The sequence below is a fragment of the Microbulbifer mixtoriginis (SeqCode) genome (genome assembly GCF_052467235.1).
In genome coordinates this window covers 1,631,899-1,689,569 of the sequence record NZ_CP174305.1, presented here as the reverse complement: position 1 = coordinate 1,689,569, position 57,671 = coordinate 1,631,899, and the positions used below count along the sequence as shown (strand labels likewise).

41 protein-coding genes (1 of these 41 running past the window's edge) are annotated in these 57,671 nt (G+C 48.7%); 27 read left to right on the top strand and 14 right to left on the bottom strand.

Translation table 11 applies throughout. The features are described from left to right. Positions 1–62: 62 nt before the first annotated feature. On the top strand, positions 63–1,514 hold the full coding sequence (locus tag ACJJIO_RS07400; RefSeq protein WP_444910621.1) for an aryl-sulfate sulfotransferase: 1,452 nt from the start codon (positions 63–65) through the stop codon (positions 1,512–1,514). Positions 1,515–1,718: 204 nt separating this feature from the next. On the opposite strand, the gene ACJJIO_RS07395 is transcribed toward ACJJIO_RS07400, so the two are convergent. The 3 genes from ACJJIO_RS07395 to ACJJIO_RS07385 form a co-directional block, all read right to left on the bottom strand. Then, positions 1,719–2,015 (bottom strand): putative quinol monooxygenase, encoded by a 297-nt coding sequence (locus ACJJIO_RS07395; RefSeq protein WP_444910620.1) that lies wholly within the window; start codon positions 2,013–2,015, stop codon positions 1,719–1,721. 20 nt (positions 2,016–2,035) lie between these two features. After that, the gene (locus ACJJIO_RS07390) at positions 2,036–2,488 is read right to left on the bottom strand and encodes a DMT family transporter (protein ID WP_252083467.1); all 453 of its coding nucleotides are present in this window, start codon (positions 2,486–2,488) and stop codon (positions 2,036–2,038) included. 144 nt (positions 2,489–2,632) lie between these two features. Beyond that, complete coding sequence (locus ACJJIO_RS07385; RefSeq protein ID WP_444910619.1) at positions 2,633–3,307, bottom strand: type 1 glutamine amidotransferase domain-containing protein; 675 nt, start codon at positions 3,305–3,307, stop codon at positions 2,633–2,635. A 114-nt stretch (positions 3,308–3,421) separates the two neighbouring features. Here ACJJIO_RS07385 and ACJJIO_RS07380 point away from each other — a divergent pair, with 114 nt between their 5' ends. Together ACJJIO_RS07380 and ACJJIO_RS07375 are read left to right on the top strand one after the other, a co-directional pair. Then, on the top strand, positions 3,422–4,303 hold the full coding sequence (locus tag ACJJIO_RS07380) for a LysR family transcriptional regulator (RefSeq protein ID WP_252083465.1): 882 nt from the start codon (positions 3,422–3,424) through the stop codon (positions 4,301–4,303). Between the two features lie 2 nt (positions 4,304–4,305). Further along, entirely contained in the window at positions 4,306–4,623 is a 318-nt protein-coding gene (locus tag ACJJIO_RS07375; RefSeq protein ID WP_252083464.1) for a cupin domain-containing protein, read from the top strand. Positions 4,624–4,677: 54 nt separating this feature from the next. Here the strand turns inward: ACJJIO_RS07375 and ACJJIO_RS07370 are convergent, their stop codons facing one another. Beyond that, positions 4,678–5,538, bottom strand: a complete 861-nt coding sequence (locus ACJJIO_RS07370) for a LysR family transcriptional regulator (RefSeq protein WP_444887317.1) — start codon at positions 5,536–5,538, stop codon at positions 4,678–4,680. Positions 5,539–5,717: 179 nt separating this feature from the next. On the opposite strand from ACJJIO_RS07370, the gene ACJJIO_RS07365 reads away from it, so the two are divergent. From ACJJIO_RS07365 to ACJJIO_RS07350, 4 genes are all read left to right on the top strand, one after another. Further along, on the top strand, positions 5,718–7,139 hold the full coding sequence (locus ACJJIO_RS07365) for an aromatic amino acid ammonia-lyase (RefSeq protein ID WP_444910618.1): 1,422 nt from the start codon (positions 5,718–5,720) through the stop codon (positions 7,137–7,139). After that, positions 7,136–7,996: a TauD/TfdA dioxygenase family protein gene (locus ACJJIO_RS07360; RefSeq protein ID WP_444910617.1), complete on the top strand. Its 861-nt coding sequence runs from the start codon at positions 7,136–7,138 to the stop codon at positions 7,994–7,996. The genes ACJJIO_RS07365 and ACJJIO_RS07360 overlap by 4 nt, the downstream gene beginning before the upstream one ends. Before the next feature lie 16 nt (positions 7,997–8,012). Beyond that, entirely contained in the window at positions 8,013–9,335 is a 1,323-nt protein-coding gene (locus ACJJIO_RS07355; protein ID WP_444910616.1) for a phenylacetate--CoA ligase family protein, read from the top strand. 184 nt (positions 9,336–9,519) lie between these two features. Next, the gene (locus ACJJIO_RS07350; protein ID WP_444910615.1) at positions 9,520–10,344 is read left to right on the top strand and encodes an alpha/beta hydrolase; all 825 of its coding nucleotides are present in this window, start codon (positions 9,520–9,522) and stop codon (positions 10,342–10,344) included. Positions 10,345–10,409: 65 nt separating this feature from the next. Here ACJJIO_RS07350 and ACJJIO_RS07345 read toward each other — a convergent pair whose 3' ends face one another. The 3 genes from ACJJIO_RS07345 to ACJJIO_RS07335 form a co-directional block, all read right to left on the bottom strand. Next, positions 10,410–11,285: a polyphosphate kinase 2 family protein gene (locus tag ACJJIO_RS07345; RefSeq protein WP_444889277.1), complete on the bottom strand. Its 876-nt coding sequence runs from the start codon at positions 11,283–11,285 to the stop codon at positions 10,410–10,412. A 49-nt stretch (positions 11,286–11,334) separates the two neighbouring features. Continuing rightward, positions 11,335–13,872 (bottom strand): plasma-membrane proton-efflux P-type ATPase, encoded by a 2,538-nt coding sequence (locus tag ACJJIO_RS07340; protein ID WP_444910614.1) that lies wholly within the window; start codon positions 13,870–13,872, stop codon positions 11,335–11,337. Positions 13,873–14,049: 177 nt separating this feature from the next. Then, positions 14,050–14,916 carry a LysR family transcriptional regulator gene (locus ACJJIO_RS07335; protein WP_444910613.1) on the bottom strand — a complete coding sequence of 289 codons (867 nt, stop codon included), beginning with the start codon at positions 14,914–14,916 and terminating at the stop codon, positions 14,050–14,052. A 102-nt stretch (positions 14,917–15,018) separates the two neighbouring features. Here ACJJIO_RS07335 and ACJJIO_RS07330 point away from each other — a divergent pair, with 102 nt between their 5' ends. Next, a complete protein-coding gene (locus ACJJIO_RS07330; RefSeq protein WP_444910612.1) occupies positions 15,019–15,606 on the top strand; it encodes an FMN-dependent NADH-azoreductase in 588 nt (195 codons plus the stop codon). A 217-nt stretch (positions 15,607–15,823) separates the two neighbouring features. Here the strand turns inward: ACJJIO_RS07330 and ACJJIO_RS07325 are convergent, their stop codons facing one another. Together ACJJIO_RS07325 and malT are read right to left on the bottom strand one after the other, a co-directional pair. Continuing rightward, positions 15,824–17,461, bottom strand: a complete 1,638-nt coding sequence (locus ACJJIO_RS07325) for an alpha-amylase family glycosyl hydrolase (protein ID WP_444910611.1) — start codon at positions 17,459–17,461, stop codon at positions 15,824–15,826. 234 nt (positions 17,462–17,695) lie between these two features. Further along, positions 17,696–20,410 carry an HTH-type transcriptional regulator MalT gene (gene malT / locus ACJJIO_RS07320; protein WP_444910610.1) on the bottom strand — a complete coding sequence of 905 codons (2,715 nt, stop codon included), beginning with the start codon at positions 20,408–20,410 and terminating at the stop codon, positions 17,696–17,698. Positions 20,411–20,895: 485 nt separating this feature from the next. Between malT and ACJJIO_RS07315 the strand changes: the two genes are divergently transcribed. The 9 genes from ACJJIO_RS07315 to ACJJIO_RS07275 all read left to right on the top strand — a co-directional run bounded on the left by ACJJIO_RS07315 (position 20,896) and on the right by ACJJIO_RS07275 (position 27,735). Next, positions 20,896–21,789 (top strand): hypothetical protein, encoded by an 894-nt coding sequence (locus tag ACJJIO_RS07315; protein ID WP_444910609.1) that lies wholly within the window; start codon positions 20,896–20,898, stop codon positions 21,787–21,789. A 62-nt stretch (positions 21,790–21,851) separates the two neighbouring features. Further along, on the top strand, positions 21,852–22,502 hold the full coding sequence (locus ACJJIO_RS07310; RefSeq protein ID WP_444910608.1) for an MBL fold metallo-hydrolase: 651 nt from the start codon (positions 21,852–21,854) through the stop codon (positions 22,500–22,502). Positions 22,503–22,546: 44 nt separating this feature from the next. Further along, positions 22,547–23,158, top strand: coding sequence for a DUF2799 domain-containing protein (locus ACJJIO_RS07305; protein WP_444910607.1), 612 nt, complete (start codon positions 22,547–22,549; stop codon positions 23,156–23,158). A 77-nt stretch (positions 23,159–23,235) separates the two neighbouring features. Then, a complete protein-coding gene (locus tag ACJJIO_RS07300) occupies positions 23,236–23,667 on the top strand; it encodes a hotdog fold thioesterase (RefSeq protein WP_152455066.1) in 432 nt (143 codons plus the stop codon). Between the two features lie 30 nt (positions 23,668–23,697). Further along, positions 23,698–24,405 carry a M48 family metallopeptidase gene (locus ACJJIO_RS07295; protein ID WP_444882887.1) on the top strand — a complete coding sequence of 236 codons (708 nt, stop codon included), beginning with the start codon at positions 23,698–23,700 and terminating at the stop codon, positions 24,403–24,405. A 55-nt stretch (positions 24,406–24,460) separates the two neighbouring features. Continuing rightward, positions 24,461–25,825 (top strand): 23S rRNA (uracil(1939)-C(5))-methyltransferase RlmD, encoded by a 1,365-nt coding sequence (gene rlmD, locus ACJJIO_RS07290; protein WP_444910606.1) that lies wholly within the window; start codon positions 24,461–24,463, stop codon positions 25,823–25,825. Positions 25,826–25,897: 72 nt separating this feature from the next. Then, a complete protein-coding gene (locus tag ACJJIO_RS07285) occupies positions 25,898–26,353 on the top strand; it encodes a DUF2750 domain-containing protein (protein ID WP_444910605.1) in 456 nt (151 codons plus the stop codon). Positions 26,354–26,407: 54 nt separating this feature from the next. After that, positions 26,408–26,791, top strand: a complete 384-nt coding sequence (locus ACJJIO_RS07280) for a VOC family protein (RefSeq protein WP_444910604.1) — start codon at positions 26,408–26,410, stop codon at positions 26,789–26,791. A 14-nt stretch (positions 26,792–26,805) separates the two neighbouring features. After that, on the top strand, positions 26,806–27,735 hold the full coding sequence (locus ACJJIO_RS07275) for an SDR family oxidoreductase (protein ID WP_444882884.1): 930 nt from the start codon (positions 26,806–26,808) through the stop codon (positions 27,733–27,735). 155 nt (positions 27,736–27,890) lie between these two features. Here ACJJIO_RS07275 and mnmH read toward each other — a convergent pair whose 3' ends face one another. Beyond that, on the bottom strand, positions 27,891–28,979 hold the full coding sequence (gene mnmH, locus ACJJIO_RS07270; RefSeq protein ID WP_444910603.1) for a tRNA 2-selenouridine(34) synthase MnmH: 1,089 nt from the start codon (positions 28,977–28,979) through the stop codon (positions 27,891–27,893). A 739-nt stretch (positions 28,980–29,718) separates the two neighbouring features. Here mnmH and ACJJIO_RS07265 point away from each other — a divergent pair. Then, on the top strand, positions 29,719–31,569 hold the full coding sequence (locus ACJJIO_RS07265) for an SLC13 family permease (protein WP_444910602.1): 1,851 nt from the start codon (positions 29,719–29,721) through the stop codon (positions 31,567–31,569). 2 nt (positions 31,570–31,571) lie between these two features. Here ACJJIO_RS07265 and ACJJIO_RS07260 read toward each other — a convergent pair whose 3' ends face one another. Further along, positions 31,572–32,018 (bottom strand): CBS domain-containing protein, encoded by a 447-nt coding sequence (locus ACJJIO_RS07260; protein ID WP_252083444.1) that lies wholly within the window; start codon positions 32,016–32,018, stop codon positions 31,572–31,574. A gap of 545 nt (positions 32,019–32,563) precedes the next feature. Here ACJJIO_RS07260 and ACJJIO_RS07255 point away from each other — a divergent pair. Both ACJJIO_RS07255 and ACJJIO_RS07250 read left to right on the top strand, forming a co-directional pair. Further along, positions 32,564–33,043 (top strand): DNA binding protein, encoded by a 480-nt coding sequence (locus tag ACJJIO_RS07255; RefSeq protein WP_252083443.1) that lies wholly within the window; start codon positions 32,564–32,566, stop codon positions 33,041–33,043. A 179-nt stretch (positions 33,044–33,222) separates the two neighbouring features. Continuing rightward, positions 33,223–33,804 (top strand): SixA phosphatase family protein, encoded by a 582-nt coding sequence (locus ACJJIO_RS07250; RefSeq protein WP_444910601.1) that lies wholly within the window; start codon positions 33,223–33,225, stop codon positions 33,802–33,804. 19 nt (positions 33,805–33,823) lie between these two features. On the opposite strand, the gene cobB is transcribed toward ACJJIO_RS07250, so the two are convergent. From cobB to ACJJIO_RS07235, 3 genes are all read right to left on the bottom strand, one after another. Next, complete coding sequence (cobB, locus tag ACJJIO_RS07245; protein ID WP_444910600.1) at positions 33,824–34,528, bottom strand: Sir2 family NAD+-dependent deacetylase; 705 nt, start codon at positions 34,526–34,528, stop codon at positions 33,824–33,826. A gap of 204 nt (positions 34,529–34,732) precedes the next feature. Beyond that, positions 34,733–36,040 carry an NAD(P)/FAD-dependent oxidoreductase gene (locus ACJJIO_RS07240; RefSeq protein ID WP_444889295.1) on the bottom strand — a complete coding sequence of 436 codons (1,308 nt, stop codon included), beginning with the start codon at positions 36,038–36,040 and terminating at the stop codon, positions 34,733–34,735. 170 nt (positions 36,041–36,210) lie between these two features. Beyond that, positions 36,211–38,496, bottom strand: a complete 2,286-nt coding sequence (locus ACJJIO_RS07235) for a slr1591 family oxidoreductase (protein ID WP_444910599.1) — start codon at positions 38,494–38,496, stop codon at positions 36,211–36,213. A 258-nt stretch (positions 38,497–38,754) separates the two neighbouring features. On the opposite strand from ACJJIO_RS07235, the gene ACJJIO_RS07230 reads away from it, so the two are divergent. The 7 genes from ACJJIO_RS07230 to ACJJIO_RS07200 all read left to right on the top strand — a co-directional run. After that, entirely contained in the window at positions 38,755–43,932 is a 5,178-nt protein-coding gene (locus ACJJIO_RS07230; protein ID WP_444910598.1) for a DUF748 domain-containing protein, read from the top strand. 393 nt (positions 43,933–44,325) lie between these two features. Continuing rightward, the gene (locus ACJJIO_RS07225; protein WP_444910597.1) at positions 44,326–44,718 is read left to right on the top strand and encodes a hypothetical protein; all 393 of its coding nucleotides are present in this window, start codon (positions 44,326–44,328) and stop codon (positions 44,716–44,718) included. Between the two features lie 64 nt (positions 44,719–44,782). Next, complete coding sequence (locus ACJJIO_RS07220; RefSeq protein WP_252083436.1) at positions 44,783–45,205, top strand: GFA family protein; 423 nt, start codon at positions 44,783–44,785, stop codon at positions 45,203–45,205. Positions 45,206–45,414: 209 nt separating this feature from the next. Beyond that, a complete protein-coding gene (locus tag ACJJIO_RS07215) occupies positions 45,415–45,720 on the top strand; it encodes a hypothetical protein (protein ID WP_444910596.1) in 306 nt (101 codons plus the stop codon). A gap of 1,408 nt (positions 45,721–47,128) precedes the next feature. Further along, positions 47,129–51,493 carry a fibronectin type III domain-containing protein gene (locus ACJJIO_RS07210; protein WP_444910595.1) on the top strand — a complete coding sequence of 1,455 codons (4,365 nt, stop codon included), beginning with the start codon at positions 47,129–47,131 and terminating at the stop codon, positions 51,491–51,493. Positions 51,494–52,511: 1,018 nt separating this feature from the next. Then, entirely contained in the window at positions 52,512–57,143 is a 4,632-nt protein-coding gene (locus ACJJIO_RS07205; protein ID WP_444910594.1) for a fibronectin type III domain-containing protein, read from the top strand. Positions 57,144–57,455: 312 nt separating this feature from the next. Next, positions 57,456–57,671, top strand: the beginning of a protein-coding gene (locus ACJJIO_RS07200) for a fibronectin type III domain-containing protein (protein ID WP_444910593.1). It continues 3,966 nt past the right edge of the window; only the first 216 of its 4,182 coding nucleotides appear in the window; the start codon lies at positions 57,456–57,458; the stop codon falls past the right edge of the window.

Genomic DNA, 57,671 nt, shown 5'->3' with positions numbered 1-57,671 from the left:
GTAAACCAGGAAGCAATGGTTGCGTTAAACAGTTGTATTCATAACAAACTGTGAGACCCTCTATGAGTAAATATATTAGGTTGGCTGTTTTTCAATCAGTATTCTTACTGTTTTTAACAGGTATTGTCCCTAAGGTTTTTGCGCAGGAAGATGATGCTGTTCAATTAGTACTCAGTGCTCACCCAGAGAACCATCTAATGGTGAATGCCAGCGTGATTACTGCGGAAGCGGCGAGAGTGGCAATAAGGTTTAAATCTGCAGATACCAGCCGACGACGTACAGCTTATAGTGAGTCAGGCACAGACCACGAAGTAACTGTCGTCGGCCTGCGCGCTGATACTACCTATCGATTTACTGCGGTTGCACTTTTAGATAGTGGTGAGGTTGTTCATAGTGAAATCGTAGAGTTTAAAACAGGATCGGTGCCTGAGGGGGTCCCCGCTGTTGAGCTTTTGAATAAAACGGTTAAGTCCGAGGGGGGCATCACTATCTTCGCGCCATCAGCGGAGAGGGATAGTACTTTCTGGGGATTTGATGAAGAGGGAGAGGTTGTTTGGTATCTGCACGGTGATGTTCCATTAACTGGTGCCCCAGTAGCGAGAAACCTACAGGATGGGCGTTTACTTTTATTACTCAGTGGGGAGGCCCGAGTAATCTCCTTCTCTGGAGAGGTGTTGTCCTCTTTCGAATTGCCGAGTTATCACCACGATGTGCATTTGCTGGAGAATGGCAATCTGTTGGTGTTAACCAACGAAACTGGCCAGTTTGGTGAGCATTTTTTACAAGGAGATGCCATTTTGGAAATCGATACTGAAGGGAACACAGTTTGGCGATGGTCAGCATTTGATCACTTGGATACCAGCCGTTTCCCCGGTGCTTTGGCCAGTAGGGTTTTGGATAACGGAGCCCTTGACTGGAGCCACTCTAATGCACTGCATTATGTTCCTCAGGATTACTCCATTTTACTTTCTAGCCGCTCTCAGAGCTGGGTGGTCAGTATTGATCATCAGTCTGGTGCGGTAAATTGGATAATGGGGAGGGACTCAGATATTGAGAGCGATTTGAAGGATAAATTCTTTACACTACATACTGGTTCCTGGATGGCTTCGCAGCATGCGCCAATGTTGACAAGTAATCATGAAATTCTGATTTACGATAACAGAAATGAAGCTGAGTTGAGTGGCAATATCTACAATAGCCGTGCAGTAAAGTTTCTGCTCAATACATCGACAATGAGTGCTGAGCAAACCTGGGAATACATAGCGCCCAAGTATACTCAATCATTGGGTGACGTTGATGAGCTTGCCGGTGGAAATATATTACTATGTGCCGGTGGCCCATCGGATATCAGTACGGGGAGTGATCGCAATGCTTACTTGATAGAGGTAACATCGACTAGCCCAGCGGAAACTGCGTGGGAATTAAAAGTTTACGATAGCACGATTTATCGAGCAGAGCGTGTTAGTTGGTTGGAAATGTTGACCACCAATCCTGTTTTTAATTTTCCTCAGTAATGACACAAGCTTTTAGGGGGAGTGGTCCTTATAGTTTTTTATTTCAGTGGGAATAGATTTTTTTCACTGCTGATGAAACTTATAAATGTACTGCCCTTTTATGATTCAAGTGTCTCCTGTTACTTTCTGAATATTCTCCTTGGCCCACACTAATTTTGTTGTGGGCCTATGATTATTTACTCTGCTGGAGAAAATCGTATGTTTTTAATCGGAAGTATGCTGATATTTTTCGATTCTTGGTTCTTTAGCTAAAATTGGTTCTAACTCTTTTAATGATTCTTTTAAATGGGGCTCATCCCAGTGCCTTCTTTCACTTTCTTTTGAATCCCATACCTCTAACGTCATAAAGGTATCTGTTTCCTCACTCGAATATAAAATCTGATAACTCAAACATCCGCTCTCCTTTTCAGAGTTCGCTGCCAGTCTTGTCAGAATGCTCTTAGCTTTCTGTGTTTCTCCAAGTTTAGACTTCACTTTTGCCATTACATATAGATTGGGCATTGTCAGATCTCCAGATATATTTATGAATTGCGTTTTACCACTAGTAAGATGCCTGTAATCATTAGAATAAATCCAATAATTCGTTTGGGGTCCAGGCTGGTTTGTTGTGCACCAAAGAGGCCAAAATGGTCGATGGTGGCCATAGCAAAGAGCTGGCCGAGTAACACAAAGGATATAGTATTGCCAACGCCGTATTTTGGTGAAACCCAGGTGACGCTGAGTACGTAAAAAGCAACTAATATCCCGCCGAGATAAAGGTGCCAGGAGATATCTTTGTGAAAACCGGCTACTTGGAAACCTTCAGTTTTAAATAAGTAAATAATAGAGATGGTCAGTCCGACAAAAAACAAAATCGTCGTAGCGAGAGCCGAGCTGCCAAGCTTCACACCTAGACCGCTATTTAACGTGGCCATCACCGGGATGCCGATTCCGGCAATTAACATAAGCGACGGATAAAGAATTGAGCTAGGCACTGCTGGAACCTCACGGAAGGGGTTTTAAGGCTATAACTGCTCATGTAGATGAGTTGTGTTGGCCCACAATGGAAGCTGAAGGGTTATGGAAAGCTGGCGCAGGAACATCAGTTTGCGCCAGCATTATTGATGCGTTATTAACGGCTAGTTTATTAACTGTTTAACGATCGCTTTTCCAACAGCATGTGCACTGGCTGGGTTTTGTCCAGTAATCACACGGCCATCCTCAATGACAAATTCCTGCCAGGGTTGCACTTTGTTAAATCGAGCAGATTTTCTGCTGATAGCCTCTTCAAGCAGAAAGGGGATATCTTCAATGGTGCCAAAATCGATTTCTTCTTCTCGGGTAAATGCAGTCACAGACTTAGTTGCCAGTAAGCTTTCACCATTGCTCAAAGTGATAGGCAGCAGGCCAGCTGGTCCGTGGCACACGGCAGCAAGTACGCCGCCATTTTCATAATGCTCCGCAGATAACTTGGCAAAGTCCTCATTGCTTGCTAAGTCGGAAAGTAGACCAAACCCACCTGGATAGAACACCGCATCGTAACTAGCAGTATTCAACTGGTTTACTGGAATAGTGTTGTTGACACGGTTCTGGAAGTCTTCATCGGCCAATACCTGGCTGTTGACCTCATCTCCTTCAATATCTGTACCGTAGAGTGGTGCTTTGCCACCTTTAATAGAGGCAATATCGTAATCAATGTCATTTTCTTTAAGTACATGCACGACGTGAGTCAGCTCAGGGGAGTAGGTGCCATTAGCTTGGTCGGTTTCCCCGAGGGTTGCATGGTTGGTTACGGGAATAAGTACTTTCTTCATGAATCTCTCCTCTGTGTTAAGCATTCAGTGGGGAGGATTCTAGGTTGTCCCTGATAAGATGATAATATGAGATTTCTGTGAAATACTTTTGCTAAATAGCAATAATGGTGGGGTATGGATACATTTGACGGTGTAGTCGAATTTGTTGCTGTAGCTGAGTGCCAGGGTTTCTCTGCGGCCGCCAAGCAGCTGGGGTGCAGTACCAGCCATGTGAGCCGGCAGGTGGCTCGTTTGGAGGAGCGTCTGGGGAGTGCGCTTCTGGCTAGAACAACGCGCTTGGTCAGCCTGACTCAGGCTGGGGCTGTTTATTACCAGCGCTGTAAAGAGCTGGTTGTGGGTCTGCAACAGGCCAATGAACAGCTAAGCCTGCAGCAGTATGAGCTGAGTGGCACGTTGCGCGTGAGCTGCGCGGGTTTATTTGCTGAACAGTATGTGGCTCCAGCACTGATGAATTTCGCCTTACAACACCCTGACTTAAAGATCGACATCGATTTCAACAGCCGAATGGCCAATTTTGTAGAGGATGGTATCGACTTTGCGATCCGTTATGGCCGCCTTGAGGACTCTGGGCTGGTGGCTCGCAAGCTGGCTGGACGCCAGATGATGGCAGTTGCCAGCACGGAATATCTTGATCAATTCGGCAGGCCAATCCACCCACAGGATTTAAAGTCGCACAGTTGTATTGTTGCGAATAATGAGAACTGGATATTTGATATAGAAGGCACCGAGGAGTCTATTCGCGTTAATGGACGCTGGAGAAGTAATAATGCCCATACAGTGGTTAACGCATGTGAAAAAGGCCTAGGTATTGCCTATATGCCAAAAAGCAGTTTTAACCGCTCTATAGAGTCACAGCTATTAGAGCCCGTACTGGAGCCTTTTTGGGGGCGCGGAGCCAGTAGCTGGATTGTGTATCAGAATCGCCGCTTTTTACCAATACGAGCGAGAATGGCCATTGATTATCTAATGGATCACTTTTCTAGCTGGCAGGAGTAAATATGATAAATATTCTAGAAAACCTCCCGAAAAACACTGAGGTTGAGCACTTCCAGGACATCATAAAGAGTGATGCTATACGAATTGAAAGAATTGTTTCATACGGCCAGTCTTCACCGGAGGAAGGTTGGTATGATCAGAGTGAACACGAATGGGTGCTTGTACTGAGTGGTTATGGTGTGGTGGAGTTTGACTGCGGGGAGATATGCCAGCTGAAGTCTGGTGATTGCTTATTGATAAAGGCTGGAAGAAAGCACCGGGTGATTGAGACATCCTCTGATGAGGCGACGGTATGGTTGGCAATATTTTATCGCGAATAAACTTAAAATGAAGTTCAAAAATAATTGAATTTTGTAGTTTAAATATATCTTCTGTTAGCCAAATTTTTTATAATTTGTAAGTTTAAATTCTTTAATTAACTTCTCTGCACCTAAGCTATGGGTTATTTCCCTTCGATACACCAAGCAGATTTCATCTTTGAAGCCTGGTTGGTCTTTACTAACCCATTGAAGCTGATTTCTTCCAATTGTTTGAGCAACTCGACCAGGAATAATGCCGACCCCGACTCCCTCAAGTGTCATATTTGTGATCAGTTCGTGGCTAGAGGAAGTAATATATTGTTTATATTTATTATTTTTTTCCATGTTTTTTAGCAGCCAATCTGTTTGCATCAGCGCTGGGTCATAAATTAATACGTCCCTAGACTGTATTTTTTCAGGGTTATGCCAAAAACTTACCATATCATGACAGAGGTGCTTTATTATCAAATCAGGATGGGATACGGGATTTACCACAATGCCGATATCAATTTTCCAGCTGATCACTGATTCGACAATTTCCCGAGAAAGCGCGTGTTGGAAGCTTAATTCGATACCTGGATTTTGAGCAATAAATCCGGCTAGCCTTTCAGGCAGCATATGTAGTGAGATGGAGCTGTGACACCCGATAGTGAAGTGACCAACAGCTTCTTTGTTTTCGCGCAGCGCTGAGTACTTTACCTCATCCCAATCATCAAGTAACTGTTGAGCACTTTTTAATAGTCTTAACCCTGCACGAGACAATTGCACACCAGTTTTTTCTCGTATGATTACTTCTGTACCAAGCTGTCTTTCCAGCCTCTTGATAGCCGCGCTTAAACTCGGCTGCCGAATCCCTAATCTCTCTGCAGCTCTTGAGATATTTTTTGTTTTAGCAACTTCAATAAAATAATTGAGTTCATCAGCGTGTGGAAACATAGGTATAACTTATTTAGCCACTTAAAAAGCCAGTGTGTTTAAGTTGAGTCTACATCGACATTTATTTTGTTGCCATAGATATTGCCTATGGCAACCAGCGACGACATCTATTTTTCAAGTTTCAACTCCCATGCTAATTTCTTCGCCTTCCTAGTATTCAAATTATTTCTGGAGTCAGGGTGTCTACATCATCTCTAAGCTATCCGGCGGTAGCGAATGGTAGTGCGGTAACTTATGAAACTAATTTCAATTCAGTTTTAACTTTTCCTCTACATGCTTGGTATGAGTGGGGATACTTACATAATCCAATTACTGCGAGTGACATAGACCTTTCTAGAGTTAAGCACTCCTATGCATTACTGCAGGAACAGCTTGGAGATGATGGAAACCCTATCTACGGTTTGCACACAAGTTATGGAGAGAATGAACGCAATCGCTTAGATCCAAATCAGTGGAAAGAGACACAAGTCAATCTTCTGGAGTACTTAAGAGTTGGTGTTGGTGCGCCATTACCGAAATCGGTAGTCAGGCGTGCATTAAAGTTACAGGCTCTAAAAACAGCGCACGGCTTATCTGGTATCCATCCTTCCACTTATCAAGCGCTTCTTAAGCTGGCCAACAGTGAAACGCTTCCGAGAGTACCTCGAAAAGGGAGCCTTGGAGCCAGTGGTGATTTGATTTCCATGGCCCATGCTATTTCACCACTGTTTGAACAAGGGCCAAGAGGCCCCCGTGATGTCATTGGGCTTGTAAATACCAATGCTATGATGGCTTCCTGGGCTATTGAACATGATTATCAGCTAAGAAAGCTATTAAGAGATTGTTTCAAATCTGTGGCATTAACCTCCATGGCCATAGGGGCAGGAGATGAACACTTCTCCGAAGGGTTGAGCTACGGAGAGGTGCACGGTAGTTATGCTCGTGCTGGCCAATTACTTACCCATTTACGACGTGATTACCTGCGGTCCTCAAGAGTTATCGAGGGTGAAAAAAGCTTATTACAAGCCCGATATTCTGTTCGCTGTGCTCCCCAGATATTAGGCCACTGCCTTGATCTATTGGATTATTCAGAGGCAAAAATTCGTTCCGAAGCCACTGCTGTTGCAGATAACCCTCTAATTCTTGAATCAGGTCCATGGCATGGTGGATTGTTTTATGCGATTGGATTGGCAGCTTCTGCCGAATTTATGCAGGAAATTATCCATCGCTTAGCCGAAATGCTTGATCGACAAATATTGATTTTGATGGATCATCGCTTGAATGGAGGGCTGCCGGATAATTTAAATGTTGAATCGTTTAACCACTGTAAAGGAATTCATCAGTTATCGTCGGCTCTGTTCCAGGAAATAAAAGCTAGATCAACACCTGTGCGTCAGATGAGTTTCTCGTGTGAAGGAAACAATCAGGACTTGGTTCCCTGCGGAATGACAGCTCTCAATAATATCAGTGACCAACTGGATAGTTTAAGGGAAATTATTCGAGCAGCGACTTTTTGCTCAGCTAGGGCAGCAATAATGCGTTCAAGTGGCGATTTGCCAGAAGCATTAAAATTAGTGAATTGGCCGCAATATACAACATCTCAATTAGAGAGCATTCTATGAATTTTAACTATTTAACAGGAAATTTTGGTATTGAGATTTCCGCTAAAGAAATTTCTGAATTAGATCTGGACACTAAGCAAACATTAAAAAATTTATGGCATGAACATGAACTTTTAGTTATCCGAGATATGGACCTGGATACTCAGGCATTTGTTAGGTTCTGCAGCTTGTTTGGGGAGCTTCAGCAGAACTATTTCTTCTTTCAAGGTCACTCAGAGGGTTATCCACAAGTTGCTAAAATTATTAAAGAGCCTGGTGAAAAGAAAAATACAGGAGGAATATGGCATCACGATCAGGGCTATTACTCCAACCCGGTAAAAGGTATCGCATTGTACGGTATTGATATTCCTCCTAGGGGTGGTGATACCCTATTTACAAGTTCAACGCTTGCTTATGAGAGTCTGTCAACGGTAATGCAACAGTTAGTCGGTTCACTCAATGTGATACATACGACAGAGTTGATGCTTAAAAAACAGCCGCTGAAGAAATCAGTAGAAGGTAAAGATGGAGATGATTCAAGTATAGAACGAGCACTAAAATTGATGCCACTAGAATCTGCTATACATCCAGCAGTCTGTAAAAATTCTGTAACCGGTAAGCCTTTTCTCTACCTAAACCGAACTACCACCTCGCAATTTGAGGGAATGACATGCGATGAGAGTATGGGGCTTTTGAATTATTTATTTCAGCATATAGAAAAACCAGAATTCAATTGTCGAGTGCAATGGCGTCCTGGGACCTTGGTTATTTGGAATAATCACCAAGTCTTACACTATGCCGTCAATGATTACAATCAACGACGAGAATTACATCGTGTACATTTTTCTGCTGAAAAACCGATTAAGTATTATAAGTGATTAATTGGTGGATTTTATGAATTATTATGAGCTGCGAGCTGAATTTTTACATGTCAATAGTCAGCCTGAAATTGAAAGGCAGAGTTTAAAAGATGAACAGGTGAGGCAATTATTGCGAGAATCCTTTGAAAAATCTGATTATTATCGCAAGCTAATTATAAATAATAACATTGATATAGAGGAAATAAGAATTTGTGAAGATTTATATAAGCTACCGATTATAAGTTCGGAAGTATTCTCAACTTCTATGTCAGAAGTTAGTATGAATTATGATAATATTGTTCGCTATTGTCATACTTCAGGCAGTACCGGTGCACCGAAGCGCGTGCCTTATACACGTAAAGATATTGAGCTGGCAATAATCTCTCAGGCTCGAAGCTATTTGCTTGCAGGTGTTGAACCATTCGATAAATGTTTATGTGCAATGACTTATGGTCCTTGGCCTAGTGGGATGATCTGTCATGCTGCCAGTGAAATTTTTGGTCTCACTATTCCTGCAGATTCTTTTCTAGGAATTGATCATCAGCTACAGAGTCTACAAAAAGATAAGCTGAATTATATGGTTTGCTTACCTTCATTGTTACCGAGGCTAGAGCGTTACTGTCTGGAAAAAAACGTATTGCCCGCGTCTTTGAGTATCAGGAAAATATTCGTAGTGGGTGAATTATTTTCAGAGACTTTTCGGAGTTACTATGAGGGGGTATTCAACGCCAAGTTAATTAACATGTATGCAAATACGGAATTTGGACTAATAGCGAGTGAATGCCAATATCATAACTTACATGTCTGGGAAGATTTTTTTCATGTAGAGGTTATTGATCCAGATACGGGTAAGTTATGTGAAGATGGCGTCACTGGGGAATTAGTAATAACAGCGCTGAAACGTGAAGCTCTTCCTCTGATTCGTTATAACACACACGATTTGGCTGAAATGTATAAGGAGCCATGTGAGTGTGGCCAAACTGGAGCCTATTTGGGCCCCATCAGAGGGCGTCGCGATAATATGTTCACAATCAATGGGGGAAATATATATCCAATTGTGTTGGAAAATATTGTTACAGCCATTCCTGGACTCAGCTCCTTTTACCATTGCATTATTGATAAGATTGATGGGCACGATCAATTATCATTTAAAATTGAAGCTAAAGATAATGTTGATGATCAGGAGAAAGAGTATTTGGTGGGTGAGTTTTATAGAGAGTTGACTAGTTTTGATCTAACGCTTCGTATGATATTCCTTGGGCTTGAGTCTGCTTCAAGACTAAATATAGATATCCTGCAGCCTGGTATAATTAGTCAGAAATCAGGGAAGATTAGAAAAATTATAGATAGAAGGTGATTTCTGCATCATCAATATCTTTTCAGTTTGTTGCTTTTGTGGTTAAGTGTTCCCCCGTATAGATGTAGTATATCGAGTAAGGTTGAGGCTGGCTTAAAGTTAAACATTGTTGGTTTGATAGGTGTGAATTTGGGTAAGCCTTATTTTTTATTAATAAAAATAAAATTACATATTGGGTGAGCTCATGTTCAGATGTTGGATTTTTGCGTATTTATTTTTGATCTCCTCTTTTTCTTTGGGAGTAGAGGTTGACAAGTCACCATTGATAGTTGGCGATTCGATAAGCTTTTCATCTGCAATCTTAGATGAAAAGCGCACGTTGAATGTTTACCTACCAGAGAGTTATCAACGCGACACTAAAAGAAGTTACCCGGTAATCTATCTTTTAGATGGTTCTATGAATGAAGATTTTGTTCATATAGCTGGTTTGTTGCAATTTGGGTCCTTTTCCTGGATTAATATGCTACCGGAATCGATTCTTGTTGGAGTCGTAAATGTAGACAGGAAACGGGATTTTACATTCCCCTCGGCTAAGAAGCTGGATAGGCAAGAGTTTCCAACCTCTGGTGGTTCGGATAGTTTTATAGGTTTTCTTGATAGAGAAGTTCAGCCTCTAATTGAAAACAATTATCGTGTAAACGGGGATTCTACTTTGATTGGTCAGTCCCTTGGGGGGCTTTTGGCTACAGAAATTCTATTTAAACGTGCAGATCTCTTCGATAATTACATCATTATTAGTCCAAGCTTGTGGTGGAGCGGAGAGTCTCTTTTGAAAAAAGTTCCTAAAGATTGCTGTGATGATAAGTCGGTCTATGTAGGTGTGGGGAAAGAAGGGGAGGTCATGGAACGGCTGGCAAGAACTTTATTCAATAAGTTAGATAATAATAAAAATAATATACACTTCGGTTATTTTGAACAGCTGGATCATGGCGATACGCTGCATCTTGCTGTATATGATGCATTTGATAAAATTTTTAATACTAAATATTTAGGTGATAAAAAGGATTAATTGGGTGCAAGTAGGCAGTAGTATTATGTCCTGATTTGTTGATCAAGTGGTTTTATATATTAAGATCATTTGTTTTTTGAAGGGAGGGTATTTATTAGCCCTTCCTGTAGTTCCTTTTTGTCCAGCTGGTGATATTTCCTCTTGATTTCATTGATATCCACGCTGGGCTTGGGAAAAGTCATTTTTAAGGACTCCATTGCATCTGCCACTATGGAGGCAATCGCAAGATTCCTAAACCATTTGTGGTTTGCGGGAATGACAAACCATGGAGCATGAGAGTGGCTGCATTTTTTTAGGATATCCTCAAAAGCCTGGGTGTAGGCATCCCAGTAGCTTGCCTCCGTATAATCGCTCTCGCTGATTTTCCAGTGTTTGCTTGGGTCATCAATACGCTGTTTAAAGCGTTTCAGTTGTTCATCTGCATCAATATGCAGAAAAAATTTTAATACCAGGGTGTTGTGGTCGGCTAATAATTGTTCGAAGTGGTTGATATGATCGTAGCGCTTGGACCAGATGCTCTCTGGTACCATATTATGCACCCGTTGAATTAATACATCTTCATAGTGGGATCGGTTAAAAATCGCCACATGTCCCTGTGCAGGGGTGACTTTGTGACACCTCCACAGGAAATCATGGGCGGCTTCTTCTTTAGATGGTTGCTTGAAGCTGGTTACTGTACAGCCTTGGGGATTCATTGCTCCAAGCACATGATTAATAGTGCCATCTTTACCGGAGGCATCCCGACCCTGTAGGCAGATCAATAGGGAGCGCTTGTGCTCGGCATACATAAGATATTGCTGTGCGCGAATTCTTTCATCTAATTTATCAATGACTGGCTGGGCCTCTTCGCGATTTTTATAGCAATCTTTAAAACTGGCATCGATCTTATCTAACTGTACCTTGCTGCCGGATTTTACCTGGAATGCCTCGAAGCAATTCATAGTTTTATTTCTTCATGGTAGGTTAAATGATTTGTCCATGCAGGTTGGATTAAATATCCTGCAGACGTTGATAGAGTAGCTTCTTCACCAGATCCAGAATAAACATCCACAAAATCATATAGAGCCAAACGAGCCCGATAATACGCCAGGGAATAGCAGGTACCAGCCAACCAAATCCACACATCAAAACCGTGAGCGCCTGAGTACCGACAATAGCGATAAATAACTTCATTGCGGGCAGTGGCTTTGCGAAGAAGGCAGAGCGAGATCGCACGACAAAAAGTAGTAAATGGCCGCCGGCAACAATTTGTAAAAAAATAATCGTTTGGATCTGAGACTTATCCAGGGGTATCCAGGATTGCCATTGACTGTTTTGTAGCCATTCCATACCAATCAAAAGCAGCCCCATGGTTTGTGCGATAGAAAAAATGCCGATAATGGTTGAACCCAATAATAAATCGCGCATTTCCCAATGCACCGGCTCTTTCGGCAGCAGGGTGTTGTCGTAGGCAATAGTCATAATGGGAATATCGTCAAGCAGTGCCACTAATACGATCATGACTGGGGTGAGGGGAGAAAAACCGAAGAGGATAGTGGCAAACACCACCACCACCATAATATCCAGGGTCATGGATACCCGAAAGAGCACATAATTAATAATGCGCTCAAAGATCTTGCGTGCTTCGTCAATAGCATCCACTACAGTGGAGAGGCCTGGAGCGGTGAGAATAATCGCCGCTGCGGCACGGGCCGCATCGGTGGCGCCACTAACGGCAATTCCGCAATCAGCTTGTTTTAGGGCTGGCGCATCGTTGACACCGTCTCCGGTCATTGCCACCTGGTGCCCTCTCTCTTGTAAGGCTTTTACGATTGCGTACTTATGTTCGGGGAAAACACGGCCAAAGCCATCGGCGCGTTCAACACAATCGACCACCTGCTTGGATAAGTGGTCCATATTCTCCGAGTCGGTAAAAACATCGGCGGCGGCGTAAATATTCTGCCCAATCCCCACCTGAGCAGCGATTTCTTTGCCGATAGCGACGTCGTCGCCAGTAATCATTTTTACCTGCAGCCCGTGCTCCCTGGCCCGGCTGATGGTTTGTTTGGAATCATCCCGAGGCGGATCTTCTAGAGAGAGGATGCCAAGAAAGTTCCAGCTTTTCCCATCATTGGAACTCGCCACACCCAGGGAGCGTAAACCCCGTGCGGCGAGTTCCTGCACACAGTCTGAGGCTTTCTTTTCATTATCACCACTGAGCTTGCACAATTGCATCACCGCTTGGGGCGCACCTTTGCAATAAAACAAAGAATTTCCACTGTCATCGACTACTTGGGCCTGGGCACGCTTGATTACTGGGTCGAAAGGAGTGAATTCTTTGAGCTGGTAATTATTAAGTGCTTTCTTATCTTTGAGGCCGGCAAAAATTGCCTGATCGATCGGATCACTAGAACCTTTTTCCGAGGCGAGTGCCGCGGCGAGAATTAACTGTTCCGGGCTCTTGGCGACAAATAATTTGGGGTCGTGCAGGCTTAGCTGGTTCTTGGTGAGCGTTCCGGTTTTATCGGAGCAGAGAATATCGACCCCGGCAAGCTCCTCTATAGACTCCAGTCGCGAGACTATGGCTTTTTTTCGGGATAGCGCCAGGGCACCGAGTGCGTTAGTGACAGTAATTACGGAGGGCATTGCCACGGGAATCGAGGCAATTAATAGCACCAAGACTGTGCGTAAAATATTAATAATGTCCGACCAGTGCCAGCTGGGAGCCACTACTATGTCACGGTAGAGCTGGGTACCTACCAGTAACAAAGCCAGCACCAGGCACAGCACTATCAGGAAATCGCCAATATGAGTAACGGCTTTTTGCGAATGGGAGGCGCCTTGGCCGGCACCGGCTACCAGCTTTGCGGTGCGGCCAAAAAAAGTATTACGCCCGGTGCCAATTGTAACGGCGGTCATTTCGCCGCGCTTGGCGATACTACTGGAATAGCCGATGTCTCCTATTTTTTTGCTGACCGGCAATGACTCACCCGTAAGTGCAGCCTGATCGATACTGATGGATTTGCCGTCGACAAAGCGCACATCTGCGGGTACCACCTGGCCGAGTTTGATTCGTACAATATCCCCAGGAACTACATCGGCAGCGTCAATGGTATGAAAACTACCATCGCGCAACACCTCCGCCTGCGGCGCCATGCTGGCCTTGAGCGCGGCCAGGGCATTGGAGGCCTTGTGCTCCTGCCAAAATCCCGCGACGGCGTTGTAAAGTAGTAGCGCCATAATAATGGCGAAGTCGGGCCAGTGACCAATAAGTGCCGATAGCAGGGCAGCGGCTTCGATCATCCAGGGAATGGGCCCCCAAAAAAAACGCAGAAACTTGAGCAGTGCGCTTTGTTCTTTCTCCTGGATGCTATTGGGGCCATAGCGTTGCAGACGTGTCTCGGCCTCGGCCTGGCTTAACCCCTGAGGTGAGGTGTTGAGTGCCTGGTAAATGTAGGGTAAATCGGCTTTCTGCAGGTCAACCTGGGAGCCTTTTAAGTCGGCTTTACTGGCGTTTCCGCTTTCGGATTTTGGCCCGGTTATTGGCACGGATCGATTCCGCCTGTTGAAAATAATTTCTCGTCGAATGGTCCGCCTGTTAACGACAGTTGGGGTTAAATACGGCTAATCATTATTGAATGATTGGGCGGTGTATCCATATTAATTGAACATTATAGGCTGTGATCTGATGGACACCCGTAGCTAATAATTTTCACCTTGATCAGCTTAAAGACATCCTTTTTTAAAGGTGTCCAGGCTGAAGTCCCAAAAGGCTTTAACGCGTGCTGAATTGCGCATTTGAGGATGAGAAAGTAACCAGAAATGGCTTTGGAACTCTTTAAGCTCGAATACTCTCTTTAGTTTGTAAGGTTGCACCATTTTTTGGTCCCCTTCGGGCAAAATGGCAAAACCCAGTTTTGCATTGGCTGCACCTGCCGCCGCCATTACCGAATTACAGTAAATTACTTTGCGGCTATTCTTAAATATTTTTTCACTCCAGCGACCAATCGGCAAACTCAAACCGCGATAACCAATAATATTCTGCTGCTTAATCTCATCCAGTGTCATTGGACCGCTAACCAAGTCTGGATGGGCAAAAATATGCCAGTTGATATCAAAGAGCTTCTTGGCAATGACGTTATCCGGAGCGCTAGGTGATCCACGAAAGGCAATGTCCGCCTCCCTCTTCTCCAGTGATAGGTGTTCCGCCGAGTCTATGAGTTCAAATTCAACTTTGGGGTGGTGTAAGCGAAAGGCGGCACAGAGTTTTGGGATCACCTCATAAGAGTAAGAGCCGATTGAGGTAATACGGATAATGCCTTCCATTTCCAGGTTTTTAATGCCGGTATTCAAGGCAATGGCATTGATATTCTCGGCGGCTTTTCTGGCGTGTTCTAAAGCTGCATTCCCTTCGTCTGTGAGGAAATAGCCCTGCCTGTCTGCCACGAAAAGCTGGCAGCCAAGATCTTTTTCCAAGCTCTGTAGACGCCTCCAGGCGGTGGAATGGTTTACCCCCAAGGCTTTGGCTGCACTCTGTAGGGAGCCGTGATCTGCCACGGCTATCAGGTATCGAAGATCGTTCCAGTCCATCATTTTGCATTTATGCAATTATAAATTGCATAAATTGATAATTTAGTTGCCAATTTGCAGAGATTATAGTCTCCGCATCATTGTTGTTCACTAGCTGGAGAGACTATGAGTCACAAAATTCTTGCCGTTTATGCCTCTGCCTTAGGGGACCATTCGACTTCCAGGTCACTGGCTAAGCACTGGCTGTCACGACAGGCTGCCACTGAAGTCACCGAGTTGGATTTAAGTCTTAACCCGGTTCCGCATTTGAGCGGTGAAATGGTAAGTGCTTTCTTCACCCCTGAGGAGCAGAAAAGTGCAGCCCAGAAAGCGCTAACGGAGTATTCGAACAATCTTATTGAACAGGTCAAAAATGCAGATACGGTACTGATTGCAGCACCCATGTATAACTTTGGTAGCCCATCTACCCTGAAAGCTTGGTTTGATCACTTAGCGCGGGCCGGAGTGACTTTTACGTACACAGAAAATGGACCAGAGGGTTTGATTAGAGATACCAAAGTGGTCTTGGTCACGACATCTGGGGGTTTCTATAAAGATTCTGTGATTGATTTTCATGTGCCCTACATCAAACATTTTCTCTCATTTATTGGCATTGACGATGTCACGGTCATTTATGCTGAAGGGCTGAATATGGGGGATGACCACAAAGAGACTGCCTTAACTCAGGCTAAGGTAGCTCTGGAAGCAATCTGATCTATGAGGCGCACAGCAAAGTAAAATAAAGCAAAGTAAAAAAAGCCGGCTTTGGGCCGGCGGAGAAGCAGACGTCGAAAGGATAAATGACGTTGCAGAGAGACAGAAAAACCAACTTATAGCCCTGGGAGAGATACTGCCGTTTTTCTGAAATTGGCAGCCGGTGGTTGTTGCCACCAGCTGGTAAAATTTTTTGACGGGCTGTTAAAGCCTGAAATTAATTATTGTTTCGCAATACACCGGCGCCAGCGGCGGGCAAAACCAGCGTGTTTTCTCTCAGCTCCATTGCAAACAGGCCTGGAGTAATATCCTCGGCCCCAAAAAACTCTTGTGGCAGAGCGTAGCTTTCCTCAGTGGCGCCTAGGTTCAGGGCGACTAGGTACACTTCCTTATCTGCGCGGCGCACGAACACCAATAAATCATTGCCGGTATCGAGCACTTCCTGTTGTGCGGTAGCCAGACTTTGGGGCAGTTGCCGGTGCCATTTGATCAATGCACGGAACTGGTTGAGCATAGAGTGCTGGCTGTCTTGCTGCAGGTTCACGGCTAAGTTCCGGTGACTCTGGGAAATCGGTAACCAGGGTTTCCCGCTGGTGAAGCCGGCTTGATCAGCGGTATCGGTCCAGGGCATAGGCGTGCGGCAGCCATCGCGACCTTTGAACTCGGGCCAAAGGTTAATACCGTAGGGGTCCACCAAATCCTCAAAGGCGATATCCGCTTCCGCCAGACCCAGTTCTTCCCCCTGATACAGGCATACGCTACCGCGCAGTACAAGTTGCATCAGTAGGAACAGGGGCGCGCGCTTTTGCGCTAGCTCCAGACTAAGGCCGCGGTTCCAGCGGGTGATAGAGCGCGGAACATCGTGATTGCTAATGGACCAGCAGGGCCATCCTTTTTCAATTACCGCGCGGTTCTTTTCCAGGGTTTCGCGCAGGAATTGCGCGCTGCAATCCTCGGTTAATAAATCGAAGGAATAGGCCATATGTAGGCGCTGTTCCGTGGTGTAGTCCGCCATGATCTTATGGGTATTATCGTCACCCACTTCGCCCACGGTAACGGTACCCGGGTATTGATCCATCAGCTGGCGCACACGCTGTAAAAACACCAGGTTTTCTGGCTGGGATTTGTCGTTCTTGTGCCATTGGTAATCGTAGTGATTGACCGGCGGCAGTCCTTTTTGATCCAGCTTAAGCGGGCGGGGAGGATTATCGCTGAGGGCCTGTTGATGGAAGATAAAATTCACCGCATCCAGGCGGAAACCATCCACACCGCGATCCAGCCAGAATTTCATATCCGCCAGTAACTGTGCCTGCACCTCGGGGTTGTGCACATTGAGATCTGGCTGCTCTTTGAGGAAGTTGGCCAGGTAGTATTGACGGCGGCGGGTACACCAACGCCAGGAGCCACCACCGAAAACAGATACCCAGTTATTGGGCGGGTTGCCATCGGCTTTAGGGTCCTGCCACACATACCAGTCGGCTTTGGGATTGTCGCGGCTGCAGCGGCTCTCCTCGAACCAGGGGTGCTGATCTGAGGTGTGACTCAGAATCTGATCGATAATAACTTTCAGGCCGCGGGCATGGGCGGCCTCAATTAAGCGGTCGAAGTCCTGCAGATTGCCGAAAATCGGGTCCACATCGCGATAGTCCGCCACGTCATACCCAAAATCCACCATGGGGGATTTAAAGAATGGGGATATCCAAATAGCGTCCACACCAAGGGACTTCACGTAATCCAATTTCTGGGTGATACCTGGCAGGTCGCCGATACCATCGCTGTTGGCGTCGCAGAAACTGCGGGGGTAAATCTGGTAAATAACGCTGTTGCGCCACCACTCGGTGCTGTTGCCGCTCATGGATTACTGCCTTGTCTCATTATTCGAAGGGTGGGGCGGGCCCACTCAGGAAAGGATAGGGTGAGTATGGCGAAGGGCGGAGCCGCGTTCCTCCTCCCCATAGAGGGGGGGAGGGGCTGACCGGGGGGATTTAGAGCAGGAGTAACAAGTTTCGGGAACTGCTCAAATAGAGATGTGCAGAAATCCTGCGGTGGAGTTTTGCGCACATCCCTGTGCCCCGACTCGCAGTTATTCCTATGGGCGGTCCTGCACCGAGCGCAGCATTTGTTCGGCCAGGGTAATCGCTTCCTGGCGGTCTTTGACATCCAGCTTTTGGTAGAGGCTGCGGATGTGGGTTTTGATGGTACTCGGCGCCACTTTGAAATGCCTGGCGATACGCTCGTTCGAAAGGCCTGAATGAATAGCGTTTAAAACCTGCCACTCCCTTGGAGTGAGTGGTGAGTGACGCAGAAAATCCGGTACCGCGTCGCTGGCGAGAATCTCGCGAATAATAGTGTCGTCCAGCTCAATACGAATGCCACCGTCCAACTCCGGCTGTTGCTGGGCGAGTTTAATCAGTACTTGGGCCTTGTCGGTGGATGCCTCATCCAAGCCCCGTTCCAGCGCAGCCTTGAGAATCACAATCAGGGGTTTGCCAATTTGTAGAAAGCTGGCGCGAAATCCTCTACCTGCGGCCAGCAGTAGTGCCTCGCTAATGGCCTCCACGGCCTCACCGTGCTGTTCGCGCAGCCACAACAGGTGGGATTCCAGCACACGGTTGCGCAGGCGATCGGTGACTAAATGACACTCTTCCGCGACCTGTTGCAGGCGGCTCAGCAGGCGATTGGCGTCGGACCAGCGGTGCAGTTCGATCAGTGCGCGCACATGGTTGCGGCCGTGACACTGTTCAAAGTGATTACTGGGCCTGTCTGCAACTGGCGCAGCTTGCTCCAACCAGCTGGCAATGGCTTGTTGGTTGTCCAGGGCGCGCCAGGTGCGAATACGTGCGGCATCGGCATTGGCAACCCAGTCGCGGTGGTAGCGCCCATCTGAGAGTAAGCGGTCGATGCGGGTCAGCCACTCCAGCGACTCCTCTTTTTCTCCGCGCGCCTGGGCTAGTTTCAGGAGCAGCGTGTATTCCGGCAGTAGCCAGTGTTCACCCACCTTGCGGTTGATCTGCATTCCCCGCCGGGCCGAGTGCTCGGCGCTCTCCAAATCCCCCTTTTCCCACTGCAGCTGTCCGAGCAGGCGGCAGACAAACTCGGCGATGGGCAGGGTGGAGAGGTGGTGTTTCTGCACCAGGTTGGACACCTTTTTCTGCAGTGAGGCAGATTTTTGTAGAAGCCCCTGGGCGAAGGCGATCTCACTCTGTTGGCAGATGGCCCAGGCGGCGCTGGGAATATCTCCCTCGGCGATGGCCAGGGCCTCCACCTCCAACATATGGGTCGCGGCGGGCTCTAATGCGCCCAGGCAAAAACTGGTCTCACCGGTGACAAGCAGTGCCGAAATCCGCTCGCCTAGTTGGTTGGGTTGTAAAAGCCCCAGGGCCTCTTCGGCATACTCTTTGGCCTGTAGGGTCTGGCCGCGAGCGATGGCCACCTGGGCGCGCATGGTGGCGAAAGCCCCTTCAAACTGACGCCATTGCTGTGGGTCCTGCCGCTGCAGCCAGCTCTCGGCGGTGGCGAGCATTTTCTCGCACTGGTCGTATTCAAAATTCTCCCGCGCCATTTTTGCCGAGAGCAGGGTGAAGCGCGCACTCTGCTGCAACGCCTCACTGCCGAGCCATTCCAGGCAATCACGCAACAAGCGCGACTGCCCGCCGCGCAGCAGTATTTCTCCCTGGCTATCGAGCAGCTGACACAGGCGCTCGCGGTCACTGCCAGCGAGGGCATGGCGCAGGGCTTCCACCGGCTGTTCCATTTCCTGCCAGGAATCACAAGCGAGAGCGTGCAGGTGCAACAGCTGCTCCCGATTGGTGAGCTGGCGCTGCAGGAAGCGGGCGAATACCGGGTGGAAGCGGAACCACTGGCGGCTGGAGTCCTGTGCCTGTAGGAAGAGTCCGCGCCGCGCCGCCTCTTCCAGCAGTTGTTGGCCATCGTTGCGGCCACTCAGGCGTTCCGCCAGCTGGGCATTGACACGGGTGAGGATCGAAGTGCGAGCGAGTAACTCGCGCAGCTCTGGCTCCAGCCTTTCCAGCACTTCTTCGGCCAGATAGTCGAGGATATGGCTGTGGCCCTGCTCCAGTTCCGTCAGGTAGCGGTCTACTTCTTGGCGATCGCGCACCGACAGGGCGAACAGTTGTACCGCTGGTGGCCAACCCTCGCTCAGGTGGTGCAGTTGAGCGGCGCGGTCGCCATCGAGATTAAATGGCAAGCGCTGCTTCAGCAGACGTGCGATCTCTTCGGTATTCAGGGCCAGTTGATCGCTGCCCAGCTCTAATAGGCGGCCTTGTACGCGCAGGGTGGCCAGCCCCAAGGGCGGCTGGCTGCGGCTGGTGAGAAGGACCCCGACGCCTGGTGGTGCGTGGCGCAACAGGAAGCGAGTGACGCTGTGCACCGCCTGGTTGTCGATATGGTGGTAGTCGTCGAGCACTATGCGCAGTTCGCTGGGCAAGCTGCGCAGTTCACCCAGCAGATGACTGATGACAGTTGTTGGATCCGGACTTTGTGGCGCCGCCAATAAGCGACAGGTTTGCGGTACGCCTTTGCCGGTAGCGCGATGCACGCTTTCTACCAGATAACGACAAAACTGGCTCGGTTCATTGTCGCTGGGATCAAGGGTATACCAGGCCATTGGATTTTCCTGCGCCGAGGCCCAGGAAGTGACCAGCGTGGTTTTACCGTAGCCCGCCGGTGCCGTCACAAGCAGCAGCTGGTCGCTGTGGCTGTCGTCGAGCAGTGCCAGTAAGCGCGGGCGCACCAGGGTATGCTCGGGGCAGTCCGGCAGGCTGTATTTGGAAGTTAAAAGCATCGCTGCGGGCAGGATTGTTTTAAATGTCTGATTTTTATACAGGGATATTATGCACTAGCGGAGCGCTTTTGTGACAGATTTGCGCTGAGGATAGGACGACTTGCTGGATTCTCTTTGGCTAATACTAGAAGAAGCTTTGCTTATGACGGTATATTGATTGGCGGATCCAATCAGTCTTACCGATCCAGCCCAAAGAGACAAAACAATCAGAAAAAGACCCTGCGGCCAGTTTTTGGCTTGCGGTGTCCGGTGTCAGGAACACATCCCTGTGTTCACCGAGACCGGCGTAGAGCTACCCGACAGCGTTATCTGCTTTCCCGGCTGACATTCGTTGCCGTAATACACGAACGTTTGTACGCAGTGGGGGATTCTTGGATCACTGGATTATGAAAAAACAGAGTTATTTCCGAAAAAATTTGGTGAATAACTGATGCCGTCAGGGAGGTAGGTGCGGCTTCGACAGCAATAATAAAAAAGAGGGAGTTATGGCCGATATTGTGGTTTTGGCAGCGCCGGCTGTGGATGCCGCACACAGGAACTGTGTAAAGCACTTGTTTTCCATGCTCAGGGAAAACCTGGGTGACGACTGGGCGCGCCTTCATTGCGATACTTTTCCTACTGTGGAAGCACTGCCTGGTAATACCCAGCGAGTATTTGAAGATATGCGCAAGTGCGAGGTGGATAGTCTGCGCGCGCGCAAATTCCTGCTCAACACCCTGGCTGAGAACTCGGCACAATTGGGGGATATCCATAGCCGTAGTGGTCTCTACGAGAGGACCCAGACAGCCATTTATCAAACTCTACAAAAGGCTGCAGCCGCCGCTGGCGATTGCGCTCCGGTGTTGCTTATCAGTCATTCGGCCAGCTGTATTAGCTTGTCCAACTATTTGTGGGATGCCCAGCGGCCCAGCGTTAACCACGGTGTCTGGCGCGATGGCGGGCCAGCCGAGGTGCGCAAGGGCTCCGCGCGGGAGCGCTTTTTGCGCCTGAAAACGCTCAGCCATTGGTATACCCTCGGGGCCGGCACGCCGCTGTGGTTTGGGGCCAAGCAGCGGGATCAGATCCAGGCGGTGGCTACGACCTCTCGCGGGTATCAATTCCGCTGGAAAAATTTCTACCATCCGGATGACCTGCTCGGCTGGCCTCTTAAGCCTCTCAGCCCCAGTTACAACCAAGCGGTATTTCGGGATTACGCGACAAGGCCACTGTCCGATCCAGACAATGCCCTGGCCGGTCCGCAGCTACTGCCACCGGAGGATTACTGGCGCAATGAATTGGTGTGGGAGCAGCTCGGCAAGGACCTGAGCACTCTTCTGCAAAACACCAAGCCGAAGGCAGACGCATCCGCACAGCGATCTCGGCGGGCAGTCGCGGTATAATCGCGGCACTAGCTACTACTCCCGAATCTAGCCACTACTCCCGAATAAGGATGGGTTTTACCATGTCGCTGCAATTTCAAACGGTCCCGGTCACTCCTTTTCAGCAGAATTGCACTCTGCTCTGGTGCGAAGATAGCAAGCGTGCCGCAGTGGTGGATCCGGGTGGCGACCTCGACAAAATTCTGGCGGCGGCGCAAGAGCGCGGGCTCAACATTGAGAAAATCCTGCTTACCCACGGTCATCTGGATCACGTGGGTGGTACTGCGGCGCTCTCTAAACAATTGCAGTTGCCGGTTGAGGGCCCCCATGAGGGCGATGGTTTCTGGATCGAGCAGCTGCCCGTGCAGGCGCAGATGTTCGGTTTTCCCTCAGTGGAGGTGTTCACCCCCGATCGCTGGTTGCAGCAGGGCGATACCGTGACTGTCGGCGACCAGGAGTTGGAGGTGCATCACTGCCCTGGCCATACCCCGGGACATGTGATCTTTTTCCATCGTCCGAGCAAGTTGGCACTGGTGGGCGATGTGCTGTTTGCTGGTTCTATTGGCCGCACCGATTTCCCCCAGGGGGATCACGATACTTTGATTCGTTCGATCACCGAGCGCCTGTGGCCACTGGGTGACGATGTACGTTTTGTTCCGGGTCACGGTCCTATGTCCACTTTTGGTCAGGAGCGTCAGACCAATCCGTTCGTCGCCGATAAACGTTTCGGCTGATAGGTGGTACCGGCAAAACAATAATCTATCGGGAGCCCCTTCCCATGCCTATAAAGCTGAGTGTTTTCCTGTTGACACTGGCCACTGCTATTAGTGGTTGCGCTGTTATTTCCGAGGCGGATTGCCGCAGTGGGCTCTGGTATGAGCGAGGCCTACATGACGGCGCCCGCGGGCGCTCCCAGGCGCTGGTGTACGATATCGCCAAGGAATGCCAAAGTTACGAAATCTATGTGGACAGCGAGGCTTGGTTGCAGGGCCACGAAGAGGGCGTGGAACAATTTTGTACCGCTGAAAATGGCTACGCTCAGGGACGTCAGGGGCGAAAATATGAGGGCGTATGCACTGGGCCCACCGCGGATATTTTTTTAAAGAGTTATCAGCGTGGCCTCGCCCACTATCGCGTAGCACAGGAGTATCGCGATTTATTGTGGCGTCGGGATAATTTAGAACGTGAGCTTTACTCCCTACATCAGGCCCTTAGGCACAGTGATAGCGACAAGCAGAGGCGTGCGCTTTACTTCCAGCACAGCCGACTCGAATGGGAGTTGCGCATGTTGGATTTAGAACTGCACCGCTATGGCCTTTTCGGCCCAGACTATTTCACGCCGGGTTTTTATCCGCGCGGCTTTTTTTCATCCGGTTTTTTTTACTGGTGAATTTAGTGGGCTGATATGGCAAGTCAATTCAGTCATTTCCCCCGACCCCAGTTTGGATTTTCAAGAGAGTTATTCCCATGGCAATTTGGCACGTTACTCCCACCCTGGAAGAGATTAACCGGGGCACCGCCCAGTGTATGCCCGGGTATCTGGGCCTGGAGATTACCGCAATCGGTGAGGATTACCTGGAGGGCAAGCTGCCGGTGGATCATCGCACTCGCCAGCCGTTCGGTATTCTACATGGCGGTGCCAATGTGGTGTTGGCGGAAACCCTGGGATCTATCGGTGCCAACCTGCTGGTGGATACCAGTAAGTTTTACTGCGTTGGCCAGGAGATTAATGCCAATCATCTGCGTCCTGTGCCTGAGGGTGAAGTTACTGGCCGGGCCAAGCCGGTACATATCGGGCGCACCAGCCAGGTGTGGGAAATTCTGATTTACGCCCCCAATGGCAAACTGAGTTGTATCTCCCGAATTACCATGGCAGTTGTGGCTCATGCCGCTGGGTAAACTTAACCGGGTTTTATTGAGGCGGTTTTTATGAGTGAAGTGCGGGAATATTTTTTTGAAGATATTCCCTACCGCTTGGTGCGTTCGGCAAGGCGCAAGCGCCTGGGTCTGGTATTGGCTCAATCCGGCGTGGAAGTTCGTATTCCTCAGCGCTGCGCTGCCCGCCACGGCCATCAGTTTTTGCAGGAAAATATCCAGTGGGTACGCGCCCAATTGCTCGCTGCCAACCAGCGTGCGGCACAGGTGCCACAATATCGGTTTGAGTTTGGTGAGCACTTTCCTTGGCTGGGTAAAATGCGCCCCTTGGAGCGCGCGTCTAATCGAGGTGGTGCGGCAATCACCGAAGAGGCCATTCATCTCTATACCTTATCGCCAACCCCCACAGCGCAGCAATTACAGGGGGCCCTACAGCGTCTCTACCAGCGCGAGGCGTTGGCCCTGTTAACAGAAAAGTCCCAGCGCTTGGCCGAACAACTGGACTTGCAGTTTTCCACACTGCGAATTCGGCGCACCAAGAGTAAGTGGGGGCACTGCAGTATTCGTGGAGACCTGCAATACAACTGGTTGGTATGCCTGGCACCGGAACCGGTGGTGGATTATCTGGTGGCCCATGAGGTCAGCCATTTGCGTCACCATAATCACGGCCGCGATTTTTGGCTGCTGGTACAGAGTGTTTGCCCTCGCTATAAGGAGCTGCGCCGCTGGTTGCGCGATAATGGCCACCGCCTCACGGTATAGACTTTACCGACAGGTCCCATTGATTTCAGATGTTTTGAATATTCAGTAATTTCCTATGAGCAGAAAACCGCGTTTTATCACTCCGCGTAAGACGGTAAAAAAATCTTTGCCCACCCAGGCAGAAGCCTGTGTGGAAAAATTTAGCCACGATATGCGCGGTCTTGCCCGTGTGGGTAAAAAAACAGTATTTATCGATAACGCCCTGCCTGGTGAAGAAGTGCGTTTTCGTTATAGCACTCATCGGGCTCGCTTCGATGAAGGTGTTACCAGTGAGATAATTCAGGCTTCGCCACTGCGCTGTGAACCGCGCTGCCCCCATGTGTCCCTGTGCGGGGGCTGCTCCCTGCAACACCTGCAGGTCGATGCGCAAATTGTCGAAAAACAAAAAATCTTGTTGGATCAGCTGGCTCGTTTTGGTGGTATTGAACCCGAGGAAATTTTGCCTCCTCTGCTGGCCGAACCTTACGGCTATCGACGCAAGGCACGTATCGGTATTCGCCAGGTGAAATCGGCAAAAGGTAAAAAACTCGTTTTTGGTTTTCGCAAAAAGCGCAGCAACGATTTGACCGATATCGATGAGTGCCATGTTTTGCACCCTTCTATCGCTCAACATATTCCTGCGTTAAAGCTACTGGTGGCGGAGAGCGAGGGGCGTGCGCACTTTTCCCAGTTGGAAGTGGCGGTCGGTGATGATGTGGCGGCCTTAGTGTTACGACACCTGCAGCCTTTATCGGAAGGGGATCGACAGCGCTGGCAAGACTTCGCTAAATCATCAGGTATATACATGTATATACAACCTGGTGATGCGGCTTCGATTCAGCCTCTGTGGCCACAGAATAACGAGAATTACCTCAGTTATCGTCTGTCGGAATTTGACCTGAGCCTGCACTTCCAGCCGATGGATTTTTTCCAGGTGAATTTCGAGGTCAACCGACAGATGGTGAGTCGTGCTGTGCAGTTATTGGACCCGCAACCCGGCGAGAGGGTGTTGGATCTTTTCTGCGGACTGGGAAATTTCACCCTGCCATTGGCACGCCGCGCCGGGGAGGTTATCGGTATCGAGGGCGTTGGCGCTCTCACCCAAAGGGGCAAGGATAATGCCGCACTTAACGGACTGAACAACGTGCGCTTTCACACTGCCGATCTGAATGAGGAAATGGTGAAAAAGGCCTGGGCCAGCGGCGGCTTCGATAAAATTTTGTTGGACCCTCCGCGCGATGGCGCCTTGCAGGCGGTGCGTGGTATCGCCCGTTTCAAGGCGCAGAAAGTTGTTTACGTGTCCTGTAACCCGGCGACTCTGGCGCGGGACGCCGGGGAATTGGTTCAGCTGGGTTACCGTCTTAAGCAGGCCTGTGTCATGGATATGTTTCCGCAAACGTCCCATGTGGAATCTATGGCGGTATTTGAGCTGGATTCCTAAAGCCATTTATTCAATTTTATTCCGTCCCTGTATGTCATTTAAAAAGTCCTGGGGGACGGAAGTAAAGCAGTTTTGCCTGATGCCAGAGCCGTGGTCTTTGCGTTGGTGCGGGGGGCAAACTGGCGTAAACTGCTGGCAAACTTATTAAGCGAAGATGTTATGCAAAGCGAACCCTTAACTGATGATTTTGAAGAAAACTGCGCACGTTTTTTGCCAGAGGCAGCCGAACAGGGCTGCGTCTGGGCGCTGCAGGGGGAAGAGGGCTTTGCGTTGTGCGAATCCGAAAAACGCCCACAGACCGAAGTGATGCCCTTCTGGTCCCAGCGGGAATTTGCCCAGGCACACTGTGAGGGCGATTGGGCGGAATATCAGGCGGTAGCTATCGACCTGGAAGAATTTATGGATGACTGGCTCACCGGTATGCACGAGGATGTACTGCTGGTGGGGCTGAACTGGAACAATGAGCTGGAAGGTGTGGAGCTGGAACCCATCGACCTGCTGGAGCAATTGGAGCAGGAGCTGCAATAAGCTGCGCCATAGTGCCCCACCCAGCGGATAAAAATTAAACAACGGGGTGTCTTAATGGAGCAGTTTCTCGGCCTGCGTACAGTAATTTACGGTGTAACAGATATTGCAGAGGCCCGTGCCTGGTATGCGCAGCTGCTGCAGAAAGAACCCTATTTCGATAGCGATTGCTATGTGGGTTTTCATCTCGGCCATTGTGAACTGGGCCTGAATCCGGATGCGCGCAGCGCGATCAGCCGCGCGGATGGGGTGATCGCCTACTGGGCGGTTGCGGATATGGCCGCACAGGTCGAGCGTCTTGGAGCCATGGGTGCGCGACAACACAGCGATGTGGTGGATGTTGGCGAGGGCGTACTGATGGCGAGTTTTCTCGATCCTTACGGCAATATTATTGGCCTGATTGAGCAATCCCAGGCCGTGTTGGAGGATTCGAACCAGTAAACGGAGCAGTCCCCGTGAACAAACCACCAGTTTCCAGTTTTCGAAAATCTCCTGATAGCTTTGCCGCAGAGAGCCTTGCGCAAATTGGCCGTGGCTATGTGGCGCCAGACAGAGTCGCTCTGATTACGGGATGTTCCAGTGGTATTGGTCGCGAGCTGGCCTTGGCCTTACATCGCCGCGGTACTATTGTTATCGCTACCGCGCGACGCCCGGAAAGCCTGCAGGAACTGGCGGACCTGGGCATCGCTACCGAAGCTTTGGATGTTAATAGCCAGGCAGATATTAACCGGGTGCTACACGCTCTCAAGGCCGCCTACGGTCGCCTGGATATATTGATCAACAACGCCGGTTACGGGCAGATGGGCCCGCTGATGGAGCTGGATACCCGCTCCCTGGAAAATCAATTTCGCACCAATGTATTTGCACCGCTGGCACTGGCGCGCGCTAGTGTGCCGTTGATGCGCTCGTGCAAGAGTGCTGTAATTTGTAATATCGGTTCCGTATCCGGTGTTTTGGCTACCCCTTTCTCTGGGGCCTACTGCGCTTCCAAAGCGGCCCTGCACACACTCTCGGAAGTCTTGCGCCTGGAACTGAAACCTTTTGGCATTCGCGTAATGACAGTGCAACCTGGGGCTATTGCCTCAGAGTTCGGTCGCCACGCGGAAGTATCACTGCGCGGTCTCTTGCCTCCGGATTCAATGTATAAGCGCCAGGAGGAGGTGGTGCGCGCCCGCGCTCAGGAGTCACAACAGAACGCCACTTTGGCTAGTTCCCTGGCGCGCAAGTTGGTACGTGAACTTCTACGCAAACGGCCGCGCACACTGGTGCGTATCGGCAATCGCAGCCGCCTGTTGCCCTGGCTTGCGCGCTGGTTACCGCATAAATTGCGGGACTGGATTTTATTGCGCCGTTTCAAGTTAAACCGTTTGGCGCACAAGGTATAAGTGAGGCTTAGGACTGCTTCAAGTTAAACCGTTTGGCGCACAAGGTATAAGTGAGGCTTAGGACTGCCTCCCCGGTGTTTTTCATTTGAGTAATTAATTACTTTTCTGCTCAATGCATTACTGGAAATTATCCACTTAAAATTTTTAGCTATTAACTAACAGTCGCGCCTGTGATTCAGCCAGTCCTTCACTTCTGAAAAACTACCGCGAAATAGGATAGGGCTGTCACGCTTTTCCATCAGGTGGTTGTAACCACCATCGTAATATTCTCGCAATAAACACATCACCAGTGGAATATAGGCCTCACTGTTCCCACTCTGTTGTAATTCTCGATTTGCATCCATAAGTTGTGCATCCAATATTTGATGGCGTAATCCACCGAGGCGCTTGCGGATTTTACTCAGGTTGTTGCGCAGTTCTTCTCCCAATGTCGCTGCGGAGGAATTGTCAGCAGTTTTAAAGCGCGGCAGGGCCTCGCACACATAATCTTGCACAATACGCCGGGCTCGTTGCTCCAGCGGTTCCTCCACCAGGACTCTGGGAGCGCTTTTCATGGCATTTTGTAATACTGGGGGCAGGGCACAGCGGCCAATAAGCCGGCTTTCATCCTCGATAAAAACTGGTCCGGTAGCTTGCGACAGCTTGAGTAAATCGATACCCACTTGGTTTTCAAAATCGATTTGAGAAGGCTGATCACAACCCGTACGGCCAAAGCTGGAGCCGCGGTGCCTGGCAATCCCCTCCAGATCGAGTGCGCGTTCTGCATCCTGGATTAACTCTGTCTTACCACTGCCGGTGTGACCGGCAATAACGATCAGCGGCAGCTCTTGGCTCAGGCCTTCCAGCTTGCTGAGCAGATAGGTGCGCATAGCCTTGTAGCCACCATCAATCAGTGGATAATCAATTCCCACATCTCGCAATAATTGCTGTGTAGTGCGCGAGCGCAGGCCGCCACGAAAACAGTAAAGATAACCCTGGGGGTGGCGATGAATAAATGTACTCCAAGCGTTGAGCCTATGCTCTACGACTTTATCCGTGGCTAGTTGCCATCCCAAATCAATAGCGGCCTGTTGCCCCTGCTGTTTGTACTCGGTACCAATTAACTCCCGTTGTTGGCCGTCTAATAACGGGTAGTTTTCTGCATGGGGAAATGCTCCGCGCTGGAACTCCACCGGTGCTCGTACATCCATCAGCGGAATATCGTGTAGGAATAGATCACGGTAATTCGTAGTATTTTTGCGCAAGGAGGGTCTCCAATATTGCTGTGGAGAGCTTCACTCATTAATGAGGGCTGACCACTCTGAGGCTCTTATAGAGTTAATCAAAGAAACTTTGGTCGATTGTAAGGCTTTTGCTTGTTTGTACGCCAATCCACTTTAGCGGTTAACCGAATAAAATGGCTCCAGGGTATGTCACCACCAATAATTGAGGAGCTAGTAAAGCATTAGTCGCGAGTACTTGTGGCTAATTAGCTGAAGGTGTATGTAACGCTTTGGGTTAATTTAGGGCAGGGCCCTTTATGCTCAATTAATAAGTAAGAAGAAAAGATATGGCTAATAATAGGGTGAGAATTTCAATAGAGAGCAGTTATTAATAATTTGGTATCCGTTATGGTTTGGATATCATAATTTTTGGTGAAATTTGACGCCACTAAAATACCTGGGCAGAAAATATCTCCGGATATTCCAATATTTTTATCTAATTTTACACTTTGCTCTATTAGCATAAGTCCAATTAAAATTTCCCTTAATCGTAATAAGAAATATAGATTTCCTATTGGTCCATAAAACTATTGGAAGATTGCTCTCGACTTCCATTGAAACCGAGTCATTGAACTTGGTTAGCGCAAATTATGCCTCTAAACGATCAGTGAAGAGTGGTCTTCCGGCGCCTTTATTCCCGTCAAAACCTTATCCTTGTATACCCTGAATGAGTTGCCCCGTGGAATTCTTCACGAGTGCTTCATTCAGGAAATACGTATTTATGTCCCTAGATCAGTTGCTTATTCTAATCATTATCGCGATTACGATAGCGCTGTTTATCTGGGGGCCTTGGCGCCACGATATGGTGGCGCTCTCTTCCCTGCTCGCTTGTGTGTTTTTTGGATTAATTCCTCCTGAAAAAGCATTTGCTGGATTTGGTCATCCAGCCGTGGTTACTGTGGCTTGTGTGCTAATTCTCAGTCGTGGCCTGCAGAATACCGGAGCTATGGGAGCCCTGGCCCAGCGGGTAGTGCCTCGAAGCGGCAATATCACAGTATCAATGTTACTCCTGACTGGGCTCGGTGCTCTTCTATCAGGGTTTATGAACAATGTGGGGGCTTTGGCGCTGTTGATGCCGGTAGCGGCGGATATGGCGGAAAAACAGGGCCTGGCTCCGGGTAAGGTGCTAATGCCCTTGTCTTTCGCCACGATACTCGGTGGCATGACTACCCTGATTGGCACGCCGCCAAACCTGGTGGTCTCCGGTTTCCGCGACAGCGCCGGGGCGGGCAGTTACGGCATGTTCGATTTCACCCCGGTGGGCTTGGCAGTGACCCTGGTTGGCCTGCTCTTTATCGGTCTGCTTGGCTGGCGTCTGGTGCCAGGTCGCGGCCAAGCGGGTGCGTCCAGTTTCGATACCGGGACCTACCTCACCGAGGCACTGGTTGGGGAAAAGAGCGCGGCAGTAGGTAAGAGCCTGGGTGAAATTGGCAAGGTATTGGGGGCTGAGGATGCACAGGTAGTCGGGTTGGTGCAAAGCGATGCTCGGGTAGCGGCAGTAGCGCCCTGGCAGCGGATACAAAGCGGGGACATTCTGGTAATCGAGGCAGAGCCGGCATCCTTAGCAGCGAGTCTTACCAGGCTTGGACTCACCATGGTTGGTGGGGCTGAGACAGAAAAAGACAAGAAAGTGGTTGTACAGCTGGGAGGGGCAAAGCCGCTGCAGGACGAGGATTCTCGGGATAAGAGTAAGGAAAAGAGCGTCCCCGCCGGTGAGGAAATGCAGTTGCGCGAATTGGTTGTAATGCCCAATTCTATTTTGGTGGGGCGTTCGACTCAGTTTTTACACCTTTCGACCAACTATCAGATTAATCTGCTGGCCCTCTCCCGGCGGGGGCGCCGATCGGTAAAGCGTCTGCGTTCTACGCCGTTACAGGCGGGCGATGCCCTGCTGATGATGGGTCCGGATAACCATCTCAATAGGTTTGCCCGGGAACAGGGCTGCGTGCCTCTGGCTCAGCGGGATATCGGCATGCCGAACAAGGAAAAGGCAGTCATTGCCCTGCTTGCTATGGCATTGGGAGTTGCGGGTGCAGCCTTTGGCCTGGTCCCCGCAGCGGTCTCATTTGCTACCTGTGTGCTGGCTTTTATGGCACTCAAGGTTGTGCCGCTGCGAAACATTTACGAGGCCTTGGATGGCTCTGTGATTGTTTTGTTGGGCACATTGATTGCTGTGGCCGAGGTGATGGAAAGTACAGGGGCGGCGGACTTGGTGGCACAGGTGCTGCTGGATAGTTTGGCTCAGGGTAGTTCGGTATTGGCTCTGGTGTTGATATTGATCGTTACCATGACATTGTCGGACTTTATGAACAATGTAGCTACTGCGGCGGTGATGTGTTCAATTGCCATTAGTACCGCTGAACAACTGGCGGTGAATCCGGACAGCTTTCTAATGGCTGTGGCCATCGGCTCATCCTGCGCTTTTCTAACCCCGGTGGGCCACCAGAACAATACCTTGATTCTGGGGCCGGGGGGGTTCGATTTTGGTGATTATTGGCGCATGGGGCTGCCCCTGGAGATACTGGTGGTGCTTGTGAGTATCCCCATGTTGCTGTGGGTATGGCCTCTCTAAGCTCAGGCGATGGAGTCGTCCACAGGCTGCGCTAATTCCGCAAGATAGTTGCTACAAAAGCGCAGTATATCGGTCACTGTGACGATACCCACCAGTTCTCCTTCGCGCATGACCAGTACCGAGCCGATACCCGTATCGGCCATAGCCATTAGGATTTTATCCAACGGATCGTGGATATCGGCAATAAAGGGCCGGCGCGCGCACAGGTCGTGGACATAGAGTTGTTGCTCTTCCAGCCGGTGTCCGGGGGCGTTGGCCCTTTCGATATCTCCCTTGGAGATGACCGTTTCCAGATCTCCGGCACGGGTTACTGGCAGATGACGCACCTTGTGCTCTTCCATTAGCGCAAGGGCATCCTCAACGGTGGCATCAATATCGATGTGATAGGGAAACGGCGTCATCAGAGCCGCTAAAGTGGGCATGTGATGAATATTATGGGTATTGGACATAGCGAGCGTCAGGTATCCAATGGTTTTTGGCAATGAGCGCTATAACAAAAGCCAGCGCAATAATTTGCAATTGGCGACTGCGGTTACAATATAGCCAAAATAGGGATGTTTGAATATCCTTTTGTTCAGGCGAATATCCACGCCTTTGTTACATTTTGTTAGCAATAACCGTGAAGATTCCTATTATATTCAAATGATAGAGCGTAAACGGTTGATATTTGTTGGCGAAAGATTATTATTCGCGACCTCAGCCGAGAAATATAATCAGTGTTTCGGTTTCAATACCGGAAAAGGCTGAAGTCGGCTAGCTTTTAATAATGCATTTGCCGAATATATCTAGCGCTGGAGTCGACCGGTGCAAGGGTATCTCGTTTTTCATTCGGCTAATTCGTAATATGCCGAATATAACATCACTTAACCGCCAGTAATCGGCTAGTGGTGCTGTTAACAATTTTGATATTTCGAATAACCGGACTCGACTCTGTGTCGGCCTCCGCCACAGTGTTTTCTCTGTATTTTTAATAACCGTCGTTGAGGTTTATTGAATGTTCCAGGAATACGAACAACTCGAACAGCAAATTGCCGAGCATCAGGCAAGAATCGAAGAACTGCAGGAGCAAATGGCTCAGGCAGAACGCAAAAAAGATGGCGTTATCGCGTTTGATAAGGCACTGGTTAATCTGGCTGCCGAATATCAGATGGAAGAAGAGGAATTCTTCGTTGCACGTGGCCGCCAGGTCGTTGAGTGGCTGGTAGACCAGCTGAATGATGAAGACGCTCCTGACTACGTACAGACTCTTAAGTCTCGCGTTGCCCGTCACCTGAAAAAAGAGGGTGATAGCCCCCGTCGCGGCCGCCGTGCTGCAGCTACTGCGAGCAAGTCTGCAGAGCCGAAGCTGGAAACCGGCCACTACCGCAATCCGTATACCGGTGCCACTGTAGAGAAGAAAAAGCGCAACCCTAAAGCGCTGAGCCAGTGGATCGATGAATACGGTCTGGAAACCGTTAAAGAGTGGAAGATCTAATTCTGCTCAGGTTTCCTATCCAGCATCGGTAATACCGGTGCTGGATAATCTCCACCAGGGTATTCTTTACATTTCTTAAAAATTTAAACGCATTCTCCTGTATTTCATCGAATATGGGTTTACTGCCCCTATATCCTTTGCATAACCTCCAACCACTATTGGATTGAGAGTATCTTCTTGTGTTTACCCGAATTACCAGTCTGCTAATCATTGGCTTTATAAGTTCGCCTTGGGTCAACACTTGGGCGGAAAGCGCGACATCAAATACCAATAGCCAGATCAATAGCCAGGTTATTTATTTGGTGCGCCATGGGGAAAAAGAGCTGGGGCCTAATGCTGGCAAAGATCCACAACTAGCAAAAGCTGGCAAGGCCCGTGCCGAGCAGTTGGCGCGGATACTCAAAGGTGTGGAAATTGATGCGGTATACAGCACCGATTTTACTCGTACCAGGGAAACTGCCCGCCCATTGGCTGAACAGCGAGGTTTGCCGGTACAAAGCTATGATTACCGTAAATTAAAAGAGTTTGCCGTGGATTTGGACCAGGCCGGCGATCGAATCTTGGTCGTTGGGCATAGCAATACTACGCCGGAAATGGTGGCCCTTCTTGGAGGGGAACAAGGTGCTCCAATTAGAGAATCCGATGAATACGATCGCCTCTATATTGTTATTCGTGATCGAGGCCAGGTAACCACTCTGTTACAACGCTATGGTAAGGACAGCAGACAACATCACGTAGCTGAACTTTCGCAAACGCAGTAGCCGCTTAGTTGTGTATACGCTAGTCGAGCAGCTCGCGCACAAAATCTCCAACAATCGCCGAGGCCGGTCCGTAGCGGTGTTCGGTGAAAGCATCACCCACACTGCTGGGTTCTAAATTTAATTCCACACTGTGTGCTCCCGCCAGGTTGGCACATTCTACAAATCCGGCAGCCGGATAGACATTGCCGGAGGTGCCAATACTGATAAACAGGTCGCACTGGCTCAGGGCCTCGTAAATCGCCTCCATTTGCAGCGGCATTTCCCCAAACCACACCACATGGGGGCGCAAGGTACCTGATAGTCCACAACAGTTGCAGTGATCGCTAACCAACAGATCCTCCCGCAGGGAAAACAGCTGGCCGCTGCTGCTGCAGCGCGCTTTGAGCAGTTCGCCATGCATATGGATCAGATGATGACTGCCGGCGCGCTCATGGAGGTCATCGATATTTTGGGTAACCAACAAAAATTCCCCGGTGAATTCTTTTTCCAGTGCGGCCAAAGCCTGATGAGCTGCGTTGGGTACTACATCTCCAGATATTAGATGTTGACGACGTTCGTTGTAAAAACGCTGTACCAGCTGAGGATTGCGCTCAAAAGCTTCGGGGGTAGCGACATCTTCGATACGTTGGTTTTCCCATAGGCCGTCGGCCCCGCGAAAAGTACGGATACCAGATTCTGCGGAGATACCGGCGCCGGTCAGCACCACGATACGTTGATATTGCATAGGAAATAATTTCGTCAAGCTGCTGTGATTAGGGCATAAAAATATATTGGACAGTTTACGGAGATCAATATTTTATCGAAAGCCTGAAAGCTTTAGTTATGTAGAGCAAGAAAAATATTACGGTTGATAGGCATAAATCAGATGGCCAAGTTAAAGCGGCCAAGATTGACCGCTTAATTTATTGAGATAACTTTTTTGGTTTCCTCAGTGTAACTTAAGACGAGGGCTCACCGCGCGGTTGGCCTGTCCAATGAGATAAAGCAACATCGCCTTTGGCCAGCCGTGGATTGCCGCCAGGTGCATGCGATAGAGTGAGCGGTAGGCAAAACCTGCAATACGCCCTTCTACGGTGAGACTGCCTTTTACCAGGGTGCCCATCAAATTTCCTACCGCAGTGTATTTACTCAGTGAAACCAGGGAGCCTCGATCCCGATAGTAAAAATGTTCCAGGGGTTTGTTCTCAATCAAAGCGATCAAATTGGAGGCGGTGAGTTTGGCCATCTGTTGTGCTGCTTGAGCGCGCGGCGGTACCCGCTGATCGTCACCATCGACGCAACTGGCACAATCTCCCATGGCAAAAATACTTGGATCAGTTTGAGTTTGCAGTGTGGTTTTCACCTCTATTTGATTGAGGCGATTAGTGGCGAGCCCATCGAGACGGTTGAGAAAATCGGGAGCTTTGACCCCAGCGGCCCAGACGCGAATCGCTGCGGGAATTTCCATGCCGTCACCGGTGGTGAGACCCGTGGGATTGGCACTCGCGATACTGCAACCGGTGAGTACGCGCACTCCCATTTTACTCAGTTCGCGCTCGGCGTTATTGCCCAAGCGCGCCGGCAGGGCCGGCAACAGGTGCGGTCCGGCTTCGACTACGGTGATATCAATAGCGTCCGAGCTGATTCGCCCATAGTTGCCCATCTGCTTGCTTGCATCCACCAGCTCTGCCGACAACTCCACTCCGGTAGCGCCGCCACCAACTATGGCAATCTGCAAGCTGTTCTTAGTGTGGGTTTCCAGGCGCAAAAAATGATTGAGAAGCTGCTGGTGGAATTTCTGTGCCTGCTCACTGCTGTCGAGAAAGACGCAATGATCGCGTACGCCGTGAGTGTGGAAATCGTTGCTCTTGCTGCCGATACAGAGAACTAAATAATCGTATTCCAGTTCGCGGGAAGCCACCAACTCATGGCCCTCGTCATCCAACACCGCCCCCAAAGTGACAACCCGACGCTTTCTGTCGAGAGACTGTAGGGCGCCGAGCTGGAATTCATAGCCGTTAGCGCGGGCGTGTACTTGATAGTTAAGGGCGTCCATATTGGCGTCTAATGCGCCAGCGGCAACTTGATGGAGCAGGGGCTTCCAGATATGGGTACGATTCTTATCGACCAGAGTAATTTGTGCTGTGGGAGAGTTGCGTCTTTTTCCCATGAACGGGGTAAAACTGAAATAGTGCCCGAGCCGCGTGGCTAGATGTAGCCCACTAGCGCCGCCGCCGATGATCACAATTTTTTTCATGGTGGGTGGTCTTCCTGTCGATTACTAATAAGCCGACTCCCCAATCTGTGAAGACCTATCGCCGCAATACATGGTTAGCGGCGCTTGTTTTGCTGCCAGTATCCTCCGCATTGGCAGTGATATCAACAGGCCCGAACAAGTGATGATAAATAGAAATAAAAGCGGAATGATTACACTTGGCTGTGTTCCGCCTCGCTATTGTGAGTGATTAACTGCCGCCAGTGGCCATCCCGACGCAGGCGTATCTTTGGCTGGGGGTTGCCCCTAGTGTTGATCACTCCGATGATGGCGGCCTGGCTGCAGCCACTCTGTAGTAGGGCGCGAACGCAGGCTTCAGCCTTACTGGCAGGAACAGCGGCGAGCAGGCCACCACAGGTCTGTGGATCAGTGAGTAGCGCCCAGTGTGGTAGGGATTGCCACTCCCGGGGGTTTTCCACAAAGGAATAGGCACTGGCGTTCTGCGGTTGTAGGCTGGATAACCAGCCGCGCTCAATGCACTGACGGGCGCCGGGAATCAGTGGCAGCGGCTCGGCGATTAGAGTGGCACTGAGCCCATCGGGTTTCAGCATTTCCAATAAGTGGCCGAGTAAACCAAAGCCCGTGACATCAGTGAGAGCGTGGGCGCCGTGTTGGGCGAAAACCCCGGAAGCGGCGGCATTGCTGTGCAGCATGGTCTCCAATGCCTTTTGCAGCCAGCGACCTTTGGCTTCTCCCATCCCCTCGGCGGCGAGAATGGTGCCGATGCCCAAGGGTTTACTCAATATCAGACAGTCTCCTGTGTGAGCCCCACATTTTTCCAGCAGTTGCTCGCGTTCAGCCAGGCCGTTCACAGTGAGGCCCAACTGCATCTCCGCTCCTTCGGCAGTGTGGCCACCGGAGAGTACGCAATGGTGGCGGTTGAGTTCGTAAATCGTACCGGCGAGCAGCTGTTGTAAGTCCCGTTGGGTGATTTCTTCTGCCGCGGTGGGCAAGGTGGCCAATACCTGTGCGCTCACCGGGCGGGCATGCATAGCGAACAGGTCAGAGAGTGCGTGCAAAGCGGCAAGTCGCCCGAACAGCCAGGGGTCTGCAACCGGGGCGCGCAGTTGGTCGGAACTCTGCACCAATAATTGCGAGGCGGGCAGGTCCATCACGGCGGCATCATCTCCGAGTCCGCGCAGTAGGTACTCAGATTGCTGTATGGGAAGCTTGGCCAGAGCGCCGCGTAGTACTTTAGGGCCTACCTTGGCACCGCAGCCATTGCAGCGCATGCTCGCCAGAGAGATGCCCTGGCGCTGGTTGAGTGTCTCGCGAGGTTGGGCGCTCGGCATCTCTTCCATGCTGATGGGTAGATCGCTAAAGCGCTGCATAAAGTTGCGATCAATATGGTCTTTCCAGCGCCACAGGGGGGCTCCCACTGCGGCAAGTCCATTACGCACCGCAACCGCGCGCTTGCCGCCACAGGCCAACAGGCTCAGAAAGCGCTTTTGCGGTCGGTAATTTTTCAATGGCTGTCCGGTGAGAGTGGCGCGCAGATTGTGAAACAGCACCGGCCCTTGCCGCACTGCGTAGACACCCGCCTTGGGCAGCGGCCCGGCGGAAAAACTGGCCACGTCACCGGCGGCAAAGATTTCCTGATGTCCCTGGGCACGCAGTTTACGGTCTACTACTACGAAGCCTTTATCGTCCAGAGCTAGCTGGGAATCCGCCAGCCAGGGGGGAGCACAAGCGTTGGTTGAGAGCAGCACCTGATCCAGGTTGAGTAGCTCGCCATTGTTGCTGCGTACGCCCTGCTCTGTAATTTCTGATACCGGCCAGTTGTGATGTATCTCTACGCCGAGGCTATCGAGCTCACGGGCCACTAATTTTCGCGCGAGAAAAGGATAGCCTTGGGGGATTTCATCAGCTCCGTGTATCAGGTGTATTTGTACGCGCCCGGAATAGATCTGCTCCTCCAGGCTATAAGCCATTGCCATGGCCAGTTCGCAACCACCGGCACCGCCGCCGACAATACCCAGGCGCAGAGATGTGCGATTTTTCTGTACATGTCTCTGCAGTTTTTGCCAGAAGTTGTAAAAATGTCCGATAGGCTTGATGGGGATTGCCAATTCTGAGCCGGGCAGCTCACGCACCGGGGTGGCACCGACATCCAGGGACAAGAGGTCGTATTCTAATGGTGGACGCCCGAGCAGTGATACCGTGTGCGCCTTTACGTCGATATGGTGGGCACAGGCCTGAATAAAACGAGCGCCTGCAGCGCGACACAGGCGCGCCAGATCGATATGGGTGTCATCCAGTGAATAGTGGCCCGCTACCATCCCCGGCAACATGCCGGAATAGGCGGTTTGGATTTGTGGAGAAACCAATGTCAGGCGCGCACCCGGCAGCGGGTTCATTGCCCACATTTGCAACACAATGGCATGGGTGTGGCCACCGCCGACCAGAACGATATCCTGGTAGTTAGGATGCTCCTGCATTTTTGCTCACTACTGATTTCTGCAACAGTTGCTGGGGTAAAGCCATTGCCCGCCAGCCAAATTCTCCCGCCGTGCAAATTCACTTCTGGATAAATTTTAGACAGCGTGAGTTGGGGCGAGACTGATCACACGACGTAAGCCTTCATTATCGCGAATCGCGACGCCAGGGTAAAAAAAACTGTGGGGCTGGTCTTTACTTTATGGGCTTGGCTGTCGTTGCAGCTTGCGTTCAACTCATTTCGCGGCGCGATTTTTCCAATGCCAACAGAGCCTGCCCGTCATAATGCCCGCTTTCATCACCTGCTGTGGTGGTTGATTGGCGGATTATTATTGCTGGAAGGCTTTTCATTCGTGCTTTCCGGTTTGGTACGCGATAAGGCCAGTTCATGGATGGCCGAGCGCGGACTGGATTTTCAGGCGCAACACTTTCGAGTGTCTCTGCTGGATTTAAACTTGTTGCTTGTGGATGCGCGCGCAATCAACCGCGAGGGGAGAGGATTTTCCGCCCAGGAGATTCTGCTGGATTACAGTTGGTGGCAGTTGCTGCGTGGTCGCGCCAATCTGCCTCGAGTCTCTATTAGTGGCGCCTATATGGATCTGCAATCTGTGCCGGGAGAATGGCGCAGAGAATGGGAGGTGGGCGGCTGGGATTTGGCACAGGTTGAGCGCAAGGATAGGGATTTTAAGCTGGCAATCGAGCGAGCACGAATTCGTAATAGCGAACTCTGCTATTTACACAAGCCCATCTGGTCTACAGCCTCCTGCGTTTACATTGGCGATATAAGAGCGCGGGATTTCACCCTGGGGCTGTGGCGCAAAGGAAACGTTCCCCTAAAAGTTGATATTGCCGCCGCTGGAATTGAATTACACGAATTACTAGCCAGAGAGAGAAAGTCTGCGCGATATAACACTACTTTGGCGCATCTGCACTTGAAGTCTGGGGATTTTCGTTGGCCTAGTTTGCGCACCGAAGCGGATGCCTTCCACGCAGAGTTTTTTTCCAGTTGCCCGCCACAACAGTGGGCCGATGCGATTCACGGATTACAGCGCCTGATCGGCCACTGTGCCGCAGCGCGTCGTCTGAAAGCCGCTGGGGATTTAAAATTTGATTTTGGTCGTGTCGCTATGGCGCAGTGGCGCCGTGCCAATGGCGAAGGCGTTATATTACGGCGAAGCGATCAGCGTTGGCAGGACTGGCGCGCAGAAACCATTGCTATCCGCGATTTTGATTATGTTCGTCCGATTAAACGGCTGCGCTGGCGTCGTGCGGGCGCTACCGCCTTCGATTGGTGTCCACAGCACTTACGCGATGCCAAGCACCACTTTTGTGTGCGAGCCACTACCCTGAATCTCCCCGGTCCTACCAAGTTTGACTGGAATCAACCGCTTAAAATAATTACCGGTCCCAGTCGCGCCCAACAGGTGCGCTATGTGGATGTCGCCCAGCCCCACAGGCAGCCTCTGACAGCACAGCAAGCTCGGCTGGGTTCACTGGAGTTTGATAAGGCCAGCCGAATTCTCTCGGTGGGCAGTTTATCCGTGAATAGTGCCAGCGGCTGTGTGCCCGGTGAATTGTGGGGTAAACCCGATCACTGTGTGCGCTTAACTGGTTTACGTGGAGAGGAAAAAGTGGCGCTGCGTTTTGGTTCGCAGTCAAAGTCGATTCCATGGGGAGCTGCTAGTGGGCCAATGTATCTGGGACAGATGCAGCTAGAGGGATTGGCAGAAGAGAGGCTGCGACTGCGTCAATTAAAGTGGGGGGGTATCGACACTTTAGCATCGGATACACCTTACTCAATTCAGGATTTTTCCCTGGAATCCTTGTCTGGCTGCTTATCGCGTGGCTTGCTGCCTGAGGGCCTGGGGCCCTTGTGCGCCCAACTCAACAGTCTTAAGGGACAGGGTAACTTTGCCCTGCAAACGGGTGAGGATGGGTATGCCATTTTTGGCAAATTGGGGGTGCAACGACTTATGTTGGGGGATAGCCCCAGCGGTAATAAAGGGCTTTTATTACAGAAAATGGCCAACGGCAGCGGATATTTTCGCCGTGAAGCCGTTGAAGATCCCTGGGCTGCCAGCGCCATGGCATCAAGTATCGGTCCGATAGAGGCGGATTATGGTACGGAGAAGGGCAATCTAGAGGAACAGGGGCCTCAAGCCAGTAACCAAATGGCCAGTGTCAACGCGCCAAACTTCAAATTGGAAAATGCCAGTTTGCAGCGCTTAGATGGTTGCTTACCAGATTCTTGGGCACGGTTAATTTACCGGGATTCCCTGCCGCTTGAGAAAATGCCCACTTGCTTTGACTTTCGTGACTTGCGCCAACAACAGCCTCTTCGCATTGCTTGGCGCGGAGGCTTTGATATTGCCACTGCAGAATTTTCTATCGAGCGTGCTCTGGCACACACAACACAAAATCGCTCCCTGCTAAATATTGAAGACCTGAATTTCCCATTAGTTAGAATCCGTTATTTACCGTCTGCGGCGCTCAGCACTTATATCGCCTTGCCTGAAAGTGCACTGGAAATACTGGATATTTGCCTACCGGATATCGCGGTACTTTCTGATATTCACATTCGCTGCATAGACCTGCAGAAGTTGCATTTAGGCGAAGCCTTCCACTTGGAGTTTGGTCGACAGCAAGCATCGGCCAATTTGAATGACTCCAGCATTGCTCAGATTCAACTGCTGGAGATGGACGGAATAGCTGCACTGGATATTCAACAGCTTTCTCTGCCAGAATTAGAATTTCTCTGGTCCCGCAATGGTGCTGCCACTTCAGAAATAAAGTTTGACAAGCTGTCTGCAGAGTCCCTATTGGCTTGTCTCCCACAGCGACAGGGCATAATGGGAAAACTCCCCCATTGTATATACAGTCGGGACTTGCACTCTATCAATAGCAGTGGGGTGTCACTGGGAGTGACGGAATTTACCCGTGCTGCCTCTGCCGAGCCCATTTGGCAGTTTGCAAAACTTGACATTCCTCGGATTTATTTTTCCCCCGGCTCCATCGATCTCTACGATTTAACGATCGACAATATCTTAGTTTGTGGTTTACAGCGCCTATTCCCTCGTGAAATCGATAGGGCAAATCTGGCTGACTGTATTGAAACACCACAGATAAAATTTACGGGTAACCCAATTAGTATCGGCTTTGAAAGTAGTATTGATCGGATTAGTTCTGGCGCTGTTTACACTGGTCCAATCGCTTTTTGGCAAAAAGGCGGAGATTTCCTGCAGGCAGGCCTGCAACAGTTGAGTTGGCGGGGAGTCAACTGGAATGGTGGGAAGGACTTTTCTGTTGCCGACTTAAAGATTCTCAATACCCGGGTGTGCCTGCCAGACTCCGGCAAGATTGTAACGATAGAAAGGCTTGAGCGATCCAGAGCTGGAGATACGCAGAGCTGTTATGGCGTCGATGAGCTGTATATGCCAGGTTTGCAGCGCGTATCCCTAAGTCGGCCTTTTACTCTTGAGGGCTCCTTACATTTAGCTGGTCTCTCTATTCCACGCAAAAATACTGAGCCAATTAAAATACCCAACTTTCAGCTGGATAATATCTCTTTTGAGGGGGAGGCGCTGGTACGGGTGCAGGGTGCCAGTGGCTGTTTACCCGCCGGACTTTTGAAAGACAAAAATATTGCCCCTTGTTATCAGTTGAGCCAATTACGCTTGGGAGGTATGGAAAGTCAACAAGGGGCGACCGGAAGGATTTTTCTGCTCAGGGACATCAGTGTGGCGGAAATACAAATGCATGAGAAGGGCTTTACGCAAGCATTGTCTTTCCCGTTGTTGAAGACGCAGAGATTGCAAGTGGAGCAACTGCGTTTGGAGGGGCGAACTATAGGAGTACAACAACTACGGCTTCTGAGTATTGCCAGCTGTATTCCCGCCGGTTATTTTGATCAAGGGATTCATTGCTTCAAACTCGGAGCCGTTGAGTTGGATGGTAACTTCAGTGGCGTACACGGGCTAACTCTTCCACTGTTTAAGGTTGAGAATATTGATCTTTTTTCACCACGAGGCGAATTATTAGTAGAGGGGGAAAGTATTGAAATTTCCCACTTTTCTCTGAATTCAGAAGAATGGTACTTCGCCTGGGGGGAGGCCGTACATTTCCATTTCTTCAACCGGGATCCTGGTGTTCCCGAGTTTGAACGCCACAGTACCATTGGGGACTTTAGACTGTTGCATATTAAAGGCTTGAGTTTCCATAAGCGTATGGAGTTATTGACGATTGATTTTATCGATTTCCTGCGCCCACGTTTTATCTTGTTGAGGGATGAGCAGGGTCAGTTTCCGGTAACCTGGGAGATTGCCGAACTGCGAGGGATACCGATTAATCAATATCTGCATAGGAAGAAAAAACACCGGCCTCCACTCTTATACCATATTGGTGATATCCACCTACGCCATGGTACTTTTACCTGGGTGGATCGAAAACATGAGTTTCGCGCACGGCTGCCAGTACGCGATATCAATCTTAATCTCAGCGATATCAGTAATGTGGGGGAGCATCCTCCAGCTGTGATTGTCGCGAATGGCCGCCCCGGTGGATTTGGCGATATTCAATTAGGGGGGACAATAGACTACTTGGGGCAAAAAAAATGGAATGCGGATCTGACCGGTTACTTAGCTAATGTAAATCTAATACCGGCTACGCCTTATATGGCCAAGCTACTCGGTTTCAAGATACTGCAGGGGCAGATGGATGCGGTGGTGAATATCCATGTCTATGAAAATCAATTAAATGCCTTTGCCGATGTGGTGTTGGAAAAAATAAAGGTTCGGCGTGTACGAAAAGATGATCAATTACCAGTTAAGAAGAGGTTTATCCCTCTGAACCTTGCCCTTTGGTTGTTAAAAGATGGTAAGGGGAATGTGAAATTTGGTATGCCCGTAACCGGCAATATCCGCGATCCAAAGTTTTCTATGGAGTATGTCTTCAGCGAATTATTACATAAAGCCATTATGGATGCTTTATTTAGTTACTTCACCCCCTATGGTATTTATCTTTTGGCTAAATTGGCCTGGGGGCGATTTATGGCGAAGTCCTTTGATTCCATTGATTTTGCTCCCGGCAGTGCGGAGTTAAGTGGTTTAGCGCTGGCACAACTTCAGCAAATGGTCGCAGTGTTACATAAACATCCGGATGCCCGTCCTGGTGTTTGTGGTATTGCCAATGCCAGGGATTGGAATGCAATGTACCCAAATTCAACAATTGGTCTACGCGGTAGTCGCAGATTTTTATCAAATTTCTACCGTAGGCCGCCGATTTTCTTGCGTGAAGAATTTGAGAAGCTAGCCTTAGAGCGCAGTCGAAAAGTTGAGCGCTATTTGATTGATGCAGGTATCCCAGCTGCTGAGCTTATTCCTTGCGCACCGGATTATATGGGACGTGACTTTGGTGATCCAAGAGTTGAATTTTCTAATTAATATCAGTGACTTATTTCTAAGGGAAGTTGATATTTGATAGGTGCTTTATTCTCTATGCTGGAGATATATCATCCTCTTGGATGAGTGTTTTGTGGAAGTGTAAGTGGCTATATTTATCAGTGTGGAGATATGTTGTTATTAATAAATGAAATACTTCCTATATTCTAGCTTGCTTTATTTATCAATAAAATCTGCAAGATATTTCTATGTTTTTTCAGTGAAGTTTGGGTTATAAATGCCCAAAAGGTAAATCATATTATCATATCTTGAAGTGCTTCTCATTTTTGTGACATAGTTGGGATGAGTATACCTCTCTTTGGGTAGTGCTATTTACTACTTATATTGCGACTATCTGTCAAATTATTTACTGCTATATGTATTCAGGGATTGAATATGAGAATAATTATATTTTTCCTACTGCTGTTCTCAAGTTCTTCATTTGCTATTGAGCAGCAGCAGCAGCAGCAGCAGCAGCAGCAGCAGCAGCCTCTAAAAACCATGTCTACATGCCTGGTTATGAATAAATGGAGCTCCTGGGGGATGTGGGAATTCCAGGTTTATGCTATGGCCAGAGAAAAAATCTTAATTGGTAATAAAGAAAACCACTTTCTTATAACGGCAGACGAACCAGGTTTTCGTCATATCATTGCGGGGGAAGTAGTGGCAAATTACCCAGAGGCAATCACCCTGAAAGCGCTTGGTAGCCAGTGTATGGAAAACTGCCCAGAGAATCACACTAAAAGAATTAACTGGTTCAAGCGCCGTTGTAAGTTTTATGAGTCTTAGATTGCCCTGTGGCAACAGTTAGTAAGTGTACGCTTCTATAGCTTTACAGAAGAGAGAGGAAAATATGAGTGATACTAATCCAGTACAGGGAAGCTGCCTGTGTGGTTCTGTGACCATCAAGGCCGAGCTGCCTTCTTCTGACCTTGGAGTCTGTCACTGTAGCATGTGTAAAAAGTGGAGCGGTGGTCCACTGTTGGCGGTGGACTGCCAGACCAGTGTGGAAATCTCTGGTGAGGAGCATGTATCTGTATTTGACTCTTCGGACTGGGCTGAACGCGGTTTCTGTTCCAATTGTGGCTCCCATCTCTTCTACCGATTAAAGGAAACCCAGCAGTATTCAGTTCCTGCGGGTATCTTCGAACTTCCCCCTGAAGTGACAATGACCCATCAGATATTTATTGATGAAAAGCCCACATACTATAGCTTTGCCAATGAGACCAGAAACATAACCGGCCTGGAGCTGGTCACTGAATTTTCCGGAGAGTAAGTGATCACACACTTCTGATTACTTTTGGGGGGACCATTTGTCCCCCTTTAAGGTTACTATTGTTCGCTAACAGCGCTATCGGTTTGAAAGCGGCTGTGCCCATGGCAAATCGTGGGTAATTTGGGCTATCTGGAAGCAGCATTATCAAGCTGTGAAAAGGGCCTGAAAATTTGCAATGATCAAGTAGTAATAGGGAGTGGCAGAGTGCCATGACAGAAACACAGATAGTAGAAATTTTCCTGGCTAATCAGTGGTGGTCCATAATCGCCTTGGTAGTATGTGTCATAGGTGTGACCCTGTGTTGGTTTGGGGGCCTAATGGCTGCATTGACTGCCTTGGGTAATAAGCACTGGGTTTGGGGAATTGTCACTATATTTCTTGGCCCTATTACCGGAATTCCCTATGCTTTGCGGTATAAAGAAGCGGAGTATGCTCGCTCTTTGATGCTTCGAGGAGTATGGGTGTTGTTGGTTGGTTTAATCATTGCTTTCGCCGTTTTATTTTTTGGGCGTTAAAAGACATGCGCGTTGCTAACGGGCTGCGCGCACCCCTAATCTCCTATCAAAGTTTCCTTTCAGTCCTTATATATCCGATTTTCTGACGAATTCTCACTTATTGAGATGTCCGACCCCTATGGCTCTTAGGTGGATCAATATTATATTTTCAAGCTCAATCTTCTACTAGAGATGAAACTCCACATGACTTTTAAGTGGTAGTAAGGTTTCTGCTCATCATTTAAAGGATTTCTAAGGTCAAAATGTGACTCCGGAGAAAAGCTTTGTTGCCATTTGCAAGCTGTGGCGTGAGGGCAAAGGGTTACCCATCTACCCCTCTTGCTTTGTTAAATAAAGAACGGTAATGATCGAGGTCAGTTGAGTCAGGCTTAAATTTATTTCTGATTTTTATGGATTAAATTTTATTATTGGTAATGGCCTTTAATTGGTTTTTCTTGTGTCGATTTTCTTGTAGGGATCTTGATCTTTTTGTATGCCTGCCTCTTCTTCTTTATGAAAGATTAATTATTCTTGCTTGTCTTAACTTGGTAGGCCAGTAATGTTCTGATGGACATGTAAGTCACTACCGTTAGGTAAAGTAATTTGCTTAAATTGTCTTTGATAATTCCTCGTTTAAATGTGCTGGGTCTACCAGTGGGGTATATTTGGACCTTGTATTTAATATTTTTTACATTTTTTATTCCACGCAGATCCAAAGGAAATAGACAAAACTTGATTTTTTTTGGCTTTTTTCTTGAAATAAAGATGATCTCACCGATAAAATCTACCTAGATGAAAATCTAAGATTGGTTAGCGGCTCTTTTTAGGTGTATCCAGCTACCATGCTTTTTCTTGCTTCGAATTTCCCCCTTCCATTGAGCAGGGGTTAGCGAGGTAAACACTATTAAATGCAAAGGCGTTCATTTTTTTGAATGTCGAAATGTGGCAGGTCTTCCTGAGCGTAAGCTCTCGATTTATTAAGTTTGCCTCATAAGTTTGGTGGTTCTAGAGAGGCTTGGAGTTAAATTACTTTGAAGAGTGATGATGCAGATTGCATGATATTTGATCGAATATAAAGTATGGAATGTTAGTCAGAGGGAATTGGTAACGTAGTATGATCGCATCTTCAAAATTAATGAGTTCTCTGGTTATAACAGGGCTTGTACTCATTGCCGGGGTACCAGAGAAAGCGCTAGCTTCATGTCAAAAATTACTTAGTGAGCTTCCGGACATAATAGAGTCCTGTACTCTCGAATTGCCGGATAGCTTCACGCTTAGCTATTCAAATAGAAAAGCAACACTTAAATGGCAAGCTTATGAGCTTGGATCTTCAAACCTGTATAGACGACAAGAAGATTATTCAATAGTACAGGTCCTAAATGGCAATGAAACAACGCTCGATAGTGCGCCCCCTCTCACTGGTACTCGAGTGGTGAATTTAACTGCTGATGGAAATTACTCACTTTGTTTTAAGGCTGAGGGTATACAAGGCACTTATAGGGTTGACCGACGTGCACCTTTGGGGGCAAAACAGGAGTGCCGCGAGGTAGCAGTTACTTCTACACCTACTACCTTAAGTTATCCAAGTGCAGATTATGACGGTTCTTATATCGTCAGTTGGTCCTCACGGCCTGGCGCTAGCCATTATGAACTCGAGCGTAGAATAAATGGAGGTTCTTGGAGCCGAATTTATAATTCTTCAGGAACCAGTTTCAGTGAAAGTGGACGATCCTTGGGTAGTTATCAGTATCGAGTGCGGGCCTGTACGCCCAATATGTGCAGCGATTTTAAAACGGGTCCCGTAGCCGCTGTTGGAACGCCGCCTGTTCCCTCCTCTTTCAGTGTGCCAAGTTATGTATCATCCAGCAGTGTAAATTTAAGCTGGGGGTCTAGTAATGGTGCAACCAGCTATGAGGTACAGCAGCGCAGGGATAATGGTAGCTGGTCTGATGATATTCACTCAGGCTCTGCTGCAACCAGCAGGTCCGTCTCCTCTTTGGTGCATGGCAGTATCTATCGCTTTAGGGTTCGCTCTTGTGCCACCCTCTGTTCTTCGTATCGAGAAAGTGGTGACCTACAGGTTTATTTTCGTCCAGGCGTACCAGATCCCAAATTAAATACGAACACCAGTCTAGACGGTAAATATACGCTGAGCTGGGAAGCCAAAGCGCATGCCACTAGTTATCAGGCTGTAGATGGTAATGACTCTACTGTTTACAGTGGTTCTGATCTGAGCAAGAGTTTTACTGACATTAGCAATGGTACCTACAGCTACAAGGTGCGCGCTTGTAATGTTAAAGGCACCTGCTCCAACTACTCTCCACCGGTCAGCGTTATAGTGGATCGTGTTGTTGGTATACCGGTGCTGTCTGCAGCGCCCACTAGCAGCTGGGATGGCAAAGTAAAACTAAGCTGGACAGAAATTGATAAAGGCGGTCTCACCGTTGAATATCAAGTGGTAGACAGTGCAAATAAGCAGCTTTATCGCGGCACTGCACGTAGCTACCAACTGAGTAACTTGCAGGATGGTCGCCACTGCTACCGGGTACGCGCACTGACTTCAACAGATCATTCCAATTACTCGCCAGAAGCCTGTGCCACCGTAGATTTGCTACAGCCACCAGCAGCGCCGAGCTATATCACTTTGCCTTCTTCTACCGGTGAAGCTTATACCGTGAGCTGGCCATCAGTTGCCGAAACTGATAGTTATCTGCTGCAGCAACGTATTAATAATGGCAGCTGGCAGGCTGTGTATAACGGCTCTGGCAATACCTATAAATACAATGCTTCTTCATTGGTATTCGGTACCCACGATTATCGTGTACAAGCGGTCAACAAGGCGGGCTCCTCCGACTTCAGTGATATCTTCACGGTCACCATGGAGCTAGATCCCACAGTACAGATCCGTAAGCAGCTGTACTACAACGAAGCAGATCAAGTACCAGCAGCGCAGGAAAACCCTGCTCAGGGTATTTTCTCCCAGGATAAAGCGGCCTTCCGCTACCTGGACTTGATGTATATCGTTGATACCAACACCAATACGGTCATCAATCCTTATGCCAGTGGTGAAGCCACGGTTGAATTTTCCAGCCTGTACGACACTGCCGAGCGCAACCGTGCCACCGATGTGGAAGCGTTTATTTTCGAGCAGCTGACCCACCACCCCGACAATGAAAACCTGCAGCGTTTCACGCTGGATGTTTACTACGATCGCGCGGTAGCGGAAATGATCCTGGCTAATGAAGCCCTGGATAATGCCCGTATTAGCCGTTTGCGTAACGAAGCGGTGACTGTCGAAGTTGGCCATATAGAAACTGCACACCAGTTGTTGAAAGACGCCCTGGAGCAGTACAGCTCCCTGCTGACTTATGCACCGGAGTTTTTAGCGCAGTGGGGTCCTTCCCGTGGTCAAATCAGTCCCCGTTACTATGATCCCAACGATCTGGCACAAAAAGATGTAACCCCGGCAGAATTACTGTTCACTGGTTACAAAGATGTCACCATGCTCTATCAGCTGATGAGCAAATTGGCTTCTACCAAAGTGCAGCAAGCGCGTTTGGCCGTTGTAGCTGGTCAGACCAATACCACCTTGTTGGCGCAAATGGTTGACGAGATGGACACGCTGCGCAGCGAGCTGATTGCCAAAGAGGCATCGTTGCGTGCGATCTTCCTGAATGTCGACTTCACCCAGGTGCAGGGTTTCTCTGGCCTGCCCGAAGCTATATCCGAATGGAATACCCATATCAGCGATTTGGAAAACTCCGTGAGCTGGCTCACTGGAGAAACCAATATTCTGGGTCTGCCCCAGGATGCTGTGTTGCTGGTACAAGGCTACGGTATTGATGGCAACACCGTGTTTGACTCCTTCGATGCACTGAGAGACTTCCTTGGTAACGAAAGCAGTGGCCCTATTGCCACAGCGCAAAACAGTTTGGTAGCTGCGAAAACTAGCTATGAGAACTATCGTCACAGCGCTGACAAGCTCGCTACGGAATATACCGATCGCCACCAGCAACTGGGCAACTGGTTGTACAGCTTGCTGGGCCTGGAATTCCCGAGCAATTGTTTTAACCAAGACTGCATCATTATTGAAGAGTCTGCGCAGCAAGGTAGTGAAATTGCGCTACAGGCGAATAACATCGAGCTCGCAGAAATTGCGCTGAGTAACAACCTGCAGCGTATGGAAAACCTGCTGAGTGCGATTGAAATCGAAATTGAGCGACGTGCAGAGGAAGAGGGTATCGTCGATGGCATGTCGAAGATCATCCTGGATTATGGCTCCAAGCAGGAATCCATTTCGAAGCAGATCACCAAGATTCGTAAAGAGGCGGAGAAATCAAGGAAAAGAGATGGCTTCCTTAAAGTCGTGGGTGGTGCTGTAAAAGCATACTTTTCCCAAGGGAAGGATACTGCTTTATTGGAGCAAGGTATCAGCCAAGTGGTTTCCAGCCATATCAACCTCAGAAGTATTAAAGAGATTGGTAAGCTGGAAGCGCTGAGTATTCGCCTGGCGGCGGAAGAACGTGCCAAGCTTAATGACAGTTCTAACAAATTATTAGAAGTCGAAAGCAGGGCGCGGATACGTACCATGTGGCTGGAAGCGAATACTATCGCACTAGATATTGCCCAGGCAGAAGCGACCGTAGAGCAGGAAGTCGAGCGTCTGATCGGTATGCTTAATCAGGCACAGCGGGTTATGAACCAGATGTTCACCACCAACGCCAACTTGGCCGATCGCTATTTTGCCGACCCGATTCACGCCAGTCGCCTGACCACAGAGATGCTGCGTGCGGAACGTCACTTTGAAGAAGCACAGAAATGGTTGTTCTATACCGCCAGTGCGCTGGAGTACAAGTGGCAGGAATCTTTTATTGGGCCGGTTAGTGGTTCTAGAAAAGAAGCTATTTTCCAGTTGCGTAATACTGAGGAGCTGAGAGATTTCTTCAGTGAGATGGCATCTTTTGATCAGTTGCGTAACTTAAATGGCACCCAGCAAGCGATAGACACCTTCTCGCTAAAGGATGATGTATTCGGTTATGTGGATGATATCAATGGTATTCCACAAACCTATGCACATCCAGATCCTGATCAACAAGGCGGTCCAGAATTGAACCCGCAGGAAGCTTTCCAGGAAAAGCTACGTTTATTGTCGCGCTCTTTCGGCACCGATATCTGGTTGACTGTGGAATTTAGTACAGTGAAGGAATTGCCGCGTAGTAATTTCTTCCTGGGTCCGGTTATTGCGGATAATGGTGATCTGTCTTGTCTTGCCGCGGGTGGGTCCTACCTGGATAAAATTGAGACCATTGGACTCAATATTCCTCTGTTGTACAACGTCAGTGGTGAAACAGAAACACCGGCTTACTTAACCTATGGCGGTACCAGCTTTGTGCGCAGTAAAACGCCGGGTACTTTGGTGGAGACGGCAGATGGTGTAGGTATCAAGGACGAGTTGATTACTTATAGCGCACGTTTCTGGGATACCGTTGATGGAGCTAGCCTGGCTTTCCGTAATAGCTATCGTGTGCCTATGGCTGCAAATCTGGATATGTTTAATAGTGGAGCAGGCTCCAGCTCTACGGTTACTAGTGTCTTTAAGGAGCGTAGTGTTGCTGCTACTGGCTGGCGCTTGTCTATCAAATTGGCAGACCGCTTTGGTTCGCTAGTAGATCTTGATGCTATTAAGGATGTTGAGTTGATCTTCAATCATCGTTTCAAATCAAGAAATATTGATACCTGCGGTGGTGGTAATGGTGGCGGCCCTCTGCTATTGCTGCGAGAGCCGGTGAGATAGTAATTTCATTAATAACGCCATTCTAAAGCTGGCATATTTATTTGGTAGTCCGACGGGTTTTAACCGTCGGACTGCTACTCTAGGGCTATCATTTTTTGCCTAAAAAGTGGGGGATTGGAGCATTAAATTTGTCCCTATGTTTTAAAGATGGCAATGTAACCGGTTACATTTTTGGGCCACGCTTCTGTGTGGTATAGCTAGGTCTAAAAATATTGGAGGGTATTTCTTTCTTTATAAATGTGGAGTGCTAGTTAACTCTCCACCTATAGTGCCGCTGTACTGCCAACTATTTGTAATTCTATTTTTTGAGGGCTGGCTGATTTTTGTCAGGCAGGATAGGGGTGTTTTGAGCCTCTGGTTGATCTTGATTATGTCGATTTTTTTGGGTGATTTTTAGTTGCTAGTTTACCTTGGGGGAGTAAAGGTGTTTGCGGCGGTGAGTATGGTGGGTGACTGTCATTGTTGCGCGAATCTAATTTGAATTTAATTTGCTAATCGTGATGTCTGATAGTTTGAATGTTTTTTCTGTGGGTTGACATTGCTTGAAAAATTAATTTCCTGTTGTGCAGGAGTGTTTTTCTTAAATAATAAAATTTTAACCATCTTTTCTTGGGGTGTTTTTACTGAGTTAATTTTTTGCAATCTTTTTTGTCCGGCTGTTGGTGCTAATTTTAAGGTTTGTATGAGACTTATATGGTGGGTTTTTGAGGGTTAATTTTCAGTGTTGGTTATTTTTTGTGGGTTGATATTAGATTAGATCAATAAATGGATTGAAGTTGGGTTTCATTCGTCGATAAAATTCAGCTCAATACTATTCTGGATCGACTTTTAATCCAGGCGTGCTTCTGTAAATGGATGTAAGTAACTTTAGGGAGGGAAGTCATCTGTGGTTCTATCTCATAGAAAAATTTCTTAGATTCATCAATTTTCTGTAGCGGTTTTTTTTTGCTGCTGTGTAGTTTTTTTAGGCAATTTTTTGCTTAAATTTTAAATAGATCATGATTTTTTGGTTTTAAAAATGTTTTCTCTTTTACGCAGTTCTTTAGTGTTGCCAGCCTTGTTTGTCGGCACTATAGCGCATGGGTTCACCTTGAGTGGTCCTGATATAGATACAGATGGTAAGTATTTTCTGAAGCCCCAGAGCGTGTTCCATCCTGGCACAATGGGTTTGTATCTGAAAGAATATAAAAATGGGAATTTTACTCGCAATATATCCTTGGACTCTGGGGGGGCTGATCCCTCAGCGTATATAACCGTAAGTTCAGCAGGGGAATATTACTATGAGCAATGGCATGAATATTGTCAAACTGGAGATATTGGATTTCCAACAGAGCCGGTTTCGTCATGTTCCGCAAATAAGTTCACAAAATTAAGACTTGGCACTCATACCGTTAACGTTATATTTCAACCAGCAGCGCCCTCTAGTATTAGTTATGGGACTTTCGATAGTGATGGTGCCTACAAAGTTAGCTGGTCTTCCAGCGCTGGTGCAGGTCGATATGAACTCTACCGTAGGCTAAATGATGGCCCTTGGAGTAGAGTTTATAACTCCTCTGGAACTAGCTTTAATGAGAGCGGTCGGTCCAGTGGTGATTACCAGTATCGTGTACGAGCCTGTAACACTGAAAAGAATGTATGTGGTAGTTACAAGACTGGCGGAGCCATGGAGGTAGAGCGCACACCGCCAAAACCATCTTCTATCACTGTTCCCAGCTATTCCTCTGCCAGTAGTGTCAATGTTAGTTGGTCCTCCAGCAGCGAGGCTACCCGTTATGAGTTACAGCAGCGTAAGGATAACGGTAGTTGGTCCGGTAATATTTATTCTGGTTCATCTACCAGTACAACGGTTTCTTCCCTGAGCCATGGTAGTACTTACCGCTTTCGAGTGCGTGCCTGTAATACCACCTGCTCTGGCTATCAAGAAAGTGAAGATTTAGAAGTCTATATTCGTCCTGGCGTACCAACCCCTAAATTGAATACGACTACCAGCCTTGATGGTAAATATACTGTCAGCTGGAATACCAAACAATTTGCCACCAGTTACCAGTTGGTCGATGGAAGTGGCTCCACTGTTTACAGCGGTTCTGGCCTGAGCAAGAGTTTTACTGACATTAGCAATGGTACCTACAGCTATAAGGTGCGCGCTTGTAATGTTAAAGGCACCTGCTCCAACTACTCTTCACCGGTCAGCGTTATAGTGGATCGTGTTGTTGGTATACCGGTGCTGTCAGCAGCACCCACTAGCAGCTGGGATGGCAAAGTAAAATTAAACTGGACAGAAATTGATAAAGGCGGTCTCACCGTTGAATATCAAGTGGTGGATAGTGCCAATAAGCAGCTTTACCGCGGTACTGCGCGCAGCTACCAGCTGAGCAATTTGCAGGATGGTCGCCACTGCTACCGGGTACGCGCACTGACTTCAACAGATCAGTCCAATTACTCGCCAGAAGCCTGTGCCACCGTAGATTTGCTACAGCCACCAGCAGCGCCGAGCTATATCACTTTGCCTTCTTCTACCGGTGAAGCTTATACCGTGAGCTGGCCATCAGTTGCCGAAACTGATAGCTATCTGCTGCAGCAACGTATTAATAATGGCAGCTGGCAGACTGTGTATAACGGCTCTGGCAATACCTATAAATACAATGCTTCTTCATTGGTATTCGGTACCCACGATTATCGTGTACAAGCGGTCAACAAGGCGGGCTCCTCCGACTTTAGTGATATCTTCACGGTCACCATGGAGCTGGATCCCACAGTACAGATCCGTAAGCAGCTGTACTACAACGAAGCAGATCAGGTACCAGCAGCGCAGGAAAACCCTGCTCAGGGTATTTTCTCCCGGGATAAAGCGGCCTTCCGCTACCTGGACTTGATGTATATCGTTGATACCAACACCAATACGGTCATCAATCCTTATGCTAGTGGTGAAGCCACGGTTGAATTTTCCAGCCTGTACGACACTGCCGAGCGCAACCGTGCCACCGATGTGGAAGCGTTTATTTTCGAGCAGCTGACGCATCACCCCGACAATGAAAACCTGCAGCGTTTCACGCTGGATGTTTACTACGATCGCGCGGTAGCGGAAATGATCCTGGCCAATGAAGCCCTGGATAATGCCCGTATCAGCCGTTTGCGTAACGAAGCGGTGACTGTCGAAGTTGGCCATATAGAAACTGCACACCAGTTGTTGAAAGACGCCCTGGAGCAGTACAACTCCCTGCTGACCTATGCACCGGAGTTTTTAGCACAATGGGGTCCCTCCCGTGGTCAAATTAGCCCCCGCTACTACGACCCCAACGACCTGGCACAAAAAGATGTAACCCCAGCAGAATTACTGTTCACCGGTTACAAAGATGTCACCATGCTCTATCAGCTGATGAGCAAATTGGCTTCTACTAAAGTGCAGCAAGCGCGTCTGGCCGTCGTTGCCGGACAGACCAATACCACCCTGCTGGCACAAATGGTTGACGAGATGAATACGCTGCGCAGTGAGTTGATTGCCAAAGAGGCATCGTTGCGTGCGATCTTCCCGAATGTCGACTTCACCCAGGTGCAGGGTTTCTCTGGCCTGCCCGAAGCTATATCCGAATGGAATACCCATATCAGCGATTTGGAAAACTCCGTGAGCTGGCTCACTGGAGAAACCAATATTCTGGGTTTGCCCCAGGATGCTGTGTTGCTGGTACAAGGCTACGGTATTGATGGCAACACCGTGTTTGACTCCTTCGATGCACTGAGAGACTTCCTTGGTAACGAAAGCAGTGGCCCTATTGCCACAGCGCAAAACAGTTTGGTAGCTGCGAAAACCAGCTATGAGAACTATCGTCACAGCGCTGACAAGCTGGCTACGGAATATACCGATCGCCACCAGCAACTGGGCAACTGGTTGTACAGCTTGCTGGGCCTGGAATTCCCGAGCAATTGTTTTAACCAAGACTGCATCATTATTGAAGAGTCTGCGCAGCAAGGTAGTGAAATTGCGCTACAGGCGAATAACATCGAGCTCGCGGAAATTGCGCTGAGTAACAACCTGCAGCGTATGGAAAACCTGCTGAGTGCGATTGAAATCGAAATTGAGCGACGTGCAGAGGAAGAGGGTATCGTCGATGGCATGTCGAAGATCATCCTGGATTATGGTTCCAAGCAGGAATCCATTTCGAAGCAAATCGCCAAGGTTCGTAAAGAGGAGGCAAAATCCAGGCAGCGTCATGGTTATCTAAAAGCAGTGGCTGGTACGGTGCTTGCTATCTATACGGGCAATACAGCTTTGCTTCAGGAGGGGGTGAACTATGTTACAGAAGCTCACCGCAATATTAGAAGTATCAAAGATACTGGTAAGTTGGAGGCTATGAGCATTCGTCTGGCGGCGGAAGAGCGTGCCAAGCTGAATGACAGCACCAATAAACTTCTGGATGTGGAAAGCCGCGCGCGGGTACGCACCATGTGGCTGGAGGTAAATACTATTGCCCTGGATATTGCTCAAGCGGAAGCGACAGTTGAGCAAGAAATGGAGCGATTGGTTGGCATGTTAAGCCAAGCTCAGCGGGTTATGAACCAGATGTTCACCACCAACGCCAACTTGGCCGATCGTTATTTTGCCGACCCGATTCACGCCAGTCGCCTGACCACAGAGATGCTGCGTGCGGAACGTCACTTTGAGGAAGCGCAGAAATGGTTGTTCTATACCGCCAGTGCGCTGGAATACAAGTGGCAGGAATCTTTTATTGGGCCGGTTAGTGGTTCTAGAAAAGAAGCTATTTTCCAGTTGCGCAGTACTGAGGAGCTGAGGGATTTCTTCAGTGAGATGGCATCTTTTGATCAGCTACACAATCTAGGGAGCATAGAGCAGGCAACCGATACTTTCTCTTTGAAGGATGATGTGTTTGGCTATGTGGATCATATTAATGGTATTCCACAAACCTATACGCACCCAGATCCTGATCAGCAAGGTGGACAGGAGTTGAGTCCGCAGGATGCTTTCCAGGAGAAATTACGTTTACTCTCACGCTCTTTCGGTACTGATGTCTGGTTAACTGTAGAGTTTAGTTCTGTGAAAGAGTTACCTCGTAGTAACTTCTTCCTGGGTCCGGTTATTGCAGATAACGGTGATCTGTCTTGTCTGGCCACAGGTGGTAATTATCTGGATAAAATTGAGACTATCGGGCTCAATATCCCCTTGTTGTTCAACGTCAGTGGTGAAACAGAAACACCTGCATTCCTAACTTATGGTGGTACCAGCTTCCTGCGCAGTAAAACGCCGGGCACTCTGGTGGAGACGGCAGATGGTGTAGGCATCAAAGACGAATTGATTACTCATACTACTCGCTTTTGGGATGCTGTAGAGGGAACTGGCTTGGCGTTCCGCAATAGCTATCGTGTATCTATGGCTGCAAATCTGGATATGTTTAACAGTGGTATGGGGTCCAGCTCTACAGTCACCAGTGCATTTAAAGAGCGCAGTGTTGCCACCACGGGCTGGCGTTTGTCCATTAAATTGGCAGACCGCTTTGGTTCGCTGGTGGATCTTGATGCGGTTAAAGATATTGAGTTGATCTTCAATCATCGTTTCAAGTCAAGAAACATTGACACTTGCGGTGGTGATAATGGTGGTGGCCCGCTGTTATTGCTGAAGCAACCAATAACTCACTAATTTTAATAATAACCTCCTAAAATTAGAGTAGTTATTTAGTAATCCAGTAGTATTTACACTGCTGGATTACTTTTCTAATGTTTTTATAAAACTAATTTGGTATTAATAGATATAATGGTTAAATCAAAATATTTAATTGCATTTCTATCTTTTTTCTTTTTCTCTTCTGCTTATGGTCAGTTCAATGAACCTGTGTCAGGTGAGCTCGATGGGCCAACTTTAGACAAGGATGGAAAATTTAAACTTACTCATAGGGATAGAAGTTATTTTGGAACTATAGTGCTTCGATCTGTGAAGGAGTATAGAAATGGTGTGTTCACACGTCAAATACCCCTGCTTACAAATGACGCAACCTCAGCTTTGGATAGAGAGTATTATCCAACAGAAATAACCGTTACTTCTTCGGGAGAATATCGCTACGAAAAAGAATACTGGGTAAAATATGCGCGATTTGGGCCTCCAGTATACGAAACAGAGGTTCCGGGAGTAAGCCACACAGTAAAAGTTGAGTTGCCGCCACCAACGCCC

Coding starts and splice junctions, on each gene's coding strand:
- ACJJIO_RS07400 (WP_444910621.1), top strand. CDS start 63: ATGAGTAAATATATTAGGTTGGCTGTTTTTCAATCAGTATTCTTACTG.
- ACJJIO_RS07395 (WP_444910620.1), bottom strand. CDS start 2,015: ATGCCCAATCTATATGTAATGGCAAAAGTGAAGTCTAAACTTGGAGAA.
- ACJJIO_RS07385 (WP_444910619.1), bottom strand. CDS start 3,307: ATGAAGAAAGTACTTATTCCCGTAACCAACCATGCAACCCTCGGGGAA.
- ACJJIO_RS07380 (WP_252083465.1), top strand. CDS start 3,422: ATGGATACATTTGACGGTGTAGTCGAATTTGTTGCTGTAGCTGAGTGC.
- ACJJIO_RS07375 (WP_252083464.1), top strand. CDS start 4,306: ATGATAAATATTCTAGAAAACCTCCCGAAAAACACTGAGGTTGAGCAC.
- ACJJIO_RS07370 (WP_444887317.1), bottom strand. CDS start 5,538: ATGTTTCCACACGCTGATGAACTCAATTATTTTATTGAAGTTGCTAAA.
- ACJJIO_RS07360 (WP_444910617.1), top strand. CDS start 7,136: ATGAATTTTAACTATTTAACAGGAAATTTTGGTATTGAGATTTCCGCT.
- ACJJIO_RS07355 (WP_444910616.1), top strand. CDS start 8,013: ATGAATTATTATGAGCTGCGAGCTGAATTTTTACATGTCAATAGTCAG.
- ACJJIO_RS07350 (WP_444910615.1), top strand. CDS start 9,520: ATGTTCAGATGTTGGATTTTTGCGTATTTATTTTTGATCTCCTCTTTT.
- ACJJIO_RS07345 (WP_444889277.1), bottom strand. CDS start 11,285: ATGAATTGCTTCGAGGCATTCCAGGTAAAATCCGGCAGCAAGGTACAG.
- ACJJIO_RS07335 (WP_444910613.1), bottom strand. CDS start 14,916: ATGATGGACTGGAACGATCTTCGATACCTGATAGCCGTGGCAGATCAC.
- ACJJIO_RS07330 (WP_444910612.1), top strand. CDS start 15,019: ATGAGTCACAAAATTCTTGCCGTTTATGCCTCTGCCTTAGGGGACCAT.
- ACJJIO_RS07325 (WP_444910611.1), bottom strand. CDS start 17,461: ATGAGCGGCAACAGCACCGAGTGGTGGCGCAACAGCGTTATTTACCAG.
- malT (WP_444910610.1), bottom strand. CDS start 20,410: ATGCTTTTAACTTCCAAATACAGCCTGCCGGACTGCCCCGAGCATACC.
- ACJJIO_RS07315 (WP_444910609.1), top strand. CDS start 20,896: ATGGCCGATATTGTGGTTTTGGCAGCGCCGGCTGTGGATGCCGCACAC.
- ACJJIO_RS07310 (WP_444910608.1), top strand. CDS start 21,852: ATGTCGCTGCAATTTCAAACGGTCCCGGTCACTCCTTTTCAGCAGAAT.
- ACJJIO_RS07305 (WP_444910607.1), top strand. CDS start 22,547: ATGCCTATAAAGCTGAGTGTTTTCCTGTTGACACTGGCCACTGCTATT.
- ACJJIO_RS07300 (WP_152455066.1), top strand. CDS start 23,236: ATGGCAATTTGGCACGTTACTCCCACCCTGGAAGAGATTAACCGGGGC.
- ACJJIO_RS07295 (WP_444882887.1), top strand. CDS start 23,698: ATGAGTGAAGTGCGGGAATATTTTTTTGAAGATATTCCCTACCGCTTG.
- rlmD (WP_444910606.1), top strand. CDS start 24,461: ATGAGCAGAAAACCGCGTTTTATCACTCCGCGTAAGACGGTAAAAAAA.
- ACJJIO_RS07280 (WP_444910604.1), top strand. CDS start 26,408: ATGGAGCAGTTTCTCGGCCTGCGTACAGTAATTTACGGTGTAACAGAT.
- ACJJIO_RS07265 (WP_444910602.1), top strand. CDS start 29,719: ATGTCCCTAGATCAGTTGCTTATTCTAATCATTATCGCGATTACGATA.
- ACJJIO_RS07260 (WP_252083444.1), bottom strand. CDS start 32,018: ATGTCCAATACCCATAATATTCATCACATGCCCACTTTAGCGGCTCTG.
- ACJJIO_RS07255 (WP_252083443.1), top strand. CDS start 32,564: ATGTTCCAGGAATACGAACAACTCGAACAGCAAATTGCCGAGCATCAG.
- cobB (WP_444910600.1), bottom strand. CDS start 34,528: ATGCAATATCAACGTATCGTGGTGCTGACCGGCGCCGGTATCTCCGCA.
- ACJJIO_RS07240 (WP_444889295.1), bottom strand. CDS start 36,040: ATGAAAAAAATTGTGATCATCGGCGGCGGCGCTAGTGGGCTACATCTA.
- ACJJIO_RS07235 (WP_444910599.1), bottom strand. CDS start 38,496: ATGCAGGAGCATCCTAACTACCAGGATATCGTTCTGGTCGGCGGTGGC.
- ACJJIO_RS07230 (WP_444910598.1), top strand. CDS start 38,755: ATGCCAACAGAGCCTGCCCGTCATAATGCCCGCTTTCATCACCTGCTG.
- ACJJIO_RS07225 (WP_444910597.1), top strand. CDS start 44,326: ATGAGAATAATTATATTTTTCCTACTGCTGTTCTCAAGTTCTTCATTT.
- ACJJIO_RS07220 (WP_252083436.1), top strand. CDS start 44,783: ATGAGTGATACTAATCCAGTACAGGGAAGCTGCCTGTGTGGTTCTGTG.
- ACJJIO_RS07215 (WP_444910596.1), top strand. CDS start 45,415: ATGACAGAAACACAGATAGTAGAAATTTTCCTGGCTAATCAGTGGTGG.
- ACJJIO_RS07205 (WP_444910594.1), top strand. CDS start 52,512: ATGTTTTCTCTTTTACGCAGTTCTTTAGTGTTGCCAGCCTTGTTTGTC.